The organism is Pseudomonas sp. 18058 (assembly GCF_902706155.1).
Classification (GTDB): domain Bacteria; phylum Pseudomonadota; class Gammaproteobacteria; order Pseudomonadales; family Pseudomonadaceae; genus Aquipseudomonas; species Aquipseudomonas rustica.
This window is the reverse complement of record NZ_CACSJY010000047.1, coordinates 1-44,708: the sequence shown is the minus strand read 5'-3', so window position 1 is coordinate 44,708 and position 44,708 is coordinate 1. Positions and strand designations below refer to the sequence as shown.

The following is a 44,708-nucleotide window of genomic DNA, read 5'->3' as shown; positions in this document are numbered from 1 at the left end:
GCCTTCGGCAGCTCCTACAGGGATTTGTGTATGGCGCATAGCCAATGTGGGTCGACTCACCAAAGCATTCAGGCCTTGGTGGCAACCAAAGTAAAGCACATCGGCATCTGCGCCTCTTGATTCAAATACTGGTCATACACCTCTTCCCGATTCGAATGCGGATACTCCTTGAAATGCGCAATATTCAGCCCCGCCGCACTCGCGCCACTGAAAATATCCCCCAGCGTATGCACAAACCAATACGACTTCGCCGCCTGCTGCTCGACCTTGCCGACGTAAACAATCGGCTCCTCCTGCACAAACGGCTCGGTGCGGAAGTAAGAGGTGGCCAGCCGATATGGATCCTCGCCGTCCGGGTCGACCATTTCCAGAAACGGATGGGTTTCATAGATCACCAGTTTCCCACCCGGTTTCAGCGTCGAGACGACATGACGGAAAAACTCGCCAATGTCCGGCATCCAGCCGAAGACACCAATGGTGATCAGCGCCACGTCAAAACGGTTGTGCAAGGACGCCGGCAAATGATGGATATCGGTCTCGATGAACTCGGCGTTGTGCGGTGAACGGCGGTTCAGCTCACGCGCCTGTTCGAGAAACGCCGCCGACTGATCGACCCCGACCACACTCCGCGCACCGTGGGCAAACAACGACAGACTCTCGCGGCCATTGTTGCAGCACAGCTGAATCACATCCTTACCATCGACCTCCAGCAACCCGCTCAACGTCTCATCAAGACAAGAGAAATCCGCCTGCGCAACTTCGCTGAGCAAGGCCTGCCAGTCAGGCGAATCCTCATGATGGCGAGCGGAATCGTTCCACGCCTGTCGATTGCTCTCGATGGCGGTTTTGTTATTAGGCACTTCCATGGCGCACTCCGGACAATGCTCGTGATTGAGCGAAACCGAGTCTAGATCACCCCGCCAATCCCGATTGTTGCAAACTTGTAAGCCACTCCGTGTAGGAGCTGCCGCAGGCTGCGATCTTTTGATCTTGTTTTAAGATCAAAAGATCGCAGCCTGCGGCAGCTCCTACATATCTGAGTGTTTATGCCTACAAGTGTCGGCGAATTATCAAAACAGATAGCGGACACGGCTGACTATTCAACTCGGCTCACATGGATATCCTCACAGAGCGCAGACATCCGCCGCGCACAAAAAATGGCTAAGGAGGTTTAACCATGAGCCAGACTTTGACGAATTTCGACATGGCAGCACTGCTGGACAGTGACGAAGCCATCAGCGAATACCTGTCTCAGGTACTCGCAGACGGGGATAACGAAGAGTTTCTTCGCGCAAGCGACTATGTGCTCAACGCGCGTCGGACGGATCTATGTGCAGAGCCTAGACATGCGATCCACCCGGTTTCCTGAATGTAGGAGCTGCCGCAGGCTCGGGCCGCGTTCGGACGATCTTTTGATCCTGCTTTTAACGATCAAAAGATCGCAGCCTGCGGCAGCTCCTACAGGGATCCGATGTGGATCGGGCGTTAGTGGCGTGGGCAGCTATAGTTAATAGCCTTGGGGAATACCGCACTCGCAGGTGCCGCCATGCTGATGCTCGAACGGCTGTTGTTGATGGGTTTTCTGCTTGCTGCCACTCAGGCGCAGGCGCTGGACAGCAATTTTGTGTACTACGGGCCGAACCAGCCCTTTGCCCACCCTGCCCCGTATTCATTGAATGCGACGCCGCCGCGATCTTATGAAGAGGCGGCGCCGCAGGATTTTGTGGTGATCCCGGGTGACCATGAGTTCTACGATTCACAACTGCCGACGGTGGCGGATGCGACGGTACGGGTGTTTATTCGCACGTACGATGCCGAACGCGGGATTTATGTGAATGATGAAGTGCTGGATCCCGGTTGTTTGCTGGAGTGTTTGAGTCGGCAGCAGCACTGAATACCGAACGCCCACTGTAGAAGCTGCCGAAGGCTGCGATCTTTTGATCTTGATCTTAAAACAAGATCAAAAGATCGCAGCCTTCGGCAGCTCCTACATTGTGTACGGCCGCTACCACTGCCGTTTATCCGGGCGGGCCAGGCCGAGTTTTTCGATGCGGTAGCGCAGCATGTCGCGGCTCAGGCCGAGCAAGCGCGCGGATTTGGTGACGTTCCAGTCGGTCTTGTCGAGCATCTTGCGCACCATGTCGCGCTCCACCTCCGGCAGGTTCATAGATTCGGTATTGCTCGCCGGCCGTGGTTCGTAATGCACCGGCGCTTCATGAATATGCAGCGGCGGCTCGTCAACCAGGCTCATGCACACATTGAGCTGATGCGCGGCAATCGTATCGCTCGGCGCCAGCAGCACAGTTTGCTCAAGCATATTGCGCAACTCGCGCACGTTACCCGGCCAGGTGTAACTGAGCAGCAACTCCTCAGCCTGTTGGCTGAAATGCAGATTCGGTTTGCCGTAACGCTTGCCATGGCTGGCGAGGAAATGCCGCGCGAGCAGCAAAATATCGTCACCGCGCGCATACAAACGCGGCACTTTGATCGAAATAATCCGCAGCCGGAAAAACAGATCACGCCTGAATTTTCCCTGCTGCACCATTTGCTCAAGGTTGCAGTTGGTCGCGCTGATCACCCGCAGATTGACCTTGCGCTCCTTCACCGAACCCACCCGGCGAATCGTCCGATCCTCCAGCAACTTCAAGATCTTCGCCTGCAACAGCAAATCCATCTCGCCAATCTCATCGAGAAACAGCGTGCCGCCATCCGCCGCTTCCACCAACCCGACCCGGCGATCCTTGGCGTCGGTGAACGCGCCCTTCTCATGCCCGAACAGTTCCGACTCCACCAGATTCGACGGAATCGACGCGCAGTTGAATTCAATGAACGGGCCTTTGCTACGCGGGCCGTCGAAGTGCAGCGCACGGGCCACCAGTTCTTTACCGGTGCCGGTCTCGCCTTCGACCAACACCGGTGGCAGATCGGTGTTGGCCATGCGCCGTTCGGCGTCGAGCAACTGGCCGATGGTGTTTTTCAGATACTGCATCGGCGCCGAGTCGCCAATCAGCGCCTGTATCCCGGATTTCTGCGCCTCGCGCTCCTGATAGAACGACAGCGTGCGCTCCATCCGTTCAGTGGCCAGGGCCTTGTCGAGCAGCAGTTTGAGTTCCGCCAACGCGACCGGTTTGGTCACGTAATGAAAGGCGCCCTCCTTCATCGCCACCACCGCGTCTTCGACGTTGCCGTAACCGGTCATCATGATCACTTTGAGATCCGGCGCGCTGACGCGCAGCTTCTGGATCAGGTCGTGACCACTCATGCCCGGCAGCGAGTTATCCGTCAGGACGATGTCGGGCATAAAGCTTTCCAGTCGCTCCAGCGCGTCTTCGGCCGAATGGCAGACTGTCACCTCGAAGTCTTTGCGCTCCAGGTAGGTCTGAATATTCTCGGCCAACAGTTCGTCATCCTCGACCAGCAGAATGCTGTGTTCCATATTCCCCTCCCGATGCCACTTTGAAGTTGAGACTGACGCGGGTTCCTTCCTGCTCGCGGCTGGTCAGGACGACCGAACCTTGAAAACGCTCCATGATTCTTTTGACCAACGCCAGGCCAACCCCGAGGCCGCTCTGTTTGGTGGTGAAAAACGGTTTGAACACCAGCTGTTGCTGCGACGCGCTCATGCCCTTGCCGGTGTCGCTCAGGGTCATGCGCACGCTGTCCGGCTGCGGTGATTCGAATTCAATGCTGAGCACGCCGCCCTTGGGCATGGCTTCGAGGGCGTTGGCAAACAGGCTATTGAGGATTTGCGTAAGCAGCACCTTCTGACTGACCACCGGCAGGCAATTTTGTGGACTGAATCGCACTTCGACGCCGTTACGCCTGATCAACGCGTCGAAGGCACCCAACGTGTCCTCCACCGCCAGCACCAGATCCACCGCCTCGCCGTCGTCATTCATCGGCCGTAACGACACCAGCAGTTCGCGCACCCAGCGCGACATGCGGTCGACCTGACTGATGATGTCGCCGATATTGCGCTGCGCGCCGGGGCTGGCGACTTCCTGAGCCAGTTCGGCGCTGGAACGAATCGTCGCCAGCGGATTACGCAAACTGTGCGCCACCGCCGAAGACATCTCGCCCAGCGCGACAAAGGTTTCGTTGCTGATCAATTGCTGTTGCTGACTTTGCAGCAATTTCGCCGCGCGGCGGACGATCCAGAACAACGCCAGAAAAATCGCCGCTCCTCCAAAACAGGTCGCCGCCCAGATCGAGGCGAAACCACGGTCGATGCGATCGACCAGATCCGACGGTTCCTTGTAGATCTCGACCATGGCGATGACTTTGCTTTTATCGGCATTGAACATCGGGATGTAGTTCTCGATGAACAGGTATTTCGGCTCGCGCAGCAGACGCTGTTCCGGACGCTCGTCGTCAATCTTGTGGTAGCTGGAGGACACCGGCACTCTCATCTCGAACGACTCGTCGAGTTCGTCGTCATCGTCGATATGAACGCCGATCAGCTCGGCGTTGGTCGACCAGATCACCGTGCGATCCAGCGCATAAACGGTCGCCAGTAAAATGTCCGGCAAGTGTTCGACGTGATCGAGAAACTCGGTGCGCGCCGACGCCTGTAACGCCGGATCAACATCGGGATAGTGGTTATCCTGGCGCGGGTCGAGCATCTCGCCCATCGTCCGGTTCGGATTGATTTTGGCGTGGCGCATTTCCGCCTCGCCGATGGCCTGAACAAATTGCGCGGTCAGCAGCGCGTCACGCTCGACGCTTTCGGTGACCACGAAGCGCGTGGAGATATAACCGAGCCCCAGCGCCACGGCAGCAATGATGAAAAAACTCGCGAGCGTGAACCAGCGCAGCAGATCGAACTGCTCACGCCAGCCCTTGCCTGCGACCGATGCGTTCGGTGCAGAGGTTTTTTGTGCTTCCAGTCGCTGCATGGGAGTGCCCTGGAGTGTTTGTATCGAAGCGGTTACAGCCCTTAGTGTAGGTGGCTATGACCGCGACACACGGTTCAATGATGCTATTTTGCCGCTAGCGCATTTGACTCACCGTCGCGGCGCTATCGCCCGGTTTTACTGGCGTCAAGCCGCCGTCGGCCAAGCCTTTGGCGGACGTTTGCTGACGTTCGGTTTCGTCACTGAGGAAGTCGATGATCGACTGCGCCGAGGCTTCGTCGAGGCGCAGGTTGGGCATCGGAATTCGCTCGAATTGTTCATACAGTTGCAGCGCGATCGGATCTTTTTCCGCAAGCAGGCGATCCGGTTCACGAATCCAGCGATTCAGCCATTTGGGGTCGCGGTTGCGGGTCACGCCAATCAGGTCGGGGCCGATGTTGCGCATGCCAATGCCTTGGCCATCCTGCGGGCCGAGGCTGTGGCACGAGGCGCAGCGGGTGCGAAACAGTTCTTCACCGTTGCTCGGCGGGCGAATGTCCGGGGCGTTGGCGTAACTTTCTTCGATGCTCGGCTGCTTCCAGTTCTGCAAGGTGTTGGCCAGTTGATCGGCAAGAATCCACGGATTTTCGAATGGCGAAGCTTTCATCCAGCGCCCGGTGGTTTGATTGCCGACGATCAGGCTGAGGTTGTGATCCTTGCTGCGGCCGTTGTCGACACCTTCGATGAACAGCCCGAGTTTCTTGCGCAGGTCGGTGACGTCTTCGAATTCGCCGGTGAGAAACTTCCAGCCCGGCCCGACCTTGAAGCGTTGCGAATAGGCCTTGAGCAAGTCGGGCGTATCGCTCAGCGGATCGATGCTGATCGAGTAGAAGAAAATGTCCTGCCCGACCCGATCGCCGAGCAGTTTCTGCACCTGGCGCAGGCGCGCGGTTTCCAGTGGGCAGGAGTCGCTGCACGAGGTGAAGATGAAGTTGATCACCACCACTTTGTCTTTGATCAGGTCATCGAAAAAATGCACCTGCTGACCGTCCTGATCGGTCAGCAAGGTATTGGGGAAATAGTCGCCACCCCACGGGGTGGCGGATTCGCTGGCCGCGGGCGGTTGGCCGACGCTGGCCTGATGTGCCAGCAGCACGCGGCTGCCGAGCACACAGACCACCAGCATCAGCACCAGATGCATGCCCAGCGCGCGGGAACGCGGAGTTTGTATTGGCATGACGGCGCGCTCGCGGTTCATTTTTTCACGGTCACTTGCGGGCCGTAGCCATCGCCGTTGCGGAAGGTTGGCAGCGCGGCGGAGTTGACGTAGCGCACGCCGTCCCAGCTTGGCAGAGGCGTCGGCATCAACTGCAGTTGCCCGGGTTTTTCAAGGTCCCAACGCAGTAGCATCGAGTTGTCCTCATGCTGAGTGTTGTGACAATGCTCCATGTACGTCCCGGCAAACTCGCGGAAGTTGATCGCCATCTCGACGCTGTCCAGCCCATCGTTTTCCGAGCCGATGCGATAGACGTCTTTGCGCGCCCATTTTTCCCACTCAGGCGGTGCCTTGCCGCCGCGACTGAGGATGATCCCCTCCTCGAAGTGCACGTGCACCGGATGGCTCCAGCCCTTGCCGCCGGCCTTGATGTTCCACACCTCCAGGGTGCCGAATCCGGTGACCCCGGCGTCGGTCGGGCCGCTGGACAATTTGGTCGAGGCGTTGAGGCGCCTTGGATCCATGTGGAAGCCGAACCCGCCATCGGTCTTGACCGTCCACGGCGCTTCATCCGTGCCGTCGGAACGGCCGAAGGTGAAGGTGCGGTGACGGGCGTTGGCCAGCAGTGCTTTGTCGGCAGCGTTGTCGCGGTGAATCTTCAGCGGAATCATCACCAGCCCTTCAGCCTTGCCCGGTTTGGCCGGCTCGTAGGCTGCCGGATCCATCGCCAGATCCTGGCCGGTGTAGGCCTTGACGTTGAGCTGCAAGACTTTGCCCACCGCCGGATCGCCCTTGTCCCACTGCGGGCCTTTGCTGCTCTGCTTGATTACCGCGAGGTATTTCTCGGAGAGCACGTCGGCCAGCGAAATCACGTCTTTCGGCCCCTTGCCGTCGTCGTGGGCCTGCAAGTTGAGGAAGAACAGTTTGTCGCCGGGCTTGATGCCGTTTTTGGCGAAGTTGACGATGATGTCGAAGCGCTCAGCGATACCTTGGGTCGGCAAGATCGCGTTGTGGTTCTGTTTGTCGCCATCGGCGTCGAGATCCATCGAGCCGTCGAATGGCACGCTGTGCTCCATGATGTTGCCGTCGTTGGCAATCATGTGAAACGGCACGCGGCTGTACGACACGCCAGAGTTTTTCGGCCCTTGAAACTCGCCGCTGCTGCCTTTGATCTCACGCACCAGCGCCAGTTTGAAGTAACGCGACACCGAGCCGTTGAGGATGCGGAAACGGTAGCTGCGCGCACGCACGTCGAGGGTCGGTTTCCACTGCCAGTTGACCAGCATCTGATCGCCGAGAAAGCCGTCGGTGTTGAACGGGTTGAACCACAACTGGCCTTCCTGATCCCACGCCTTGTCGGCGAACACCAGGTTGACGTCGTAGTCGCGGTTGCCCCACGGCAAGGCGCTGCCGCTGGGCAGGCGCAGGTTGACGCCGTCGTTGACCGACTCGTTGCCGCGATCCAGCGCACTGTAGTAATTCATCATCGCCGCGTTGCCCTTGTAGACATTCTGCGCGGTGAAATCGAGCATGTGATCGTGGAACCAGTGGGTGCTCATGGTCTCGCGCCAGTCGCCGCGAATCTTGATGGTGCCGTGGTCGCAGGTCTTTTTCGCCGGGGCCAGGTCGTTGACCCACAGGGTTTCCCCCGGTGCGCAGGGGAACGCTGCGCGCGGGTCTTCAGCCTTGGTGTTGATGCTGTCGTAACCGGCGAGCTGGATCGGCCAGCGATAGTCGTAGAACTGCCCCGGGAAGAAAAATGCGTTGGCGTAACCGTCGCTTTCCGCCGGCGCGTGACCGTTGTGCTCGTGGGTACTGATGGTGTGCAAGCCGAAACCACGGTTGGCCGCCGGATCAATCGGCAAGCCGTTGTAGTGACGCATCATCACCGGCTGGCCGTAACGCACCATCAACAGCTTCGGTGGCAGCGTGCCGTCGAACGTCCACACCGCGTTGTGGTTCTGCACCGGCATGTTCGGGTGAAAGCGCGGGTCGACGCCTTTGGCCGTGCCGTCCGTCAGCGGTACACCGGCGACGTTGTGGTACAGGCCGCCGGGGCCGAATTCGCCCACGGCGTAGTGGTGCATCTGCACGCTGTCACGCAGGCCGCCATTGATGCGCGCACCGGTTTGCGCGGTTTTGTAGGCCACTTGCGGGTAGAACTCGTTCCAGCGCTGGTGCGCCCAGCCTTTTCCTGGCGGCCGCCCTTCAGCGGACGAACCGATATGGCGGTTGAGGAACACCTCGATCTGCGCCTGCCACGGGTTGCGGTCGACAATGTTGGAGAACTGGCTGGGGAATGGCGTCAGGCCCGGTTGCCGCAAGAACGCGTCGAGCGCAGTGCCGGGTGGCGCACTGCGGGCGACGTTGTTCGGATCCTGCGCAGGCGCCGGGCCGATCGCGGCGGGCGGAAATGGCAGCGGCGCGGCGGGAGTGGTCGGGTCGAGTTTTTCCGGGCCGAACTCTTCAAACAACACCAATTGCTGAGTGAACGGCTGCGCGCCATAGAGCGGGCTCGGCTTGCCGTTGGTGGGGTAATTGAAACTGGTCTGCGCGGTCGGCGGCAGGCTGTTTTCCGCACGCGGAGTGTCACGCGAGCCTTTGACGCCGTCGGGCAAGTCGAAAGAATCTTCGTTGGCCTCGGGCATGGTCAGGATGGCGTTGAGCGCCGTCGCCTCATCCGCTGGCTCGTCGTAGTAGGCCGACGGATCGGACGCTTCGGGCTCGCGCTCGTCATCGATCGGGCTCGCTCGAACGCCGGCCATGGTGCCGAGGGTCAACAGCAGGAAGACGCTCAGCGGCGTCAGCAGGAAGGTGTTGCTTGGGTTTCGCGTTGTTCTGTCCATCACCAGCCGCCTCATCAAGGAAGGGGTGATGGTGTTTTGCAACTAGTGCGCCAAGAATTTATTTCCAGTTGTTACAGGGGCTTGCGGGGGCTGCGGGTGTCCCCACTCCCCGGTGACCGGGGCTTGACACCCAGTGATGGGGGAAGTTCATAAAAGTTTTGGGGCATACATAGTCCCTGTAGGAGCTGCCGAAGGCTGCGATCTTTTGATCTTGTTTTTTAAGATCAAGATCAAAAGATCGCAGCCTTCGGCAGCTCCTACAGGGGTTAGCGAATTACTCGACGAGTTGGAAGGCCAGGCGCACGGTGGTGCCCTCGCCCTCGCGGCTGTGCAGGGTTACGCCGCCGCCGAAGCGTTCCATGATGCGTTTGACCAGCACCAGGCCGACGCCGAGGCCGCCGGCCTTGGTGGTGAAAAACGGCCGGAAGGCCATGGTGCGCTGTTCTTCGTTCATGCCTTTGCCGGTATCGCTGAGCACCACGCAAACGCCGCGATCGTCGCTTGGTTCGAGGTTGATGGTCAGCGTGCCGCCCTTGTCCATCGCCTCCAGCGCATTGGCCAGCAGGCTGTTGAGGATCTGCGTCAGTTGCACCGGCTGGCTCAGCACCATTGGCGTGTGCTGCGGCTGAAACACTACTTTTACGCCTGCCCTGGCGATCTGCTGTTCGAAGGCGACGATACTCTCGTGCAGCGCCGCCACGAGGTTTACCGGTTCCGGGTCATCGTTGAGCGGACGCAACGACTGCAGCAATTCGCGCACCCATTTCGACATGCGATCGACCTGGCCGATGATGTCTTTGATGTTTTTCTCTGCCGGGCCGGCGTCGAACTCCAGCGCGAGCTCGGCGCTGGAACGGATGGTCGCCAGCGGATTGCGCAAACTGTGCGCCACGGCGGACGACATCTCACCCAATGCGACATACGTTTCATTGGCGATCAGTTGTTTTTGCTGCACGGCGAGCAAAATCGCCGCGCGCCGCACGATCCAGTAAAGGCCCAGATAAATCAGCCCGCCGCCGAGCGCAGTGGCCAGCCAGATCAGGATCATTCCACGCTCCATGCGCGCGATCAGGTCTTTGGGTTCCTTATAAATCTCGACCATCGCCGTGACGGTCTTGCCGTCGGCGTCGAACAGCGGGATGTAGTTTTCGATAAAGATGTAGTCCGGCGGAATGACGAACTTCTGTTCTTCACGCGCCTTGTCGACGTCGTGATAGCTGGCCGACACCGGAATCTTTTCATTGAAGGCGCGATCAAGGTCTTCGTCGGCATGGATGCTGGTGCCGACGAGAACCGGGTTGGTCGACCAGATCACCTGGCGATCCGGCGCATAGATGTTGGCGAGGATCACGTCGGGCAGGTGTTCGATGTGATCAAGAAACTCCCCCCGCGCATCGGCCCGGGCTTGTGGATCGACATCGGGAAAATCCTTGTCCTGGCGCGGGTCGAGCAACTCGCCCATGGTGCGCACGTTGGGGATCGAGACGTGGCGCACTTCGGCTGAAGCGATGGCCTGAATGAATTGCGCGGTGAGCAAGGCGTCGCGCTGCACGCTTTCCTCGATCACGAACCGCGTCGACACCGCGCCGAGCGCCACCGCCACGGTGGCGATCACCGCCATGCTGATCAGCGAAAACCAGCGCAGCAGGTTGAACGGCTGCTTGCGCGAGCCCAACCGTAACGTGCCCTCCTCAACCGGAAGCGATTTCGACTGCATGTTCATGGCGGCGACTTCCCGATACGTCTCTTAGGGTTATAGCCCACCGTCGGGTGTTTGCCCGGTTGCGGGGATATCGACCCGATGCACACCTGCCGAACCCTCCTACAGGGTTTTGTGTTTGGCGGGCCATGCATGTTCATCCCCATCGTCCCCGATTCTGGGGAATTGCGCCCTTTTCCCGCCTGTCGCGCTCGGCACTTCGTAACTGCGAAATCCCTCTACCCCGGCCCTCTCCCGCCCATTCACGGCACCTTGGCATGGAAGGTGTACAGGCCCTCTGCAACTGACCCATCCCCAAGGGGCAGGTACTTCGATAGAGGGATTAACTCATGCACCCTTTACTGTCCAAAACCGCGACCGTCCTGGTCGTGAGCGCCTTGGCCCAGGGCATCGCTCAGGCCGCTTTGTTTGCTGTAGATCCGGGCCCGTACACACCGGCCAATGGCGGTTTCGCCAATTGGTATCAGGACACCCACGGTCGCACCCTCGATCTGTGCCTGTCGAAAGCACTCAGCTCTCGAGTGCCAAGCGCACCCGGCGCGCCGTCGTACATGTGCTCGCTGCTACCGACCCCCGGCGTGTTTGACGACACCCAACCGATCGTCTTCCCGAGCAACTTTCCCGACGAAGCGTTCTGGTTCACCGGCGAAACCACCCTCGTCGACGCCGCACGCGGGATCGACCTGACCTACGTCAGTGCCATCGAAGCCGCGTTCGCCGCCGAAGAACCGGTGGAAGGTGATCAAGTCAGCTTCGCGCGAATCCGTATTCGCGTCGACGTGCCCACCGCTGGCACCTACGTCATCACCCACCCGTACGGCGTCGATGTGTTCAACATCGACACCCCCGGTCGCCGTGCGATCAACATGACCCGCGACATCGGCATCGGCACTCCGAAAACCTATGACGGCGCACTCAAGGGCGACATCGGCCCGTTCCTGCGTAGCGTCAACGGGCCGTATACCGAGACCAATCCGCTGACCGGTGCCGCCGAACAATTCGTCGGCGACCCGAACCTTTCCGAAGCGGTGACGGGCAGTCCGTTCAACACCAACTTCGTGCGTATCGAAGGCCCGAATGGTCTGGATCTGCGTTCCACGACGTTTGCCGTCTCCGGCAAATTGTCGACCGTCGTGCGGCCAACGCCGATGATCGCGCAGCGCAGCACCTACTCACGCAAGGCCGGCGACAGCGCACCGGTGGCGCAGCAAGACGTGTTCGTCCTCGCGCCGCCGGCACCGGGTACGGCGGCCGTCACCAGCAGCACGCCCGTGCTGAACATGACCGAAGCCAACAGCACCGGCAGCTGGTACGCGCAGTCCTCGGTCAACCCGACCTTGCCGACCACCTTGCAAGTGACCGCCGACAACCACCTGGCCATCGCCAGCAGCACGCCGACCACCCTGCCCATGGCCCTGACCGATCTGGTGGTGATCCAGAGCGCGCAATACAGCCTGAGCTCCGGCCAACTCACCGTGGTGGCTTCGACCAGCGACGAAACCTCGCCGCCACTACTCACCGCGACCTCCGGCAGCGGCGCCGCCATCGGTGCGCTCGGTGGCGACGGCGCGGTGAAAACCCTGGCCACCGGGATCTCGCCGATTCCACCGGCCAAGGTGCGCGTGACGTCGTCCAACGGCGGCAGCGACACCGAAGAAGTGGTCATCGTGCAATGAACGCTCACATGCCCAGATCCGCATCAGGAGGCATCATGAACAAGTGGCCACGCTTTGCGCTCAACGCGCTCGGGCTCGCTCTCTCGCTGACCGGCAGTGCCTATGCGCAACTCGCCGCCGTCGACCCCGGCCCCTACACCTTCGCCACCGGGAAATTCCCGATGTGGTATCAGGACGAAAACCAGCTGTCGATGGAGCTCTGCCAGTCGCGCGCCGCCAGCTCGCGAGTGGCGGCCAGCGTGCCACCGGCCTACATGTGCATCCTGCTCGCCGAGCCGGGTATCTACGATGATGCTCAGCCGATGATTTTCCCGGACAACTGGCCGCCGGAAGCGTTCTGGTTTCTGGCCGAAACCACCATCGCCAACAACGCCGCCGGTTACGGGATGGACGCCTACGTCGCCGGGATTGAAGCGGCGTTCGCCTCGGAAAATCCGGCCGATGGAGATCAGCAAAGCTTCGCGCGGATTCGCATCCGGGTGAACGTACCGCTTGCCGGCACCTACACCATCACTCACCCGTATGGTGTGGAAACGGTCAACGTCACCGCGCCTGGCCGGCGGGCGATCAACATCACTCGCGACATCGGCATCGGCGCACCGGGCAATTTCAGCGGTGCTGTCGGTGGTGCGATCGGCCCGTTCCTGCGCAGCGTCAACGGGCCGTACACCGAAGTGAACCCGGACACCGGCGCCACCGAAACTTTTGTCGGCGACCCGAACCTCAACGAAGCGGTGACCGGCAGCCCGTTCAACACCAACTTCGTGCGCATCACCGGGCCTGCCGGCACCATCCAGTCGAACGTGTTCAGCCTGTCCGGCAAAGTGCTCGACAACCGTCAGCAGACCCACGTCGACATCGATCGCGCAACCTATCGCCGCACCGCCGCTGGCGTGCGCGCCGAGGTGTTCGCCAAGGCTGACAGCAGCTCGACCCTGTGCTTCCGCGAAACCGTTGCGTTGCTGCCCGGCCCACCACAAACGCCGTGCCAGACCAATCTGCTGGGCGACAACAACGGTCTGTTCTTCGGCCATCGATTGGGCACCGGTGCTGTCCCTCCGGTAGTGGTCGTGACGGCCACCAACCCGACCGGAACCACTCGGCCAACGGCGGTATCGGCCAAGCTCACCGACGTGGTGAAAGTGCAGACCGCACGTTACAACTGGGCCAACCACAGCCTGCTGATCGAAGCCACTTCGAGCGATGAAGTGGCGATCCCGGACATGGTTGCCCAAGGCTACGGACGTTTGTCGAAGACCGGCACTCTGCAGCGCATTACCGTCGCCGACCTGACTCAGCCGCCGGCTACCGTGACGGTGAAATCCGCCGCCGGCGGCAGTGACACTGAGCCTGTTGTGGTGGTCGGCACTGCACCGAACACCGGTGAAAACCAGGCGCCAATCGCCAACGCCGATGCTGGCAGCACCAGTTTTGGTGTGCCGATCACCCTCAGCTTGCTGACCAACGACAGCGATCCCGATGGCGATAACCCTCTGGGCATCACCGCGTTGACTCAACCGGCGGCCGGTCAAGGCACCGTCGCACTCAACGGCAGCACCTCGGTGGTCTACACCCCGCCAGCGGTGGTCAACGCGCCACTGACCACGACCTTCACCTACAAGGCGCAGGACGCCAAAGGTCTGGCCTCGGCCAACCCGGCGACCGTAACCATCACCGTCGCGCCAAACCAGGCACCGACCGCCGTCGCCGACAGCGTCGCCACTCTGGGCGTAGCGATCCCGATCAACGTGCTGGCCAACGACACCGATCCGGAAGGCAACGTGCCGTTGGCCGTCAACAGCCTGACCCAACCCGCCGCCGGACGCGGCACGGTCAGCAGCAACGGCACGGTGATCACCTACACCCCGCCCGCCACCGTCACCACGGCGTTCACCACGACCTTCACCTACATCGCTCGGGACAACTTCGGTGCCCTGTCGACGCCGGCCACAGTCACGGTGCAAGTGTCGCCACGGCCAGCGGCGGAAACCTTCGCCGTGACCGCATCGACGGTGCAGGCACGCTCCGGCGGACGCTTCAACTGGGACTTCACCGGCACCTCGTCAGTGACCACCGGCAACACCATCACCGTGCAGGTCACGACCCCGACCGGGCTGGTCACTCTTGGTACCACCACGGTGCCGTTGACCGGACGCTGGCGGCTGACGCTGAACAACACGACAGTGGTGCCATCGGCCAACCCGACCGCGACGATCCGCTCGTCCCAAGGCACCGTGCGCACGGTCTCGGTAAACACGCTGTAAGCCTGATCCCCAGCCACTTTCGGGTGGCTGGGGCCCTTCAAATCGGTTAACGCCTGACAGGATGTAAGCCATGAACACGCCGACCGCCGCCCTGCTTTGCCTGCTTCTGCTGTGCAGCAGCGCGGGCGTGCGCGCCGACGACCTGATGGACAACGACGACCTGGCCCCGACCAGCAGCGACCTCGGCGAACTGCCCCCACCCGTGGGTCAGCAAGCCCTGATCGACCAACTCGGCCAAGCCAACGTCGCCCTGCTGCAACAGAACGGTCAGTCGCTGCTCGGGCAGATCGTGCAGTCGGGCAGCAATCAGGAGGCGTACATCCTGCAACAGGGCAGCGACTTGATGGCACTGATCAACCAGAACGGTTCCGGCAACGCCGCCTCCATCACGCAAAACGGCAGCCACAACCGCGCGCAGATTTCGCAAAACGGCAACAACAACGACGCCAGCATCGAGCAGGCCGGCGCGGGGCTGCAAAGCGCCGTGACCCAGTCGGGCAACGGCATGAGCGTTTCGGTCAAGCAATATCGCTAAGCACTGCAAATCATCGGAGAGTTCAATCATGTTCAAACTGACGCCCCTCACCGCCGCCCTGCTGGTCATGATCAGTGCCCAGGCCATGGCCGACGACAGCCTGTCCAACCAGAACCAGGCCGGTACCGCCAACATCGCGGACGTGAAACAGACCCAAGCCCCGTTCAGCACGGCCACCCAGACGCAACTGGGCCAAGGCAACGACGCCGCCGCCGTGCAAGACCACGCCACCAGCGTGATCACCCAGGAAGCGGTCGGCGACTACAACGCCGGCTACGCCGAACAACTTTACGAAGACAACGCCACCATCACCCAACAACAAGTCGGCGCCTTCAACACCGCCCACGCCAGCCAGTCGCTGGGCTTCGGCTCACCGAACAGCGCGCTGCAACAACAGCAAGGCACCGGCAACTTCTCGTTCGTCTATCAGGACTCGCAGAACGGCAGCGAAGGCAAAACCTTCCAGTACGGCGACAGCAACGAAGCCAACATCGAGCAACTCTATGAAGGCAGCGGCAACAGCGCGGTGATCACCCAATTCGGCACCGCCAACTACGGCACCGCCGAACAAGTCACCCACAACGGCGGCCAGATCGGCATCAACCAGGCCGGCGAAAACAACTACGCCTACGGCGACCAGCGCGACGGCACCGGCGGCAACATCACCATCAACCAGTTCGGGAACATGAACGGCAGCGAAATCTGGCAAGACGCGCAACTGGCCAGTCAGGCGACCGTCAACCAATACGGCGACAGCAACGAAACCGTGGTCGACCAAAGCTTCGGCGAAAACAACACCGCCGCCGTCACCCAGGTCGGCAACACCAACGCGATCTACGCCGACCAGTTCGAATCGGTCAACTCGACCCTCGCGCTCTATCAAGTCGGCAACGGCAACGTGCACTTCACCTACCAAAGCGGCGACGGCCACGCCCTCAGCGCCACCTCCGTGGGCAACGACAACAAGGTCTACGCCAGCAACTGGAAAGGCCCGCAACTCGGCGGCCAATTCGGCAGCAACCAACGCGCGACCGTCACTCAGGCGGGGAATGCCAACGTGGCCAGCTTCACTCAGGATGGTGTAGGCCATCTGATGACCACGCAGCAAACCGGGACGGGCAACAAGACCACGGTCAGCCAGGCGGAGTCGTATAACGAGCTGTATTTTGAACAGAACGGCAGCGACAACATTTTGATCTCCGATCAACGCGGCACTGGCAACCTGGTGCAGGGTTCGTCGAATGGCACGGGGAACAGTGCTGAGTTTGATCAGTCTGGGTCGGGGAACCAGGCGTATACCGCGCAACTGTATGGCAGTGACAACATGATCACGGTGAAACAGGCAGATACGATGAACGTGGCGTATGTGACCCAGGGCGGCACGGGGAACATTGCCAATGTCGATCAGAGTGGGGTTACGCAGACAGCGAATATTCAGCAGTTCGGGTCGGCTAACCAGGCGACGGTGTTGCAGCAGTAGGGGTTGGGTGTTGATGGGCCGCGATTCTCTGGTGAGGGGGGTCGCGGTTTTTTTGTGTCCGTAGGACAGATCAACGACACGTGTTCTTTAAAGCTTCAGATCAGCCACGTCCTACAGAAAAAGGAATGATTTCTGGAAAAGTTGAACGTTTTCCTACCATGTCTGGCGGTTGGCCGTCGGAAGCGCAGGGACTAGGATTTTTCGGGACAACCTGAACCCTACGGAGCTCGACCGACGTGCAACTCATCCAGACAACCACGACAACATTCCCCTTACCGAATAGACTTCCAGGCATTGATCCCGGAGGTGCCATGATCGACCCAAAGATGATTGACCCGCTGTGCCCAGTCGTCTCGGATCTTGATCCTGAAGAACAGGCTGCGAGCTATGACCGCTGGTTCAGGGCGGAAGTACAAGCGTCTCTCGATGATCCGCGCCCGAATCTTTCGCATGAACAAGTAATGGCCGAGATACATGCATTGATCAAGGCAAAAGACAATGGTTTCGAGGCCGATTGAGTGGAGGCCCGAAGCGCGGGCGAAGCTGGTAACAGTGCTCGAATACATAGTCGAAAGGAATGTTGGGGCAGCCAAGGAGATCTTGAAGGCAGTTGGAAAGGCCATAGCTTATCTTCCTGATCATCCCTATCTCTATCGATCAGGCCGGATCACCGGCACTCGGGAGATCGTCGTAAATTCCAGCTATCTGATCATTTATCGAGTGACAGATCGGATCGAAATCGTGAACGTTCTGCATGCGCGTCAGGAGTATCCGAGACGCGATTCTTTTTAAGTCATTCATCAACAAAAAACCGCGCTGCCTTCAGGAGCGCGGTTTTTTATTGGGAACAGATAATGTTGTGCAGCTACTTTTCAAAAGGAAACGGGGAATGGTTGGGTGATCTATTCTCGTCAAACCAAATATTAAGGAGCAAAGATGAGAGCGCCTCTACTCACCCTACTCTGTCCATTGCTCCTATTTTCACTGAGCAGCAACGCTAACGCCGGAACTGATACGGATGATTATATCTGCACGATAGAGCGGGTTTCGCAGGCCACAGGTGATGTCGGATCTACTTACGAACTACTCAACAAAGTCTTCGTAGGTCGACAATTCACTGTTGATCGAGCCTCAGGAATAACCATCGGCACCCTGAAAAACTCATTGAACTCAAAACCAAAGGTTATCGATCCCGGAAGCTCTGAAAACTCCTTCAAGGTTGTCTCTGCAATTACAGCCTCTCAAAAATTTCCTGGGACACTCGTCACTGCCCTGAATGTAATGGAGTTTGTGGATGGTGAAAAAAAGCCATTCAATTACATGATCAATGTCGAGGTTTACTTTGGAGCCTGTGTTTCTTTCTAATAACCTGCAGTCATTTTCTGTAAAAAGAGTTCCAGCGTGCGGCGAGGGCTCTTAAGCGTGCAGTTCTACGTGATCGAGGTCTCGAGTTTTGATCGTTTCCGTGCAGAGCGTGGGAACGATCAATGTGGGGCGTCGGGGCTTCTTCGCGCAAAGCCTCACGAGCCTCATGTTTGATCCGTAGCTCGGCCATCAACGCCTTCATATCTGCCATTACCTGCTCATTCGGAATGCTGGGGCGCGGGTCTTCGAGCGATTTCTGGACTTTGGCGCGGAACCAGCGGTCGTAGCTGGCGGCCTGCTCTTCGTTTTCGAACTCTGCAATGGTTGTGGAAAACAGGGGATCCATGGTGCCTCCGGACTGAGGGTAAAAACGCAATCTCTGTTATTGATCGTTCCCACGCTCTGCGTGGGAATGCCTCTCGGGACGCTCCGCGTTCCAAATTGCGAATTTGACGCAGAGCGTCAGGGGCTGCATTCCTTTGCTGCGCGTGGGAACGATCTAATTAGCCATCCTTCAACTCGACGTGATCCAAGGCTTGGTTGACTACCAGTTCGCCCAGCATGACGACTTGTGCGATGCCCAATGCTGTCTTGCGGTGTGAGGTTTCCAGGGAGGCGGCGAAGTTGATGAGCATTTCGCTGGCCGAGCCTAGGGTTTCGCTGGCGTTGGCCAGCAGGGATTCGGTGTTGTACCTGGGGTTGGCGAGGTACATGGGTTCCGGCTCGTTGGTGCTGGACATGATGTGGGCGGCGGGGTTGAGGGAGAAATCGAGGGCGCGGTCGGCGGCTTCGTGGATTTTTTTGCTGTCGACTGAGGCGTAGGGTGATGTGGTGTTGGTGTCTGGTTCTGGGGGGTTGGGTGTTGGCTTTTTCATAGTGATTCTCTCTCATTGATAGTTGCAGCTGGCCCATTCGACTTCCAGGAAAAATGGGTGGCAGCTGTACGCAGGCTGGAAATCCGGGAGAGAGCAACCCGGCAGACACGAATGTCTCCCGCGCACAACCGCCATAACAGAGTGCACACAATGAAAGTGCGCAAGCATACGTTATGAAAGGCGTATCTGCTCTCTCGTGTCTTCGGGTTTCCATGCCCGGTCGCTGAATTGGCAGCGACACACACAGGCTAGAGACCGCACGTCCGACGGACAACCTGAAAACCTTGTGGGAAGGTTCCGCAGATTTGAAACAACTTTTAAACATTCAGGAATCGGAATGCGATCCAGGTGGGAGTGGGCTTGCTCACGAAAGCGGCAAGACAATCAACACATCATCGACTGACCTGACGCCTTCGCGAGCAAGCCCGCTCCCACAAGGGAACCGAGTACAGACGGAAGAGATGCGTTGCCTGTCAGGCCGCCTTCGCGAGCAAGCTCAGCGCCTACAAAAGCAAGATCAACAGATCGCAGCCTTCGGCAGCTCCTACACAGGATGAGCGCAAGCTCGGCTGCTGCTGTTGATCTTGATCTCGGAGCCCGTCGGCAGGCTGAGTGGAGGGATTGATCCGGGCGTGGGAGCGCAGCGACCGTTTGGCGCAGCCAAACACAGCGAGAGGAGGTGCAGCGAAGCAAACCGTAGGCGCTGCGCCCGGATCGATCACGGAGCGAAGGAACCCCGAGCTTTAGCGAGTGGGCCGAACGTCAGGGCAAAGCCTTTTGGGTTACCTTTTCGGCGTTTGGAAAAGGTGACCCGCCGTAAGGGCGGAACCCTAAGTGGCCGTTACTGCAGGAATGGATATGTACTCAGTCAAAAAAAACCGCCGCCTGACAAAAAGCCTTCGCGAGCAAGCTCGCTCCCACAATTGGAACCGGGTACATCTGCCAGAGATTGGTCGGCTATAAGGCCGCCATCGCTGGCAAGCCAGCTCCCACAAGGATTTGGGTACATCCGCAATAGCTACGGTGTCTGGGAGATAGCTATCGCGAGCAGGCTCACTCCTACAGGTTTAAACCGGTTTCGGCCAAAAGAGCTTGGTCGGCCCGAAGGCCGCCACGTTCACTCCGCCTCCGGATCCACCTTGTTCTGGCTCAAATACCGATTCAACACATCATCCTGCCCAGGCACAGAAGCGTCCCCCGCCACCTGCCACAACCGCCGCTCAATCCCCTGCGCCACCATATGCCCCACCGCCGCCTCAATCGCCGACAACACACACAACTGCGCCGGCTCATTCGTGGTGTAGCCAACCTCAGCCTCAAGCAACTTCTTAAACTCGATAAACTTGAAAATCCCCGCACTGCGCGCCACCGAATAAATCGTCTTGCTGGTCATCACATTCGACAACACCTGCCCACTGCGCACATCCACCGCACGCAAGTTCACAGTCACCTGATCCACCCGATATTCCCGGGAAATATCAATCCCCAAATACCGCGCCCCTTCCCCACCGCTACGCACATTCGTGTCATACGCGATGATCCCGCCCTCAAGCATCATGTTCGCCGCCTGCAACGGCGGCAGCTCACCCTGAATATTCACCGGCGTATTCGGCTTCTTCTGCGACGCGCGAATGATCTTGCGTTCGGTCAACAGGTTCTGCAGCCCTTCCCGTTCCAGCACCACAAACCAGCCACTGGCCTGCATCGCGTCCATCAACATCGACGCCGCACCCTGAGTCACACTGGTGGAAAACGAACTCGCCGGCGTTGGCTTGTACTGCCCGGTCTGATCACGGAACCCGTACACCACCGCCATCAACCGGCCCTTGGGCCGCGGCATCTTCAGCAAATCGTAATAAGTCGAGGCCCTGGGCGTCAGGGTCGGGGTTTCGGTGTCCTGCTCGGCCGACATCGGCTCACGCAGACTGCACCCTTGTAATGTCGCCAACAGCAGCCCTAACGCGATGATCTTTTTCATGTCCGTTCTCCCCGGAACCGTCAGCCCGTCATGGGTTGAGGCCGTTCACCTGAATTTCCGAAACCTCACCGGTCGCTCGATCGGTCACTTCAATGCTCAGTGCCCCGGAGTCGTCGATGACGTTGACGATAAAAGAGTCGGTGGACAGGCTCCCCGTGTTGCCGGTGGAGATGTTGTCCAGCAACTGCCCTAGCAGCCGCGATTGCAATTGACTGGTGAAGCGCTCCAGCGCTGAGGTGCCGGCCACGCTCGAACGGCTTTTCAGGTCCGGGTCGTCGTGATCGTTTTGCGCCTGCGCGTTGTTGAGCAACCAGGTGCCGTTCAACGGGTTGCCGCCGAACGACGGGTTGACCGGCGTGTAGACCAGTTCGGTGGCCTGGACGGCAGCGGCGCTGGCGAGCCCGATCAACAACCCCGAGATCCACAATCCGCTGCGCCGTGAGAACGTTGTGCTGTTCATAGTTCGTCCTTCTCAAGGTCGGTGGTGTCCTGCAACAGAGCCTCCAGCTTGCGCTGGACAACCTGGCGTCGAACCCAGTCGGCGGCCGCGTAGGCCTCGTCCTTCAGTTCCACGGTATTCGGCGGCAGGAATTGCCGATAAACCAGGCGTTGCTGATATTCCACGGTCACCAGGCTGCCCCAGCGCGCGTCGGGCCGCTCGCGCACCACCAGGTTGAAATCCATCGGGCTGGTGTCGCGCAGACGTTCACTGAACGAGTAGTAAAAGTCGTGGCCGATGTGCGAGATCGTGTCGTCGACGATGAAGCCCATCATTTCGTCTTCTTCACCGGCGCTGGCGCAGCACGCCACAGCGGTAAAGATCAGCGCGCACCACCACTGACGAGTCATGGCTGCAACGCCTGAGGCAAATTCGATTGCCCTTTCGCCGGGCCATTAGTGCCGTCAAGAAAGGCTTTTTCGGCGACGAACTGCCAGTCCGAATAACGCTGCATGCCATCGAAATCCGACCACTGCGTCGGGAAGTCCGCCTGCTTCAACGGCAGCTCGGTCGACGGGCTGTTGAGGCCGGTGATGCGTCCGTCAAAACCGCGCTGCAGCGCCCATTCACCCTGACCAATCGGATCGGGATAGAGCTGACGCAGGTGATGCTTGGCCTCAGGAAAACGCTGATCGTCGAGCAGGTCTTCAAGCTCTTTCGGGTACTGCGCCAGCCCCGGCGAACTGCGGTAGTAGCTGCGCAGCGCCTGTGCGTATTGGGTGCCGACCCAGAGCAACTGACGTTCACGGTCGCGGCGTGAAGCGGTCGACCACAACTCGCCGGCACTGGCCAGGCCCATGCCCATCACCACAATCAGGAACAGCACGCCCAGGTAAGTGAAACCACCCTGCTGCGCACGGTTACCACTCGGAATACTGGCTGCCATCACGCGCCCTCCCGGTAGCACCGCTTTTGATATCGGCCACGCCGCCAGCCACACCGTCCGGTGGCGCGATCAGCACCCACTGGTCTTTGCGTTCGGTGATCGGATCGAGTGGCGCGTTGCGCAGGTAACGTTGCTCGATCAGTTGCTCGATGGAATCTGGATAACGCCCGGTGTCGCCGTAGAAATGATCCAGCGCTTCGCGCATCGCCGACAGGCTCTGGCGCAAGGTGGTTTCCTTCGACGCTTCGAGGCTGTTGAAGTAGCGCGGCAGCGCGATGGTCATCAGCGTGGCGATGATCGCCATCACCACCATCAGCTCCAGCAAGGTAAAACCTTTTTCCCGGCGCATGAGCTTCACCACTCGCGGTAGGCGATGCCATTGAGGCCCTTGCCCCGGGCGTGGGAGTAGACGTCGAAAACGTCCTCGCCATCGCGCGGGTTTTGAGCCGAACTGTTGTAGGCGCGCACGCCCCAACCCCCTTCATCATCACGTTTGGCAGGCACCAGCGGATCGCGCGGGATGCGGCGTAAAAAGTAGAACTTGGCGCCCTTCGCGCTGCGCACATCGCGCACGCCTTCGACCAGCACTTTCAGGTTCGGCGGGTAGCCGCTGCTGTTCAGCGACTTCTCGATGTAACCGGCATCGAACGCACGTTTGTAGGCGTCGATACCATCGCGAATCTGGTACAGCGCATTGCGCAATTCCTGCTCCTTGCCACGCCGCACCAGGGTCTCGGTCAGTGGCGCGGCCATGCTCGCCAACAGGCCGATCAGGGCCAGCGTCACCACGACTTCGATCAGGGTGAAACCGCGTTGGGAGGCGTTCATGATCAAGGCTTCTCGACGGTGACGCGGGTGGTGGCCACGGCCGATTCACCGACGGCACGCGGCTGCGCGGCCGGCGACGGCATCACGTAGCTCTGCGAACGATCCGGCGCCTGGATGTGCATGCTGGTTTCGGTGCCGGTGGAGAACTCCATGTCCGACGGGCTCTGATACGGCAGGTTGCGCACAATCCGTGGGGTGATCGACAGCACCAGTTCGGATTTGCCGATGGTGTCCTTGTTGCTGCCGAACAAGCGGCCCAGACCGGGAATGTCGCCGAGGCCCGGAATCTTGTTGCCGGTCGCGCCGTGATCGTTGCGCACCAGCCCGGCGAGGATCTGCGTTTCGCCGTCGTGCAGACGTAGCGAGGTCTGCGCGTTGCGGGTATCGACCTGCACTGGGATCGTGCCTTGGCGGGTCGGTTCCAGCGGCGTGGCGTTACTCACTTCCAGGGCGATCTTGATCGCCACTTCGTTGTTCAAATGCACGGTGGGCGTCACTTCGAGCTTCAGACCGACATCCAGATAGGTCACGCTTTCAGTGATCACCGGCCCCTGCGTCGACGGCACCGAGGTGGCGCTGATGATCGGCACGCGCTGACCGATGTGAATGCGCGCCTGCTCGCGGTTACTGACACGAATCACCGGACTGGCGAGGGTATTGATGTCGTTGTCCTGCGCGTTGATCTTGGCTTGCGGCGACGGGCCGATGGAGATGCGGTCAGAGTTGATGCCCTTGAGTTGGCCCAACAGCGTGACCGGCGAACCATCTGAGTTGACCACGCCGAAGGTGCTCGGCCATTGCAGGCCAAGGTCGAGAATGCGCTGGGTGGCGACTTCCATCACCTCCACTTCGAGCACCACTTCCGGGTTGGACTGGTCTTGCGATTGCAGGAGTTTCTCGGCCATGCGCACGGCGTCTTCGGTGTCGCGCATGGTCAGGGTGTTGAGGCGTTCGTCGACGAACACGTCGCGGGTCTTGAGCATGGTTTTCACCATGTTCAGCGCGGTGTTGGCGTCGATGCTGGTCAGGTAGAAAGTGCGCATCACCAGTTCCTGGTAATCCTTCACTTTCTGCGGCGAGTCCGGGTAGATCAGCAAGGTGTTTTCGTTCACCACTTTCTGGTGCAACTGGTTCTGTTGCAGCAGCAAAGTCACCGCGTCTTCGATGCGTACGTCACGCACGAAGATTGTGGCTTTCATGTCTGGGCGCAGGTCTTTGTCGAAGATGAAATTCAGCCCGGCAACCTGCGACAGCACTTCGAAAATGGTCTTGAGGTTGGCGTCGCGAAATTCCAGGGTCACCGGGCGATCGAGCTTGGTGCGCAGTTGCGGATAGGCGATCACATTGCGGCTCTGCACCAGACGAATGTTGCCTTGCAGCTCCAGCGCACCGTCGTTGTTCGGGTCGAGTTCGAGGATCTGTTTGACCTGACGATCGGCGCCATAAATATCGCCGCGACGCAGGTCGCCACGGGCCAGTTCGAGTTTCTCGTCCATGCTGCGCAGGTAATCCATCTGCTTCAGGGCATCCTGGGCGCGGCGGTTATTCGGCTCGATGGTCAGCACTCGTGCGTAAGCGATGCGCGCCGAGGCGAAGTCGCGACGCGAGCGATCGGTGTCGCCGGAGGTCAGCAGTGCGGTGATCGCTTTGGCTCGGCCGCTGTTGAGCAATAAGTGCAATTCGGTGTCGCGAGGATTTTCACGCAGACCTTCCTCGATGCGGGCCAGCCCCGCCTCGTACTGACCCTGTTCAATCAGGTCGGCGGCTTCCTTGTTGGCCACCTGCGCAGAACTGCACGCGGCCAGCCCGGCGCACAGGCCCAGGCTCATCAGCAAACGGGAACGGTTCATTGCGTACTCCCCACAGACAGGGTCTGCGACAAATGCAAAGGCAGGTAGACCAGACGCAATTCCACATCGGAAATGCCGGTGATCTTCCAGGTGTCGTCGATCACATCCCCGTTGCGCACGACGTAGATTTTTTCGCCGTTCTGCAAAAACACTTGCAGGTCGCTGCGGTCGTGCAGCCTGCCGACGAACTGAAACGGCACCGGTGGCAGGCTCGGGGCTTGCACCACTGTTGCGGGATTGACGGCAATTTCGGTGACCGTGGCCAAGGTCGGCGCGGCCTTCCAGCTCTTGGCGGCGAACAGATCACCGGCCGGGCTCAAGTCCTTGATCGGCGCATCTTTGGCCTTGGCGATGCTGGTCGGCAGCGCACCACGGGTTTTCCCCGGTGTGGCGACGGCCAGTTGTTTGGAATCGGCGTCTTCGCTCGGCGAGAAATACGCCGGTAACCACGCCAGCGCAGCGGCCACACCGAAGAACGCTACCCACCCTGTCACGCGCTTGGTATTCATCACGACCTCGACAGGAAAAGGGTCATACGGATCCGGCCATTGAGGTCGGTGTCGCCAATCTTTTTGCGTTGCAACTCGAGGTCTTCCACCACCACCGCCGGCAACTGGCCGAGCAAGGCGTGTACGAAGCGGCGCAGCTGCGGGTAGCTGCCGCGCACGGGAAGAAGGATCTGATAGCGCGCCAGATGGGTTTTCGGGTCGACGCCGAGCGCATATTCGCCACGCGCCAAAGTGATGTGCTCTTGGGCTGCGAGGGCGTAGATGCGGTCGATGGCGACGGTGGCCTGCGGCTGCGCCGGCAGTTTATTGCGGAAGTCGTCGAGCTGACGTTGCGGCACCACCGGCGGCGCAATGCTGCCGTCTTCAACCTTGGCCAGGTATTCGGTGGCTTCCTGAGTCTGTTGGCTCAAGTGCTGCAAGGATTGCCAGCCCGGCAGCAAACCAACGAGTGCCCACGCCACGGCGACCAGCAACAGCGCCATCCCGGCCAAGCCCGGAATGCCGAGGCCTTGCAGGTATTCGTGGACGATCAGTCTAGGGATTCGCATCGCCCATCTCCCAAGTCGCCGACAGGTTGAATTGCACCGGTTGTTCCGGCGATTTGACGACGATTTCGTGGCTGAGCAGCGAGACGTCGGACAGCTCGTCGCTGGCTTCCAGACGTTTATGGAAGTCGAGCATCGCTTGCAGATCCCGCGCCTCGGCGCTGATCCGCACCTGGCCTTTGCGCGCATCCGGGGTCAGGCTGAGCAGCGCGACGTCATCGCGCGGCATCGCTTCGAGCATGGCGAACAGGCGTTCCCACGGGCGGCGCAGTTGCTGCGAGACCTTGCGCATCTCGGCGAGGTTCTGCGCTTGCTCGCGGGTTTCCGCCGGGCTCAGGGTGGACTTGGCGCCGTTGTCGCCGGTGAGCTGACGCTGAGTGGTTTGCAGGTGGCCCTGTTGCTGTTCGGTGTGCGCGTCGAGGTGCTGTTGCACGCCGAAGCACAGCAGCGCCAGCAGCACTCCGCCGCCGAGCAAACTCCAACCCAACGGGCCGGAACGCGGGCGTGGCTGAAAATCGAGGTTAAGGGCGCGCATGTCAGGCCACCGCCCGGGACATGACGTACAAGCCGTCACGCACAGTCATCGAGTCGTCTTCAAGGGTGCGCAACTGCACACCCGCCACGTCCGGATGGGCATCGAGGCGCGCCGGTGCATGCAGATAAACGTTGAACGCGCGTTCGCTGGTCGAGGCCTGCAGTTGCCGTTCGCGACCGATCAAGGCACTCAGCGCGGCATCGCTGTCGCTGCCGCCGACCGAACGCACGCCGGCCCAGCGCCCTTCCCTTGCCAGCAACAACACGCTGCGTTGCGGCTCGGCGACAACAAAGAGGAAGTCGCCGGCATCGAGGCTTTTGTCGAAACGGTTGAACGCCGCCATCAGGTACGGCTGCACCGAACGCAGACGCAAACCGCGACCGCTGACCAGCACCCGCAAGCGTTCCAGCAAGTCCTGCGGCAAGGCGCTGGCGATGCGGTCGTACCCGGCCGGTTCGGCGGACAGCACCAGACTCCAGGCTTGGGTTGGCGCGCCAAACAGGTCTTCGAAACACAGTTGGGCAAAGCCGCGCAGCTCCTCAGGGCTGCTGATCTGCGCGCTCCACGGCACCAGGCAAAAACGGCTGAAGTGGCCGGAGATGACCACGCTCAATTCGGCACCGGCACGGGCGTGTTCACCGAGCAGGCGGTCGAGGGTGTCCAGCGCCACCGCGTAGCTCTGGAAGCCTTCGTCGATGTACCCGACGCTGCCCAGCCACAGGGTGTCGCTGCCACGCCGCTGCCCCAAGCCAACACCGCTGGCGCCGAGCACGGCGACAAAACGCTCACGAGATAAATGTGACACGGTTGATCTCCTCCAGCGTGGTGCGACCTTGTTCCACCAGCTCCAGCGCCGATTCACGCAGCAGGCGCAAACCACGGGCGCAGGCCAGGGCTTTGATTTGTTTGATCGGTTGGCGCTCGACGATCATCTGGCGCAGTTCGTCATCGAGGTGCAACAACTCGGCAATCGCCGTGCGCCCGCGATAACCGCTGCCCCGGCAATGACCGCAGCCCTTGCCGTGGACGAAGTGGTAATGGTCGACTTTCTGCGGATCGAGGCCGGAGGCGCGCAGCTCTTCATCGCTCGGGTTGACCGGCGCGCTGCAACTGGCGCACACCAGCCGGATCAGGCGCTGGGCGAGAATCGCGTTGAGCGCCGAGACCAGGCTGTACGGGTCGATTTCCATTTGGGTGAAGCGGCCGATCACGTCGAAAACGTTGTTGGCGTGGATGGTGGTGAACACCAAGTGGCCGGTGAGCGCCGATTGCACGGCGATCTGCGCGGTGTCCGGGTCGCGGATCTCGCCGACCATGATTTTGTCCGGGTCGTGGCGCAGGATCGAGCGCAGCCCCCGGGCGAAAGTCAGGCCTTTTTTCTCGTTGACCGGGATTTGCAGCACCCCCGGCAATTGATATTCGACCGGGTCTTCGATGGTGATGATCTTGTCCACGCCATGGTTGATCTCGGTGATCATCGCGTACAGCGTGGTGGTTTTGCCGCTGCCGGTCGGGCCGGTGACCAGCACCATGCCGTAGGGTTCGGCGGCGAGCCGGCGCAACTGGCGCAGGGTTTCGTCTTCAAAGCCCAACGCCTGCAATTGCACGCCGCAAACCTTGTCGGCCAGATCCTGTTTGTCGAGCACACGCAGCACCGCGTCTTCGCCGAAAATGCTCGGCATGATCGACACACGAAAATCAATCTGGCGGCCACTGATGCCGATCTTGAAGCGACCGTCCTGCGGCACGCGTTTCTCGCCGATGTCCAGTTCGGCCATGACCTTGACCCGTGAGATCACCTGCTCGGAGAACTCGGCACCCTGGACTTTGCTGATGTTGTTGAGCACGCCGTCGATGCGGTACTTGATCACCAGACCGTTGCCGGTGGTGCCGAGGTGGATGTCGCTGGCGTGCATTTTCAGCGCGTCGTAGAGGGTCGAGTTGACCAGCTTCACCACGCTGCTGGCGTCTTCGCTGATGCTGGTCAGCGACAGGCTTTGCAGGGTATCGACTTCGTGGTGAGTGTCGCCTTGTGCGTTGAGCGATTCGACGGCGTGGAAGCTTTCTTCGTGGCGGGCCAGATAGGCTTTGAGGTCATCGGCGTGCACCAGATACAACGGCGCGCCGTGCAGGCAATCATCAATCCAGGCCAGCCGTGCCGGGTCGAAGGGATCGGCAAACACGCCGATGACTTCGTCGTTGTGGCGCAGCAGGATGAATTCACGTTTCAGGCATTGCGCGAGGGTGACCCGGTCAAACACCGGCGTCGCGGCAAACAGGCTGTCGGTGTCGAGCACCGGGTAATGCAGGGTGGCGCCGAGGGCTTGAATGAACGGCATCGCTGCCAGTTCGCACAACACGCCGAGCGCCTCGAGGATGCGTTCGCCGGAAGTGGCGGCCCGCGCCCGGGCCTGGGACAACTGCTCGCTGGAAAAATGTTCACTGGAAAAATGCGCAGGGGCACTTTCGGCCGGCAGTGGTTCGACGACAACGGACAGACGTTCCATGGCTTGCTCTCCAACCGGGGCTTAGAGCCCTGTCGGCGCGGCAAACCTTGGCGGCAAGTGCCGGAACGTCTGATCGCGCCATTACTCCCCGGTGAGCATTTGATCGTCGTCCGGTGCCATGGCGTGCAACTGTCGTCGCCGATCCGCCAACACCCAACTGCCATCGTACAACTGCAACGGGAAGCTCTCGGTCCTGCTCTGGCGTCGTTCGACAAAGCCCTCGGAAGGGCTCGCACCGGGTTTCGCTTCACGCTTGATGCCAAGAAGGTCGCAGACCGCTCGGGCCAGTTCCGCCAAAGGAAACGGTTTGAACAGGATGTGGCTGACCCCCAGTTGCCGCGCCCGCTCACAGACTTCGGCGGTCGGGTGACCCGTTATCAGCACAAAATGGCACGTCCTGTTCTGGCGGACTGCGTCGAGCACCTCAAAGCCTTCCATATCGGGCAAGCGGTAATCGAACACCAGCACGTCGGGGGCAAAGGTTTCGGCCAGGCCGATCGCCGTCGCTCCGTCATGTGCAATCCGGACGTCCAGCCCCTGCGCCGACAGATAATCCTGAAGGTTTTGTGCGAGCAGCTGTTCGTCTTCGACAACCAGTACTTTGTTAACCAAGGTCGACTCCTTGAAACAGCAGGTCCGATGACCCCGCCCTGAGAGTGCGCCTTACACGTGGTAACGCACACTTCATGCCAGGCTGAGTGCCGGTAATTTTATGTCTTCATGTCCTTGAAATTAATGACAATGCCCGCTCGTCCCGGTACCCCGTTCCCCAGAAACGGGGAAGCACCTGAATGGGCATCGAAGCCATTCCCCACTATTGGGGGGGAACCTTCAGTCGTCGTCAATTCGTTCGATCCTGTTCTGCACCCGTAATTGCGCGAGCACTTGGCGACGAGCCTGGGTCTGTTGCTGTCGGGCGAGCTGTGCCCTGACTGTGTCCAGCCCCTGTAAATCTGGGACATCGGCGGCCTCCAAGTGGTTCTGCAAATAAATCACATGCCAGCCGAACGGTGAACGCACCGGTTGGCTGGCGAGCGCTGCCCCGCTGATGATCGAGGCGCGCATTTGCATCAAGCGTAGACGCGCTGCGGCCACTGTGGCTGCATCGGCTTGCGCTGGCACGCGGATCAACAGTTGCCGGGGTTGCAAGGTGTTCGCGCGGATCAGCTCGGCGAATACCTGCTGTGCGGCCAATTCGCGGCGGGTGTACTCGGTAAAGGAAACCTCGTCGAAACCGGCATCCTGCAAGCGACGCTGGAATTTGTCCGGGCCACCGATGGCACTGCGCATCTGCTCGATCTGTTGACGCACCGCTTGCTCGTCAATCTGCACGCCACGTTTTTGCGATTCCTGCCAGAGCAATTCCTTGTCGATCAGCGTTTGCAGCGCAGCCTGTCGCAGCTGTTTATAGGCTTTGGGATTACGAATGCTCGCCACCGCGCGGCCCTGATCTTCGAGGTATTCGGCAAAAAATCGCTCGAAGCGATAGCCAGAAATTTCCTCGCCATTGACCCGCGCCACCGCCGGTTCGTTGTTGGCCCAGACCGCCGGGAGCCAGCAAGTCAGCAGCATTAACAGCCTTGTGAGCTTCATGATCGGGGCCTCCGTTCAGGGGCTGGCAACAATCGGTTTGTAGGGTGCGACCAGATAAAAATGCTGATCCGGCAGATCCACGGTGACCACGTGCGCGCCGCTCAAGCCCAGGCGTCGACCGGGGCCGAAACTCAGGCGCGGGGTCAGGCCGGTGTCGAAGTCGTGCAGGCCTTCCAGCGCCGTCACCAGTTTTTCGCGGCTGGCGTCGCGACCGGCCTGTTTCATGCCTTCGCTGAGCAGCAGCATCGAGGCGTAGGCGCCGACTTGCAGCACCGCATGCTGGGCGCCGAGGCCTTGGCCCTCGCGTAAAAGCGTCAGACCGATGCGTCCGGCCTGCGTCCAGTCGCTGGGCACGAACGGATAGGCGAGAAACACGCGACGGGTAAAGCCGCTGGGCACTTGCAGCAGATCACCGGCCACCTGGCTCGATGCCGCGAACAGGTACGGCACCTGCCCGGCGCCCTGCAGCCTCGTCGCCAGACGACTGAAACCACCGCCGCTGCCCAGATAAAACACCGAGCGCGAACCTAACGGCAGCGCCTCCGCCGCCGGGTCGTAGGCTTGCAGATGGACGTTCTGCCAGCCGTGATCCTGCAAATACTGACCGAGGTTTTGCGCGGCTTGCGTCTGCATCGGGTCAGCGGGATAAGCGATCAACGTCGGCCCTTGCAGCACGCGCAGGCTCGCCGTGGCGTAGTCGGCCAAGGCGATCAGTTGCTCGCGCAAACCGGGCAACGGCTCGAAAATCTGTGGACTGGCCTGCATCGAGCCGAGCAACGACAGCGCGCCGATCAGCGGCACGCCGGCCTGTTCCAGACGCGGGCCGAGTTCGCTGTCGAGGGCTGGCACCATCGGCGCGATCAGCGCAAACACCTGTTCCTGCTCGATCAGTTGCTGCAAGGCCTGTTCGGCACTGGCGCGATCCGGGCCGGGGTCGATCACCGTCAGGCGCAGTTGCCGACCGTGAATGCCGCCGGCCTGATTGATCCGCGCGACACTGCCGTTGAGCACCGCTGCAATGGTCATGCCCTCCTCGGCCAACGGGCCTTGGCTCGGCAATAACGTGCCGAGGTGCAAGGTCTCGGCGTCGAGACCGGGGTCGCGCTCATCGGCCAGGCGCTTGAGATAGGCGGTGAGATTGCGCTGATCCTTCATCGACAGCAGAAAGCGCGGCATGCTCGGGTCGAGGCGATTGTGGCCGGGATCGCGGCCCTGCTGAATCACCGTTGCCAGCGTGCTTTCGTTATAGGCCGGATAACTGCGGCCGTTGACCTGCTGCTGGCCGTAGGTGCTGGTCAGTCGTGCCCAGTTCAGCGGCGGCGGACGTAAGCCGCCCTCGGGCCGACCGAGGCCGTCGGCGCCGTGACAGTTCGCGCACGGCAGGCTGGTGGCCGGCAGCAACACGTCCGCCGCGCCGACCCGCGCCATGATCGCCTCGCCGCTGGCTGACAGACCTTGACGGTACAGGCGTTTGCCCGCCGCTTCTTCCGAGGTCAGCGGCGCAGCATGCGCGCCGAGGCTGATGCCAGCGAGCAGGATCAGGGCGAGTACGCGGCAGCGTTTCATGGCGCGGGCTCAGCGATCGGCCACGGGCATTGTCAGCAACTGCAAGCGCTGGGCAATGGCGGCGGCCGGGGCGTCGGGGCGAATTTTGCTCCAGCGTTTGTTGGCGACATCCCCAACGATCAACTGCGTCGAGTGCTGCTCGGGCGTCGGCACGATCTGGCCGATGCGACTCAGCACCAGATCCATCTGCGCCTTATCGCCGGTGAGAAAAAGCCAATGAGGGTCATCGGAACCCTGCTTCAAGGTGTAAGCCTTGAGCACCGCCGGCGTGTCGCGCAGCGGGTCACTGGTAAGGGAAATGAAGGTGATGTCCTGCGCCTTGTCGCCGAGCAGCTCGCGAACCTCCTTGAGCTTGCGGGTGATCAGCGGGCAGGCATCGTTGCAACTGGTGAAAATCACGTTGAGCAGAACGATGCGGTTTTGCAGGGCGTCGCTGTAGAAGCGCAGGGTCTCGCCGTTCTGATCCTGCAACGGCGTGTCGGTGAACCAGGTTTTTGCGTCGTGCGTGCCTTTGGCCGGGGCAGCGGCAACCGTCGCCGGCGGCTCTTGAACGTGACCTTCGTGGGCGAACGCGACGTTGCTGAAAATCCAGAAACACACGGTCAGGGAGATCCAGTCGAGCAGTCTCATGGCTGTTGCTCCATGGCGATGGCGGTGTGTTTGGCGTGGGTGCGCAGGCCGCTGAGCTTCTCGACTTCCTTGGCCAGCAGCTCTGGATCGGTGAAGCCGTAGTAGCGCATCCAGTGGCGGTTATTGCCGTCGCCGACGAGGATCAACGGCTGATGATTCTTGAGGTCGCCACTGAAACTGCCGAGGCCTTTGAGGGTTTCATTGATCGATTGTGGTGAACCGGTCAGCCAGCTCCAGCCCGGGCCGCGCTGAAAAGTGCGGGCGTAATCCTGCAGGCGTTTCGGGTCGTCGCGTTGCGGGTCGATGCTGATCGAGACCAGTTGCACTTCCTTGCCGACCCGCGCGCCGAGCTGTTTCTGCACCTTGCCCATGATCGACGAGACCACCGGGCACACCGTCGTGCAACTGGTGTAGATGAAACTCATCACGACAATTTTGCCCTGCACCAGGTCTTGTTCGAGGCGCACGGTTTTGCCGGTCTGGTCGAGCAGCGGCACGTTGGCGAACTTGACCTGGGCGTGTTCTTGCGTGCTGCTGACGGGGGCTTTGTGTCCGGCGTGTTCGTCTGCCGAGTGGGCATTGGCGTGTTGAACGCCGAGGCTCAACAGGCACAGGGTCAGCAGGCCAGTGGATGCAAATCGGTTCATGTCGAAACTCCTCTTCAACGGGCCTGGTCGGGGGTGACCCGAACACTGGCAAAGGTCTTGTCATCGAAACCGGCGCCCAGCGAGGCGGCGCGCACATGCAGGTACCAGGCGCCGCTGCGGTCGAGGCTGATCGGCGCTTCGTACACACCGTCGGCGACTTCCAGTGCCGCGACTTCACGCGGGTGTGAAGTGGGCGCGAGGTAGTAGCGCAGCTGCACGTCTTTAACGCCGCTGCGCTGGGTTTTGTCTTTGCCTTGAACGATGCGGAAGCGCACGACATACGGGTCGTTGAGCGCCACGGCAGTCTTGTCGAGGAGGAACTCGACTTTCGGCTGGCCGAGGTGTTTTTGCGGTTTGCCGTCAGGATCAATCTGCGCGGTAAAGCAGTGAATGATGTTCGGTTGGTTGAGCAGAAAGGCCACGTCGAAACGCCCCGCTGCCGGCAGTTTCACCCGCGCGCTGTACAGGCCCGGCGAAACTTCACGCAGACTGCGGTCGATGACCATCGCGGCGCGGGCGATCTGGCCACGGTTGGGGTAACCGGACATCGGCGCGTTCATGCCTTCGGCGTAGAAGTAGGTGGTGTTGTCGACCGGGTTGACCACGAACACTGCGTTGTCGTCACGTGAGACGACGAGGCTGGAGGCCAGCGGCAAGTCACCGGCCAGGCGCGGTGCTTGCGGCCCGGCTTCGAAACCCTGGCTGATCGGCTGGCGACCTTCGCCGAGCGAGGACAGGTTGATCATGGTGACTTTCGGTGAAGCGAGTCCGCGGATGTAGGCATAGGCCTGGGTGAACACCACTTGGTAGGGTTCGGCGCTGACCTCCAGATCATGGATGGCGCTGTTGGTCGCGGCATCGATGACGCTGGCGCGGTTTTCCACGGTATTGAGTACCACACCGAAGCGGCCGTCGGCGCTGAAGCCCATCGGGCCGAGGCCTTGTTGCAGTTTCAGCACCCGGCGGATGGCGTGGGTGCTGGCGTCGATCACGGTGACGGTGCCGTCCTTGCCATCGGCGACGTAGACGGCGCCGGACAATGCCGAATAGGCGACGGATAACGGGTGGGAGCCGGTTTTGATCTGCTCGACGATGTTCAGAGTGGCGATGTCGATCACGCTGACGGTGCCGTCGTCGCGGTTGCTGACGAAGGCGAAACGGCTGTCCTTGCTGAAGGTGATTTCGTGGTGGCCGCGTCCGGTCTGTAAATGTTTGAGGGATTTGAGGCTTTGGGCGTCGATCACGGTGACGCCGGAGTCTTCGGTTTTGCTCGCGTTGTTGCCGACCCAGAGCAGGCGTTCGTCCGGTTGCAGGGCGACGCGAAACGGTTGGCTGCCGGCGCTGATCGAGTCGATGACTTTGAATTGTTCGCTGTCGATGACGGCGATTTCACCGGCAGTCGGCATGGAAACGTAGACGCGTTTGTTGTCTTTGGGGGTGACCCAATCCATCGGCGGCTGCTTGAGCTCGATCCGCGCAAGGGTGCTGGTGATGCCGCCGACCGACACTGATGGATCGACCACGGCGATGCTCGCGTCGCGGTTCATCACCAGCAGGAAATAGCTGTTGAGGTCGAGCAACGGCCGTGCGCCGATGTTGGATTTGAGGAACACGCCGACCCGGGCTTTGCAGCTCTGCTCGCGGCCCTGGGCCTTATCGGCAGCGAGGGTTTGCGGATCGACCCAGGCACCCGGGGCCACACCGGACAGCGGCTGGCCGGAGGCGCTGTCGCGGATGCGGAACTGCACATCGGCGAACTCGCCTTCACGCAGTTTGCCGTCGGCGGCCAGTGGCTTGAGATCGAAATCCACCGCCACGCCATCACGGTTCAGCGTCTGCCCCGCGCCGGTTTGCGCCAGCGCAATCTCACTCAGCGTCAACAACGCCCCGGCCATGGCCAGCGTGCAAATACCGATGATGTTGATGATCCTGTTCATCTTTCACTCCCCTACGCATTCCAGCCAAACGACGCGATCCCTGTGGGAGCGGGCTTGCTCGCGAAAGCAATGCCAGCCACCCCACCTGTTGCCTGTACCGCCCTCTTCGCGAGCAAGCCCGCTCCCACAAGGGATTTGCATTCATCCCACTTCCTCACCGCCACCACTGCCCACTGTGGGAGCGGGCTTGCTCGCGAAAGCAATGCCAGCCACCCCATCTGTTGCCTGTGCCGCCCTCTTCGCGAGCAAGCCCGCTCCCACAAGGGATTTGCATTCATCCCACTTCCTCACTGCCCACCGCAGATCCTTGTAGGAGTGAGCCTGCTCGCGATGGCGTCATCCGCCCCACCATCGAAAACCGAGTTGCCCCAATCGCGAGCAGGCTCACTCCTACAGGGGATTTGCATGCATCCCGCCAAGCTAACTGCCAACCGCAGACCCTGTGGGAGCGAGCTTGCTCGCGAAAGCAATCTGCCAGCCACCCCACCTGTTGCCTGTGCCGCCCTCTTCGCGAGCAAGCTCGCTCCCACATGGGATTTGCATTCCTACCGCATCCTCACTGCCAACCACCGGCCCCCTGTGGGAGCGAGCTTGCTCGCGAAAGCAATCTGCCAGCCACCACACCTGTTGCCTGTGCCGGCCTCTTCGCGAGCAAGCCCGCTCCCACATGGGATTTGCATCCACGGGGATATTGGCGTCGTGTCTACTGCCCCTGCGGCGCCGGTTCCGGTTCATTGGTCACGCGCAGCAAGCCCCATAATCCGGAGGTGTTGCCGTAGGCGGCGTAGTCGCGGAACAGGTAGTCGCCGGGGATCGCATTGCTGCCGCCAGCGCTCGGGATCATGAAGCTGAAGTGCGCGGCCGGCAGGATGCTTTCGTGGGCGCCGATGTACATCGACATCGGGTTGTAGCCGAAGCGCACGGAGCCCACGCCCGGCGAGCCCATCGGATAACCACCGACATCGCTCTTCTCGGCCTGGAACGGGTTCACCGACCAGACGTGCCCGTCGAGCTGGAACGTGGTGCCGCGACTGCCACCGCTCGGCATCAGAATATGCGTACGGAACGGCTGCCCCGGTTTGGCGTAGAGCACCGGCGTCTGCGGATCGCCACCCACCAGCGCATTGCTGTAAGCCATGTGCGCATTGACCATGTCGCCATAACCCGCGCCATCGGCATGACCAAACGGCGCGTCCGGGGCGAGGCCGAAGCGGTACCACAGCGGCTCGGTCTTGTAGTTGATCGCCATGCTTGAGTTGTCCTGCGGATCGGTCGGCACGCCGAAGCCTTCAGCGGCAATCCCTTCCACCGGCCGGCCATTGGCCCAACGGGTATTCAGCGCCTTGTGCCAGACCATCGCGAAGTCGCGGTAGCTGGTCTGCCCAGGCGCCGTAACCGTGGCGTTGACCTTGCGTGCATCGTCAACCCAGGTCGCGCCGATCGGCAGAATACTCATCGCCCCGCCGAGACCTTTTTGCGGTTGCTTGATCACGTCCGCCGGGGTGAAATTCAAGCCGCCGAACTCCACCGCCGTGGCATTGATGTTGTCGACGCTGCGGCCCAGTTGAGTCACCGGTTTGCCTTCACGTTCCAGGTGCCCGGCGTAGTACTGATAGGTACGGGTCGGGTACGCGCCGCTGTTGCCGACGCGCGGTGGCACGGTCTGGATCGGGTTGGCGCCGACGTTGGCGCCGTCGGATTTGGTGATGTCATACGCCAGCAACTGTGCGTGCAGGCCGACGTGGCTGGACGGCCGCATCAGGTTGTTGCTGAAGGTGGTCGAACCCAGACCGCTGTTGCGATCACGCTTGACCATGCCTTGCATCACTGCGGTTTGCGTCAGGTCGGGCATCACGCTCGGCAGACGGTTTTCCAGGGTGATGTTGATGCAATCCCCTGCCGCCGCACGCAGCACCAGCGGTTCAACCGGGATGCCGGGTTTGAGCTTGCCGCTGAGCGGATCCAGATCGGATTTACGCACATAAAGGATCGCGGTCGGGTCATGCAACGGCCCGCTCTGCCCGCCGATGGTGATGGTTTCGCCATCCTCCGGATCGGTCACGGTGACTTGTGGAATGCTCACCGTGCGCGAGTTCAGCACCAGGGTGCCGCCCGCCGGATTCAGCGGCCCGCCGACATGCTGACCAAGCCCTTGCGGATCGCCAATGGTCAGGCCCAGCGCATTGCCGAGGATGTCATTGGCCAGCGCCGCGACCACTTCATAGTTGCGCTGTACCGTCGGCCGCGTGCCGATGCCGTTGGGGTTGGCGCTGATCCGTGGGCAACTGCCCTCGAACGCCACGGTATTGCGCATGCCCGCCGGGGTCGGGTTGTTGGGGATGGCGAACAGGTCGGCGCGTTTGGCGGTGTAGTTACGCATCACGCCCCAGATACCGCTCCAGTAGCCTTCGATCGAAGCGTCCATCGAGTACAGATAATCACCCGTGGTCGCAGCGGAACTGGAGAGCATCGACACCGGCGCTATGAAGCCCATCTGCTCGGAGATGCCGATCATTTGCGAGGCGCGCCAGCCGGAGTTGGAACTGTTGCCGAACCCGGAACCGCTCTGCAGCCATTTCACACCGTGCAGGGTGACGTTGTGCTCTTCCTCATGGCCGCCGGCATGCACCCGCAGCCGCACGTTGTCGCCGGTGTAGGTGCGCAGCATCGGTGTGAACGGGTCGCCAGGTTCAGCGCCGCCCTTGTTGATGTGCGGCGGAAACAGCGTGGTGCCGCCGGTAGGCCCGGTAGCGGCGGTGAGCAGATTCGGCGCCAGGTTCATCGCCGGAATTGCGCGGTCGGTACGGCTTTGCATGGCGAACGACAGATCGCCGCCGAGGCCATCAGCCTGCATGCCGCGCTTGCCATCCGGGCCGACCTTGTTCGGATCGTAAACGCGTAGGGCCAGCGGCTCGTTGCGATAGTTGACGACGAACATGCCCGGATCATCCACCGAAATTGCCTGCGGACATGGCCGGCTCGGGCAGCCCGGCACCTGACCGCCCTGCACTTCCAGCACGCCTTCGAGCAGGTTGCTAGCGTTGTTGCGCACTGGCGGATTGATCGCATAGCGGAAGCTGTCGGCAGTCGCCGGGAACGCTTGCGCATTCGGCACGCCGTTAGGGCCGGCACCGACATAGACGCCGGCTTCATAGGCGTGCTGGAAGTCGCTGTATTCGAGGAAGAACTCGCGGAAGCTGTCATTTTTGCCGTCGCCATCGAGGTCGCCGGTATTGATCACCGCTTGCCACGAGGTCGGCCCGCCGTCCTGACGCGCGCCACTGTACAGAGGCTCGCCGGTTTCCGCATGGAACCAGGTCGAACCGGCCGGCTCGGCCAACACGGTGGCGTACAGACCAATCTGCTGGTGCGTCGATGGGCCCAGGTGGTCGTGAGTGAAAATGGTGCCAAGGCCACGATCTACGCCTTTGATGTTCACCACCGGATCAACGAACCAACGCTGCATCGCCGTGCGCGCACCGAGCCAATCGGCGCGGCCGTACTGACCGAAGAACGGATGGTTTTTGGCTTTCGGGCACGCCTGTGTGCCGTCGCGCGGATCGGTGGCGGCGCACTGGTTGAACTCGCGGATCGCGTGAATGCGTTCCTGCACGGCGCCCGGCGAGAGCACGCCGTCCTCGTAGTTCCAGCCATTGGACGAGCCGTCCGCCGAGGTCAGATCCCACTTCGGCAGGTGAATATGCTGGCCGATCACATCGGTCGGCGTGCGCACCTGATAGTCGTCCATCTCGTAAGTGGCCGGCACCAGGTTGGTTTGCTGGTATTGCACGCAATCGAAGGTGTTCATGCGCATCACCAGCGGCTCTGGCGGACGCTGCTTGGTGATCACCGGCCAGGCGTCTTCCCACAGCGCCAGAATGCGCGCCTGCGGGAAGTGATAACCGACCTTGTTGTACACCGCGTCGAACTGAATATTGGCGGCTTTGTAGATCCGAGGGCGGTCGGCAGTGAAGCTTGAAGCGCCGACAAAGGACATGCCGTCGATGCGGTCTCCGCTGGCAAACTCACCGCTGCCGGCGCTGCTGGTCAGGCGCTTTTGCCGATCGTCCATGCACGGTTCGTAGTACGGTGCGCCGGCCATTGGCAAGGCACCGTTGGTACGGAACGCCTTGGCCACCACTTGATTGCCGGGCAGCAAGGCATAGCTTGGGTGATCTTTTTTGGCGTGAAAGGCCATCGCCGCTTGTTCGACTTCGGTGCCTTCTTCCGGCAGGTAAATCGGTTTGGCGCGGGTGACTTCCTTGGAGAAATCCAGCGAGGTGGTCACGGTGTGCGCTTCGCCACCGGCCGAGACGCCGTCGAGGGTATGCCGTTGCAAGCCGCCATCCCAACCACCGGATTGCGCCGGGTCAAGGTTGGCCCACAGCGCTTTGCCGCTGGCCTTGAGCGATTGCGCGGTAGCCGCGTCGAGCATGTCCAGCGGCGGGGTTGGTGGACGTTGGCCCACCGAGCTTTCCATGCCACCGATCCAGAATGGATAGCCCGGGTTTTTCAGGCTGCCGTCGGCATTGCGGTTGGCTTCGCTGCGATCGACCAGCGCCAGCGAACCGATGGCTTGACCACCGGCGCTGCCACCGTGATGTTCGCCGTCGTCGTCCTCTTCTTCATCCTCGTCATCATCATTGCCGGCGATCAGGGTTTCACCGATTTTCGGCACGACCACGACTTTGCCCGGCATCGGTGCCATGGCTTTGCCCGGTAGCGGCACGATGGCCGGAATCGGTGTGCCGGCGACGATTTCGCCGTCAGGCAACGCGCGCGCGCCGGTCGCTGGTTTACCGCTGCGCAGGGCAAACGGTTCGCTGTGATAACCGTCGGCGCCCTGCTGCGAAACGTCGAGCCGGGTGCCCTCTTCAAACACGTCGTGCACCCGCCACATGGCCCACATGCCTTGGGCAAAGTGCGGATAGAAATGGCAGTGATAGATCGCATCGCCGGCCACGCGGTTGCGGTTGCCCGAACCACCGTTGGCGATTTCATAGGTGTAACCGGCGCCTGGGCCAATGCCCTGGGCATCGACGTAATCGGAGTTGTCGTCGTTGGGGTTGAACAGCCACTGATGGCCGTGCAAGTGGAAGATGTGCTGCTCATGACCATTGTGGGTGTTGCGGAATTTGACGAAGTCACCGATGTAGCTGTGGTTGACGTTCGACGGCTCCGACGGATACAGGGCCATGGTCGCTTTCACCCCGATCTGATCGGCACGGGGTGTCTGGCCAGGGGCGATGTTTTCCAGCCCGGCGTTGGCCGGCACGTCGACCAGCATCGCCACATCGCCGACGGTGTGCGAGCTGAGGAAGAATTCTTCGTAGGCGCACGACAGGCAATCGTGCATCGGCCCGACACCCAAACGGTTGGCCACCACTTCGGCGCCCATGCCGCCCGAGCCGTAATTGATCATGAACGAATCGCGAGTTGGCTCCAGCACGTGGGCCATCACCGGATCAGCCCAATAGGCTGGAAACGCTTGAGTGGCGGCAGTTTCGTCCTGGAATTGCGAGGCGAAATCGCGGAACGCTTCCAGTCGATTAGGGATCGCTGGGTTGCGTTTGCCAACCGATTCCAGCGGATAAGTGCTGGGTGGGAAGCTGCCGTCGGCTTTGCTGCCCATGACAATTGCATCGCTTTCGCTGGAGATGATTTCATTGCCGTCGACCATGCCGATGATCGGCGTACCGGCCTTGCCTTCGCGCAGCCACGGTTCGCGCTGCGGGTAGCGCGCCTGATAGTCGACGATCGGTTGGCCGGTGGGTGCGCGGCCCGTGGTGGCCAGGCGCATTTCTTCTTCGGTGAGGGTATTGCGATAGGTACGACCGCCCTTGGGCAGGACGACAACCTGGCCGAACAAGCCATTGGCGACGTTGCCGGCCGCGCCCTCGCCACCAAAGGTTGCGCCACGGCTGCTGACGGCAAACGCGCCTTCACGCTCGGCGTACAGGGTGTAAGAACGGCTCGCGCCCGGCGGCACCAAGGTGTTGGCGTTACGCCCGGTGAACGAGGAAATGTCATCGATGCTGTTTACCGCTTGCAGGCCATTGACCTGGAAACCGACGTGCCGATTAGCGACTTGCTCATCGACTTTGAAGTCTTCAGCCGCGTTGGCGTTCTCGACGCCTTCCTCTTCTTCACCTTCATTCTCGAAGTGCTTGTTCGGGTTGGCCTGATAGTCGAGCAGGTTTTGCAGATTGATCGTCAGGCAATCACCCGCCGCCACGCGCAGCACCAATGGCCGTGGCCGCTTGTCCGGGCGCAGCGAAACCTTGCCCGGCACCGCTGAACCGCCGTAGGCCAGCGACATGTTGCGGTCATCCACCACGTCGCGGCGCAGGGCGAACATCATGCCGTTGATGTTCTGCGCACCGAGGCGGTTGAACATCAGCGGTTGATCGAAGGCGACGACGTTGGCCACCAGGTTGCGCTCGCATCGCACGGCCGCGCTGGCCAGCTCGACGCTGAGCATCGAGGCCAGAATCAGCAGCCAGTTGAACAGAGACGGAGCGTGATGAATGCCAGCCATGATCAGTAACCTCGTAGTGGGTGCTCTTGGGAACACTTCTCGACAAATGCCTCGGAGCAATCCCCGTGCCACAAAAAATTCGTTTACCGTTCAATCGGTTACTGCAGCGACTTGAGAATCCGGGGCATATTCCCCACCGCTTTGCCCCAATTTTCGGGGCTGCCGGGTTTGCCCCGAAAGTGGGGAAAACCGGGTTGGGGTCACAGCGGGGCGTCCATCGCCAGGCCCTGCAAACGTCGGTACTGGCGCAACACATTCGGTACATAACGCTGGGTTTCGGCGAACGGCGGAATCACTCGGCCACGGCTGAGCACCGCGTCGGGCCCGGCGTTGTAGGCCGCCACGGCGAGGGCGATGTCGTTGTCGAAGAGGGTCATCAAACGCTTGAGATATTTCGCCCCGCCCTGGATGTTGGCCTTGGGGTCATAGACGTCGGTCACACCCAGTTCGCGCGCGGTGTCGGGCATCAATTGCATCAACCCGCCGGCGCCTTTGGGTGAGGTCGCGCCGGGGTTGTAATGCGACTCGGCGTTGATCACCGCGTGCAGCAACGCTTCGGGCAATTCGTTGACTTTGGCCGCTGCCGACACCAGTTCCGCGTAGGGCTGATTGGCGATCATTTGCGGCTGCTGATCGAGGCTGGCGACCGGCATTTCAGCCTCGTGGATCACCCGTTCGTAGGTACGTCCGGGACGGTGAACGTTGGACAGTACATAGCTGCCCTTGGCGTCCACCGAGATAAATACATCGGCTTGCGCGGCGCCGCTGAGCAGCACACAACCGAGCAATCCGCTGGCGAGAAATTTCATGTCGGGCCTCCCCGGATCGGCCCCGATAAATTGGGGGAAATGCCCCAATGGCCGATCACGTTTGAGCCATACGCAAGCACTGTGCCGACTCTTGCAAGGCCCGAATTACAAGGGTTTCGGCGTGTCGACCAGTTTTCGGTGGGGCTGAGCATGGCAATTGCATAAGCCCTTAAGGCGACACGGCTGCCACTCACGGGAGGTCATCATGAAGCTGCAATTTCGTCCGCGAGGCCAACGCGGTTTTACCCTGCTCGAATTGTTGGTGGTGCTGGTGGTGCTCGGTCTGTTGGCCGGGATCGTCGCGCCGAAATACTTCGCTCAACTCGGTCGCTCGGAAGTGAAAGTGGCCAAGGCGCAAATCGAAGGGCTGAGCAAAGCACTCGACTTGTATCGACTGGAAGTCGGTCACTACCCGTCCACCGAGCAGGGCTTGCAGGCCTTGGTCACCGCCCCGAGTGACGAGGCGAAATGGACCGGCCCGTACTTGCAGAAAAAGCTGCCGCAGGATCCGTGGGGGCGTAGTTACGCCTATCGCTATCCCGGCGAAAACAGCGAGTACGACTTGCTGTCGATGGGCAAGGACGGCCAGCCCGGTGGCGAAGGCGAAAACGCCGAAGTGACCAATTGGCAGTGAGCGGAGCGCGGCCCATGCGATTTCATTTGAAAGCGGTCGGCAAGGCTGGCGTGGTGTCCTTGAGCGTCGAGGCAGCGGGCGACAGCGAAGCGCGACGGATTGCCGAGGATCAGGGTCTGCGCGTGCTCAGTTCGCACGCCGACAAGCATTGGCGTTCGCTGCGATTGCGTCAGCGCGAGACCTTCAATCTGGTGTTGTTCAGCCAGGAACTGACCACGCTGCTCAACGCCGGCCTGCCGTTGATTGATGCGCTGGAAAGCCTCGCCGAAAAAGAATCCGCCCCCGCTGCCCGGAAAACCTTGAGTGAGCTGGTGCGCCTGCTCTACGAGGGCAAATCGTTTTCGCAGGCGCTGGGCCAGTTATCGGCGGTATTCCCGCCGCTGTACGTGGCGCTGGTGCAGTCCAGCGAGAAGACCGGCGCGGTCGGCGATGCGCTGGGCCGCTACGTCAGCTATCGGCAGCGCATGGACGAGGTGCGGCAGAAGATCATCAGCGCCTCGATCTACCCGATGCTGTTGTTGGTGGTCGGCGGCGGCGTCGTGTTGTTTTTGATGGGTTACGTGGTGCCGCGCTTCAGCCTGGTGTTTGAAGGGTTGGGCAATAACCTGCCGTGGCTGTCGCAGGTCTTGATGAGCAGCGGCATGTTTCTGCATGCGCATCAGGCGGAATTCTTTGGCGCGCTGGCGGCGATTGTCATCGCCCTCGCCGTCCTGCAAAAACAGCCGGCGTTTCGTCGTGGGCTGGATCGGCTGGTGGAGAAACTGCCGGCCGTGCATCAGCGAATTTTCATGTATGAGCTGGCGCGGTTTTATCGTTCGCTGGGGATTCTGCTGCAAGGCGGGATTCCGCTGGTGACCGCCATGAGCATGGTGCGCGGCCTGCTCACCGTGGCGTCGCGGGTACGGCTCGATCAGGCTTGCGAGCGGGTGCGCGAGGGGCAATCGTTGTCTACCGCGCTGGAGCTCAATCACCTGGTGACGCCGGTGTCGCTGCGCCTGCTCCGCGCCGGCGAACAGTCCGGCAACCTCGGGCAGATGATGGAACGCAGCGCCGACTTCTACGACGAGGAAATCAGCCGCTGGCTGGAGTGGTTCGTGAAGTTGTTCGAACCGCTGCTGATGACCTTCATCGGCCTGCTCATCGGGGTCATCGTGATCCTGATGTACATCCCGATTTTCGAACTGGCGTCGAGTATTCACTGACCTCGGGAACGGGTCGAATCCCTGCAACAACGCACTCTCACGTTCCCAACAAGACCACAAAGACGGAGAACGATATGCACATTAAAAAGCTCGTGCTCGCAATGGCCATCGGCGCAGTTCTGTCGGCGTCCACGGTACTGATCCCGGACAGTCTGTCGGGGGTTTCCAGTGTTCAGGCCAAGGAAGGTGGGAGTGGTGGTGGAGGG

Annotated in this window: 37 protein-coding genes and 2 pseudogenes; 11 read left to right on the top strand and 28 right to left on the bottom strand. The window is 60.9% G+C overall.

What is annotated here, in order from left to right:
• Positions 1-68 precede the first annotated feature (68 nt).
• Positions 69-866 carry a class I SAM-dependent methyltransferase gene (locus GVL50_RS21920; protein ID WP_159815052.1) on the bottom strand — a complete coding sequence of 266 codons (798 nt, stop codon included), beginning with the start codon at positions 864-866 and terminating at the stop codon, positions 69-71.
• A 311-nt stretch (positions 867-1,177) separates the two neighbouring features.
• Here GVL50_RS21920 and GVL50_RS21915 point away from each other — a divergent pair.
• Positions 1,178-1,318 (top strand): annotated as a pseudogene (locus GVL50_RS21915) (DNA-binding protein); the annotation flags it as partial.
• Between the two features lie 228 nt (positions 1,319-1,546).
• A complete protein-coding gene (locus tag GVL50_RS21910; RefSeq protein ID WP_159815050.1) occupies positions 1,547-1,894 on the top strand; it encodes a hypothetical protein in 348 nt (115 codons plus the stop codon).
• A gap of 111 nt (positions 1,895-2,005) precedes the next feature.
• Here GVL50_RS21910 and GVL50_RS21905 read toward each other — a convergent pair whose 3' ends face one another.
• From GVL50_RS21905 to GVL50_RS21885, 5 genes are all read right to left on the bottom strand, one after another.
• Complete coding sequence (locus GVL50_RS21905) at positions 2,006-3,436, bottom strand: sigma-54 dependent transcriptional regulator (RefSeq protein ID WP_159815049.1); 1,431 nt, start codon at positions 3,434-3,436, stop codon at positions 2,006-2,008.
• Complete coding sequence (locus GVL50_RS21900; protein ID WP_159815048.1) at positions 3,405-4,895, bottom strand: HAMP domain-containing sensor histidine kinase; 1,491 nt, start codon at positions 4,893-4,895, stop codon at positions 3,405-3,407. Before GVL50_RS21900 ends, GVL50_RS21905 begins: the two co-directional genes overlap by 32 nt.
• A gap of 94 nt (positions 4,896-4,989) precedes the next feature.
• Complete coding sequence (locus GVL50_RS21895; RefSeq protein WP_159815047.1) at positions 4,990-6,069, bottom strand: SCO family protein; 1,080 nt, start codon at positions 6,067-6,069, stop codon at positions 4,990-4,992.
• Between the two features lie 17 nt (positions 6,070-6,086).
• Positions 6,087-8,894 carry a multicopper oxidase domain-containing protein gene (locus GVL50_RS21890; RefSeq protein ID WP_159815046.1) on the bottom strand — a complete coding sequence of 936 codons (2,808 nt, stop codon included), beginning with the start codon at positions 8,892-8,894 and terminating at the stop codon, positions 6,087-6,089.
• 274 nt (positions 8,895-9,168) lie between these two features.
• A complete protein-coding gene (locus tag GVL50_RS21885) occupies positions 9,169-10,617 on the bottom strand; it encodes a sensor histidine kinase (protein ID WP_159815045.1) in 1,449 nt (482 codons plus the stop codon).
• A 326-nt stretch (positions 10,618-10,943) separates the two neighbouring features.
• On the opposite strand from GVL50_RS21885, the gene GVL50_RS21880 reads away from it, so the two are divergent.
• The 7 genes from GVL50_RS21880 (at position 10,944) to GVL50_RS21850 (ending at position 17,934) form a co-directional block, all read left to right on the top strand.
• Positions 10,944-12,290: a hypothetical protein gene (locus tag GVL50_RS21880; RefSeq protein ID WP_159815044.1), complete on the top strand. Its 1,347-nt coding sequence runs from the start codon at positions 10,944-10,946 to the stop codon at positions 12,288-12,290.
• 35 nt (positions 12,291-12,325) lie between these two features.
• Positions 12,326-14,554, top strand: coding sequence for an Ig-like domain-containing protein (locus tag GVL50_RS21875; RefSeq protein ID WP_159815043.1), 2,229 nt, complete (start codon positions 12,326-12,328; stop codon positions 14,552-14,554).
• A 70-nt stretch (positions 14,555-14,624) separates the two neighbouring features.
• Positions 14,625-15,089: a curlin gene (locus tag GVL50_RS21870; RefSeq protein WP_053119098.1), complete on the top strand. Its 465-nt coding sequence runs from the start codon at positions 14,625-14,627 to the stop codon at positions 15,087-15,089.
• A 28-nt stretch (positions 15,090-15,117) separates the two neighbouring features.
• Positions 15,118-16,569, top strand: a complete 1,452-nt coding sequence (locus tag GVL50_RS21865; protein ID WP_159815042.1) for a curlin — start codon at positions 15,118-15,120, stop codon at positions 16,567-16,569.
• 311 nt (positions 16,570-16,880) lie between these two features.
• Positions 16,881-17,087, top strand: coding sequence for an antitoxin (locus GVL50_RS21860; protein WP_159815041.1), 207 nt, complete (start codon positions 16,881-16,883; stop codon positions 17,085-17,087).
• On the top strand, positions 17,068-17,361 hold the full coding sequence (locus tag GVL50_RS21855; protein ID WP_081265248.1) for a type II toxin-antitoxin system RelE/ParE family toxin: 294 nt from the start codon (positions 17,068-17,070) through the stop codon (positions 17,359-17,361). The genes GVL50_RS21860 and GVL50_RS21855 overlap by 20 nt, the downstream gene beginning before the upstream one ends.
• A 144-nt stretch (positions 17,362-17,505) precedes the next feature.
• A complete protein-coding gene (locus tag GVL50_RS21850; RefSeq protein ID WP_159815040.1) occupies positions 17,506-17,934 on the top strand; it encodes a hypothetical protein in 429 nt (142 codons plus the stop codon).
• A 160-nt stretch (positions 17,935-18,094) separates the two neighbouring features.
• Here the strand turns inward: GVL50_RS21850 and GVL50_RS21845 are convergent.
• The 22 genes and pseudogenes from GVL50_RS21845 to GVL50_RS21740 all read right to left on the bottom strand — a co-directional run.
• Positions 18,095-18,280 (bottom strand): annotated as a pseudogene (locus tag GVL50_RS21845) (antitoxin); the annotation flags it as partial.
• A gap of 157 nt (positions 18,281-18,437) precedes the next feature.
• Positions 18,438-18,809 (bottom strand): DUF6124 family protein, encoded by a 372-nt coding sequence (locus GVL50_RS21840; protein ID WP_159815039.1) that lies wholly within the window; start codon positions 18,807-18,809, stop codon positions 18,438-18,440.
• Between the two features lie 1,117 nt (positions 18,810-19,926).
• Positions 19,927-20,787 (bottom strand): CsgG/HfaB family protein, encoded by an 861-nt coding sequence (locus tag GVL50_RS21835; protein WP_053119091.1) that lies wholly within the window; start codon positions 20,785-20,787, stop codon positions 19,927-19,929.
• A gap of 28 nt (positions 20,788-20,815) precedes the next feature.
• A complete protein-coding gene (locus tag GVL50_RS21830; protein WP_064120104.1) occupies positions 20,816-21,247 on the bottom strand; it encodes a curli assembly protein CsgF in 432 nt (143 codons plus the stop codon).
• Positions 21,244-21,636, bottom strand: coding sequence for a curli production assembly/transport protein CsgE (gene csgE / locus GVL50_RS21825; RefSeq protein WP_159815038.1), 393 nt, complete (start codon positions 21,634-21,636; stop codon positions 21,244-21,246). Before csgE ends, GVL50_RS21830 begins: the two co-directional genes overlap by 4 nt.
• Positions 21,633-22,172: a type II secretion system protein gene (locus GVL50_RS21820; RefSeq protein WP_053119087.1), complete on the bottom strand. Its 540-nt coding sequence runs from the start codon at positions 22,170-22,172 to the stop codon at positions 21,633-21,635. Before GVL50_RS21820 ends, csgE begins: the two co-directional genes overlap by 4 nt.
• Positions 22,147-22,521, bottom strand: a complete 375-nt coding sequence (locus GVL50_RS21815; RefSeq protein WP_007919395.1) for a type II secretion system protein — start codon at positions 22,519-22,521, stop codon at positions 22,147-22,149. The genes GVL50_RS21820 and GVL50_RS21815 overlap by 26 nt, the downstream gene beginning before the upstream one ends.
• 5 nt (positions 22,522-22,526) lie before the next feature.
• On the bottom strand, positions 22,527-23,000 hold the full coding sequence (locus GVL50_RS21810; RefSeq protein WP_053119085.1) for a type II secretion system protein: 474 nt from the start codon (positions 22,998-23,000) through the stop codon (positions 22,527-22,529).
• A 2-nt stretch (positions 23,001-23,002) separates the two neighbouring features.
• Entirely contained in the window at positions 23,003-24,850 is a 1,848-nt protein-coding gene (locus tag GVL50_RS21805; RefSeq protein ID WP_008086656.1) for a secretin N-terminal domain-containing protein, read from the bottom strand.
• A complete protein-coding gene (locus tag GVL50_RS21800; RefSeq protein WP_159815037.1) occupies positions 24,847-25,359 on the bottom strand; it encodes a hypothetical protein in 513 nt (170 codons plus the stop codon). The genes GVL50_RS21805 and GVL50_RS21800 overlap by 4 nt, the downstream gene beginning before the upstream one ends.
• On the bottom strand, positions 25,359-25,907 hold the full coding sequence (locus tag GVL50_RS21795) for a GspMb/PilO family protein (RefSeq protein WP_159815036.1): 549 nt from the start codon (positions 25,905-25,907) through the stop codon (positions 25,359-25,361). Before GVL50_RS21795 ends, GVL50_RS21800 begins: the two co-directional genes overlap by 1 nt.
• Positions 25,894-26,439 (bottom strand): PilN domain-containing protein, encoded by a 546-nt coding sequence (locus GVL50_RS21790; protein WP_008086652.1) that lies wholly within the window; start codon positions 26,437-26,439, stop codon positions 25,894-25,896. Before GVL50_RS21790 ends, GVL50_RS21795 begins: the two co-directional genes overlap by 14 nt.
• 1 nt (position 26,440) lies before the next feature.
• Positions 26,441-27,244 (bottom strand): hypothetical protein, encoded by an 804-nt coding sequence (locus tag GVL50_RS21785; protein WP_159815035.1) that lies wholly within the window; start codon positions 27,242-27,244, stop codon positions 26,441-26,443.
• Positions 27,225-28,946: a GspE/PulE family protein gene (locus tag GVL50_RS21780; RefSeq protein WP_159815034.1), complete on the bottom strand. Its 1,722-nt coding sequence runs from the start codon at positions 28,944-28,946 to the stop codon at positions 27,225-27,227. The genes GVL50_RS21785 and GVL50_RS21780 overlap by 20 nt, the downstream gene beginning before the upstream one ends.
• A gap of 81 nt (positions 28,947-29,027) precedes the next feature.
• Positions 29,028-29,558, bottom strand: a complete 531-nt coding sequence (locus tag GVL50_RS21775) for a response regulator (RefSeq protein ID WP_008086646.1) — start codon at positions 29,556-29,558, stop codon at positions 29,028-29,030.
• A gap of 219 nt (positions 29,559-29,777) precedes the next feature.
• A complete protein-coding gene (locus tag GVL50_RS21770; RefSeq protein WP_159815033.1) occupies positions 29,778-30,539 on the bottom strand; it encodes a SurA N-terminal domain-containing protein in 762 nt (253 codons plus the stop codon).
• 15 nt (positions 30,540-30,554) lie between these two features.
• Entirely contained in the window at positions 30,555-32,105 is a 1,551-nt protein-coding gene (locus GVL50_RS21765) for an ABC transporter substrate-binding protein (RefSeq protein ID WP_159815032.1), read from the bottom strand.
• A gap of 9 nt (positions 32,106-32,114) precedes the next feature.
• A complete protein-coding gene (locus tag GVL50_RS21760; RefSeq protein WP_159815031.1) occupies positions 32,115-32,735 on the bottom strand; it encodes an SCO family protein in 621 nt (206 codons plus the stop codon).
• The gene (locus tag GVL50_RS21755) at positions 32,732-33,382 is read right to left on the bottom strand and encodes an SCO family protein (RefSeq protein ID WP_159815030.1); all 651 of its coding nucleotides are present in this window, start codon (positions 33,380-33,382) and stop codon (positions 32,732-32,734) included. Before GVL50_RS21755 ends, GVL50_RS21760 begins: the two co-directional genes overlap by 4 nt.
• Positions 33,383-33,396: 14 nt before the next feature.
• Positions 33,397-35,319 carry a YncE family protein gene (locus tag GVL50_RS21750; RefSeq protein ID WP_159815029.1) on the bottom strand — a complete coding sequence of 641 codons (1,923 nt, stop codon included), beginning with the start codon at positions 35,317-35,319 and terminating at the stop codon, positions 33,397-33,399.
• Between the two features lie 703 nt (positions 35,320-36,022).
• A complete protein-coding gene (gene mnxG, locus GVL50_RS21745) occupies positions 36,023-41,857 on the bottom strand; it encodes a manganese-oxidizing multicopper oxidase MnxG (protein WP_159815028.1) in 5,835 nt (1,944 codons plus the stop codon).
• Positions 41,858-42,057: 200 nt separating this feature from the next.
• Positions 42,058-42,666, bottom strand: a complete 609-nt coding sequence (locus GVL50_RS21740) for a lytic transglycosylase domain-containing protein (protein ID WP_038364844.1) — start codon at positions 42,664-42,666, stop codon at positions 42,058-42,060.
• 205 nt (positions 42,667-42,871) lie between these two features.
• Between GVL50_RS21740 and gspG the strand changes: the two genes are divergently transcribed.
• A complete protein-coding gene (gspG, locus tag GVL50_RS21735) occupies positions 42,872-43,300 on the top strand; it encodes a type II secretion system major pseudopilin GspG (protein ID WP_053119057.1) in 429 nt (142 codons plus the stop codon).
• Between the two features lie 14 nt (positions 43,301-43,314).
• Entirely contained in the window at positions 43,315-44,502 is a 1,188-nt protein-coding gene (locus tag GVL50_RS21730; protein WP_159815027.1) for a type II secretion system F family protein, read from the top strand.
• Positions 44,503-44,708: the final 206 nt, after the last annotated feature.

What these genes read in the sequence shown, in the direction of transcription:
- GVL50_RS21850 (WP_159815040.1), top strand. Translation starts at nt 17,506, where the DNA reads ATGAGAGCGCCTCTACTCACCCTACTCTGTCCATTGCTCCTATTTTCA.
- GVL50_RS21780 (WP_159815034.1), bottom strand. Translation starts at nt 28,946, where the DNA reads ATGGAACGTCTGTCCGTTGTCGTCGAACCACTGCCGGCCGAAAGTGCC.
- mnxG (WP_159815028.1), bottom strand. Translation starts at nt 41,857, where the DNA reads ATGGCTGGCATTCATCACGCTCCGTCTCTGTTCAACTGGCTGCTGATT.
- GVL50_RS21895 (WP_159815047.1), bottom strand. Translation starts at nt 6,069, where the DNA reads ATGCCAATACAAACTCCGCGTTCCCGCGCGCTGGGCATGCATCTGGTG.
- GVL50_RS21755 (WP_159815030.1), bottom strand. Translation starts at nt 33,382, where the DNA reads ATGAACCGATTTGCATCCACTGGCCTGCTGACCCTGTGCCTGTTGAGC.
- GVL50_RS21790 (WP_008086652.1), bottom strand. Translation starts at nt 26,439, where the DNA reads ATGCGCGCCCTTAACCTCGATTTTCAGCCACGCCCGCGTTCCGGCCCG.
- GVL50_RS21870 (WP_053119098.1), top strand. Translation starts at nt 14,625, where the DNA reads ATGAACACGCCGACCGCCGCCCTGCTTTGCCTGCTTCTGCTGTGCAGC.
- GVL50_RS21840 (WP_159815039.1), bottom strand. Translation starts at nt 18,809, where the DNA reads ATGAAAAAGCCAACACCCAACCCCCCAGAACCAGACACCAACACCACA.
- GVL50_RS21880 (WP_159815044.1), top strand. Translation starts at nt 10,944, where the DNA reads ATGCACCCTTTACTGTCCAAAACCGCGACCGTCCTGGTCGTGAGCGCC.
- GVL50_RS21805 (WP_008086656.1), bottom strand. Translation starts at nt 24,850, where the DNA reads ATGAACCGTTCCCGTTTGCTGATGAGCCTGGGCCTGTGCGCCGGGCTG.
- GVL50_RS21875 (WP_159815043.1), top strand. Translation starts at nt 12,326, where the DNA reads ATGAACAAGTGGCCACGCTTTGCGCTCAACGCGCTCGGGCTCGCTCTC.
- GVL50_RS21900 (WP_159815048.1), bottom strand. Translation starts at nt 4,895, where the DNA reads ATGCAGCGACTGGAAGCACAAAAAACCTCTGCACCGAACGCATCGGTC.
- GVL50_RS21890 (WP_159815046.1), bottom strand. Translation starts at nt 8,894, where the DNA reads ATGGACAGAACAACGCGAAACCCAAGCAACACCTTCCTGCTGACGCCG.
- gspG (WP_053119057.1), top strand. Translation starts at nt 42,872, where the DNA reads ATGAAGCTGCAATTTCGTCCGCGAGGCCAACGCGGTTTTACCCTGCTC.
- GVL50_RS21760 (WP_159815031.1), bottom strand. Translation starts at nt 32,735, where the DNA reads ATGAGACTGCTCGACTGGATCTCCCTGACCGTGTGTTTCTGGATTTTC.
- GVL50_RS21800 (WP_159815037.1), bottom strand. Translation starts at nt 25,359, where the DNA reads ATGAATACCAAGCGCGTGACAGGGTGGGTAGCGTTCTTCGGTGTGGCC.
- GVL50_RS21860 (WP_159815041.1), top strand. Translation starts at nt 16,881, where the DNA reads ATGATCGACCCAAAGATGATTGACCCGCTGTGCCCAGTCGTCTCGGAT.
- GVL50_RS21795 (WP_159815036.1), bottom strand. Translation starts at nt 25,907, where the DNA reads ATGCGAATCCCTAGACTGATCGTCCACGAATACCTGCAAGGCCTCGGC.
- GVL50_RS21865 (WP_159815042.1), top strand. Translation starts at nt 15,118, where the DNA reads ATGTTCAAACTGACGCCCCTCACCGCCGCCCTGCTGGTCATGATCAGT.
- GVL50_RS21815 (WP_007919395.1), bottom strand. Translation starts at nt 22,521, where the DNA reads ATGCGCCGGGAAAAAGGTTTTACCTTGCTGGAGCTGATGGTGGTGATG.
- GVL50_RS21920 (WP_159815052.1), bottom strand. Translation starts at nt 866, where the DNA reads ATGGAAGTGCCTAATAACAAAACCGCCATCGAGAGCAATCGACAGGCG.
- csgE (WP_159815038.1), bottom strand. Translation starts at nt 21,636, where the DNA reads ATGACTCGTCAGTGGTGGTGCGCGCTGATCTTTACCGCTGTGGCGTGC.
- GVL50_RS21730 (WP_159815027.1), top strand. Translation starts at nt 43,315, where the DNA reads ATGCGATTTCATTTGAAAGCGGTCGGCAAGGCTGGCGTGGTGTCCTTG.
- GVL50_RS21740 (WP_038364844.1), bottom strand. Translation starts at nt 42,666, where the DNA reads ATGAAATTTCTCGCCAGCGGATTGCTCGGTTGTGTGCTGCTCAGCGGC.
- GVL50_RS21830 (WP_064120104.1), bottom strand. Translation starts at nt 21,247, where the DNA reads ATGAACAGCACAACGTTCTCACGGCGCAGCGGATTGTGGATCTCGGGG.
- GVL50_RS21750 (WP_159815029.1), bottom strand. Translation starts at nt 35,319, where the DNA reads ATGAACAGGATCATCAACATCATCGGTATTTGCACGCTGGCCATGGCC.
- GVL50_RS21910 (WP_159815050.1), top strand. Translation starts at nt 1,547, where the DNA reads ATGCTGATGCTCGAACGGCTGTTGTTGATGGGTTTTCTGCTTGCTGCC.
- GVL50_RS21905 (WP_159815049.1), bottom strand. Translation starts at nt 3,436, where the DNA reads ATGGAACACAGCATTCTGCTGGTCGAGGATGACGAACTGTTGGCCGAG.
- GVL50_RS21810 (WP_053119085.1), bottom strand. Translation starts at nt 23,000, where the DNA reads ATGAACGCCTCCCAACGCGGTTTCACCCTGATCGAAGTCGTGGTGACG.
- GVL50_RS21820 (WP_053119087.1), bottom strand. Translation starts at nt 22,172, where the DNA reads ATGGCAGCCAGTATTCCGAGTGGTAACCGTGCGCAGCAGGGTGGTTTC.
- GVL50_RS21855 (WP_081265248.1), top strand. Translation starts at nt 17,068, where the DNA reads ATGGTTTCGAGGCCGATTGAGTGGAGGCCCGAAGCGCGGGCGAAGCTG.
- GVL50_RS21765 (WP_159815032.1), bottom strand. Translation starts at nt 32,105, where the DNA reads ATGAAACGCTGCCGCGTACTCGCCCTGATCCTGCTCGCTGGCATCAGC.
- GVL50_RS21835 (WP_053119091.1), bottom strand. Translation starts at nt 20,787, where the DNA reads ATGAAAAAGATCATCGCGTTAGGGCTGCTGTTGGCGACATTACAAGGG.
- GVL50_RS21770 (WP_159815033.1), bottom strand. Translation starts at nt 30,539, where the DNA reads ATGAAGCTCACAAGGCTGTTAATGCTGCTGACTTGCTGGCTCCCGGCG.
- GVL50_RS21885 (WP_159815045.1), bottom strand. Translation starts at nt 10,617, where the DNA reads ATGAACATGCAGTCGAAATCGCTTCCGGTTGAGGAGGGCACGTTACGG.